Annotated in this window: 41 protein-coding genes (1 of these 41 running past the window's edge); 22 read left to right on the top strand and 19 right to left on the bottom strand. The window is 61.7% G+C overall.

The genetic code is table 11. The annotated features are described in order from the left end of the window. The 6 genes from KUV41_RS10825 to KUV41_RS10850 all read left to right on the top strand — a co-directional run. A partial coding sequence (locus KUV41_RS10825; protein ID WP_315900578.1) for an IS3 family transposase occupies nucleotides 1-869 on the top strand: 869 nt, incomplete at its 5' end. Between the two features lie 631 nt (nucleotides 870-1,500). Then, a complete protein-coding gene (locus KUV41_RS10830; protein ID WP_206944754.1) occupies nucleotides 1,501-2,040 on the top strand; it encodes a hypothetical protein in 540 nt (179 codons plus the stop codon). A gap of 3 nt (nucleotides 2,041-2,043) precedes the next feature. Beyond that, on the top strand, nucleotides 2,044-4,227 hold the full coding sequence (locus KUV41_RS10835) for a hypothetical protein (protein WP_222486076.1): 2,184 nt from the start codon (nucleotides 2,044-2,046) through the stop codon (nucleotides 4,225-4,227). A 217-nt stretch (nucleotides 4,228-4,444) separates the two neighbouring features. Beyond that, on the top strand, nucleotides 4,445-4,786 hold the full coding sequence (locus tag KUV41_RS10840) for a hypothetical protein (protein WP_222486069.1): 342 nt from the start codon (nucleotides 4,445-4,447) through the stop codon (nucleotides 4,784-4,786). 4 nt (nucleotides 4,787-4,790) lie between these two features. Further along, entirely contained in the window at nucleotides 4,791-5,309 is a 519-nt protein-coding gene (locus KUV41_RS10845; protein WP_222486067.1) for a GNAT family N-acetyltransferase, read from the top strand. Further along, the gene (locus KUV41_RS10850) at nucleotides 5,306-5,635 is read left to right on the top strand and encodes an antibiotic biosynthesis monooxygenase family protein (protein ID WP_206944746.1); all 330 of its coding nucleotides are present in this window, start codon (nucleotides 5,306-5,308) and stop codon (nucleotides 5,633-5,635) included. Before KUV41_RS10845 ends, KUV41_RS10850 begins: the two co-directional genes overlap by 4 nt. Nucleotides 5,636-5,748: 113 nt before the next feature. On the opposite strand, the gene glp is transcribed toward KUV41_RS10850, so the two are convergent. The 8 genes from glp to KUV41_RS10890 all read right to left on the bottom strand — a co-directional run bounded on the left by glp (nucleotide 5,749) and on the right by KUV41_RS10890 (nucleotide 18,135). Further along, complete coding sequence (gene glp, locus KUV41_RS10855; RefSeq protein WP_222486079.1) at nucleotides 5,749-7,011, bottom strand: gephyrin-like molybdotransferase Glp; 1,263 nt, start codon at nucleotides 7,009-7,011, stop codon at nucleotides 5,749-5,751. A gap of 1 nt (nucleotide 7,012) precedes the next feature. Then, nucleotides 7,013-7,594, bottom strand: coding sequence for a molybdenum cofactor biosynthesis protein B (moaB, locus tag KUV41_RS10860; RefSeq protein ID WP_222486081.1), 582 nt, complete (start codon nucleotides 7,592-7,594; stop codon nucleotides 7,013-7,015). Between the two features lie 109 nt (nucleotides 7,595-7,703). Further along, nucleotides 7,704-8,519: a peptidylprolyl isomerase gene (locus KUV41_RS10865; protein ID WP_222486083.1), complete on the bottom strand. Its 816-nt coding sequence runs from the start codon at nucleotides 8,517-8,519 to the stop codon at nucleotides 7,704-7,706. An 11-nt stretch (nucleotides 8,520-8,530) separates the two neighbouring features. Beyond that, entirely contained in the window at nucleotides 8,531-9,208 is a 678-nt protein-coding gene (narI, locus tag KUV41_RS10870; RefSeq protein ID WP_222486085.1) for a respiratory nitrate reductase subunit gamma, read from the bottom strand. Beyond that, nucleotides 9,205-9,975 (bottom strand): nitrate reductase molybdenum cofactor assembly chaperone, encoded by a 771-nt coding sequence (narJ, locus tag KUV41_RS10875; protein WP_206944735.1) that lies wholly within the window; start codon nucleotides 9,973-9,975, stop codon nucleotides 9,205-9,207. Before narJ ends, narI begins: the two co-directional genes overlap by 4 nt. Then, on the bottom strand, nucleotides 9,968-11,524 hold the full coding sequence (gene narH / locus KUV41_RS10880) for a nitrate reductase subunit beta (RefSeq protein WP_206944733.1): 1,557 nt from the start codon (nucleotides 11,522-11,524) through the stop codon (nucleotides 9,968-9,970). Before narH ends, narJ begins: the two co-directional genes overlap by 8 nt. After that, the gene (locus KUV41_RS10885) at nucleotides 11,521-15,288 is read right to left on the bottom strand and encodes a nitrate reductase subunit alpha (protein ID WP_222486087.1); all 3,768 of its coding nucleotides are present in this window, start codon (nucleotides 15,286-15,288) and stop codon (nucleotides 11,521-11,523) included. The genes narH and KUV41_RS10885 overlap by 4 nt, the downstream gene beginning before the upstream one ends. 126 nt (nucleotides 15,289-15,414) lie before the next feature. Beyond that, nucleotides 15,415-18,135 carry a nitrate/nitrite transporter gene (locus KUV41_RS10890; RefSeq protein ID WP_206944730.1) on the bottom strand — a complete coding sequence of 907 codons (2,721 nt, stop codon included), beginning with the start codon at nucleotides 18,133-18,135 and terminating at the stop codon, nucleotides 15,415-15,417. 271 nt (nucleotides 18,136-18,406) lie between these two features. Between KUV41_RS10890 and KUV41_RS10895 the strand changes: the two genes are divergently transcribed. Next, nucleotides 18,407-20,248 carry a histidine kinase gene (locus tag KUV41_RS10895; RefSeq protein ID WP_222239177.1) on the top strand — a complete coding sequence of 614 codons (1,842 nt, stop codon included), beginning with the start codon at nucleotides 18,407-18,409 and terminating at the stop codon, nucleotides 20,246-20,248. A gap of 48 nt (nucleotides 20,249-20,296) precedes the next feature. Then, on the top strand, nucleotides 20,297-20,941 hold the full coding sequence (gene narL, locus KUV41_RS10900; protein ID WP_206944726.1) for a two-component system response regulator NarL: 645 nt from the start codon (nucleotides 20,297-20,299) through the stop codon (nucleotides 20,939-20,941). 123 nt (nucleotides 20,942-21,064) lie between these two features. Here narL and KUV41_RS10905 read toward each other — a convergent pair whose 3' ends face one another. Genes KUV41_RS10905 through phhA form a run of 3 tightly spaced genes read right to left on the bottom strand, consistent with a single transcriptional unit; the run spans nucleotide 21,065 to nucleotide 23,529 of the window. Next, nucleotides 21,065-22,255: an aromatic amino acid transaminase gene (locus KUV41_RS10905; RefSeq protein ID WP_222163385.1), complete on the bottom strand. Its 1,191-nt coding sequence runs from the start codon at nucleotides 22,253-22,255 to the stop codon at nucleotides 21,065-21,067. Then, nucleotides 22,256-22,606: a 4a-hydroxytetrahydrobiopterin dehydratase gene (locus KUV41_RS10910; RefSeq protein WP_222486089.1), complete on the bottom strand. Its 351-nt coding sequence runs from the start codon at nucleotides 22,604-22,606 to the stop codon at nucleotides 22,256-22,258. It lies immediately after the preceding gene. 44 nt (nucleotides 22,607-22,650) lie between these two features. Beyond that, nucleotides 22,651-23,529, bottom strand: coding sequence for a phenylalanine 4-monooxygenase (gene phhA, locus KUV41_RS10915; protein WP_222486091.1), 879 nt, complete (start codon nucleotides 23,527-23,529; stop codon nucleotides 22,651-22,653). Between the two features lie 320 nt (nucleotides 23,530-23,849). Between phhA and KUV41_RS10920 the strand changes: the two genes are divergently transcribed. Next, nucleotides 23,850-25,406, top strand: coding sequence for a sigma-54-dependent transcriptional regulator (locus tag KUV41_RS10920; RefSeq protein ID WP_206944704.1), 1,557 nt, complete (start codon nucleotides 23,850-23,852; stop codon nucleotides 25,404-25,406). A gap of 10 nt (nucleotides 25,407-25,416) precedes the next feature. On the opposite strand, the gene KUV41_RS10925 is transcribed toward KUV41_RS10920, so the two are convergent. The 3 genes from KUV41_RS10925 to KUV41_RS10935 form a co-directional block, all read right to left on the bottom strand. Further along, on the bottom strand, nucleotides 25,417-27,399 hold the full coding sequence (locus KUV41_RS10925; protein ID WP_222486093.1) for an ATP-dependent DNA helicase RecQ: 1,983 nt from the start codon (nucleotides 27,397-27,399) through the stop codon (nucleotides 25,417-25,419). A gap of 189 nt (nucleotides 27,400-27,588) precedes the next feature. Continuing rightward, nucleotides 27,589-28,521: a GGDEF domain-containing protein gene (locus KUV41_RS10930; RefSeq protein WP_222486095.1), complete on the bottom strand. Its 933-nt coding sequence runs from the start codon at nucleotides 28,519-28,521 to the stop codon at nucleotides 27,589-27,591. A gap of 309 nt (nucleotides 28,522-28,830) precedes the next feature. Further along, complete coding sequence (locus KUV41_RS10935) at nucleotides 28,831-29,718, bottom strand: LysR family transcriptional regulator ArgP (RefSeq protein ID WP_222486097.1); 888 nt, start codon at nucleotides 29,716-29,718, stop codon at nucleotides 28,831-28,833. A gap of 226 nt (nucleotides 29,719-29,944) precedes the next feature. Between KUV41_RS10935 and KUV41_RS10940 the strand changes: the two genes are divergently transcribed. The 5 genes from KUV41_RS10940 (at nucleotide 29,945) to KUV41_RS10960 (ending at nucleotide 35,391) form a co-directional block, all read left to right on the top strand. Then, entirely contained in the window at nucleotides 29,945-30,550 is a 606-nt protein-coding gene (locus tag KUV41_RS10940) for a LysE/ArgO family amino acid transporter (RefSeq protein ID WP_222486046.1), read from the top strand. A gap of 400 nt (nucleotides 30,551-30,950) precedes the next feature. Next, nucleotides 30,951-32,039, top strand: coding sequence for a 4-hydroxyphenylpyruvate dioxygenase (hppD, locus tag KUV41_RS10945; RefSeq protein ID WP_222486099.1), 1,089 nt, complete (start codon nucleotides 30,951-30,953; stop codon nucleotides 32,037-32,039). Nucleotides 32,040-32,254: 215 nt separating this feature from the next. Beyond that, nucleotides 32,255-33,721, top strand: a complete 1,467-nt coding sequence (locus tag KUV41_RS10950; protein WP_222486101.1) for a sodium-dependent transporter — start codon at nucleotides 32,255-32,257, stop codon at nucleotides 33,719-33,721. A 337-nt stretch (nucleotides 33,722-34,058) separates the two neighbouring features. Next, on the top strand, nucleotides 34,059-34,898 hold the full coding sequence (cobA, locus tag KUV41_RS10955) for a uroporphyrinogen-III C-methyltransferase (RefSeq protein ID WP_206944694.1): 840 nt from the start codon (nucleotides 34,059-34,061) through the stop codon (nucleotides 34,896-34,898). Between the two features lie 178 nt (nucleotides 34,899-35,076). Next, nucleotides 35,077-35,391 carry a septal ring lytic transglycosylase RlpA family protein gene (locus KUV41_RS10960; RefSeq protein WP_224852091.1) on the top strand — a complete coding sequence of 105 codons (315 nt, stop codon included), beginning with the start codon at nucleotides 35,077-35,079 and terminating at the stop codon, nucleotides 35,389-35,391. 160 nt (nucleotides 35,392-35,551) lie between these two features. On the opposite strand, the gene KUV41_RS10965 is transcribed toward KUV41_RS10960, so the two are convergent. The 4 genes from KUV41_RS10965 to KUV41_RS10980 are packed head-to-tail and all read right to left on the bottom strand — an operon-like array spanning nucleotide 35,552 to nucleotide 39,370. Beyond that, nucleotides 35,552-36,703, bottom strand: a complete 1,152-nt coding sequence (locus tag KUV41_RS10965) for an ABC transporter substrate-binding protein (RefSeq protein WP_261396014.1) — start codon at nucleotides 36,701-36,703, stop codon at nucleotides 35,552-35,554. Continuing rightward, a complete protein-coding gene (locus KUV41_RS10970; protein ID WP_206944693.1) occupies nucleotides 36,700-38,112 on the bottom strand; it encodes a sensor histidine kinase in 1,413 nt (470 codons plus the stop codon). Before KUV41_RS10970 ends, KUV41_RS10965 begins: the two co-directional genes overlap by 4 nt. Next, nucleotides 38,109-38,768, bottom strand: a complete 660-nt coding sequence (locus tag KUV41_RS10975; protein WP_222239188.1) for a response regulator transcription factor — start codon at nucleotides 38,766-38,768, stop codon at nucleotides 38,109-38,111. Before KUV41_RS10975 ends, KUV41_RS10970 begins: the two co-directional genes overlap by 4 nt. Next, the gene (locus tag KUV41_RS10980; RefSeq protein WP_222239189.1) at nucleotides 38,768-39,370 is read right to left on the bottom strand and encodes a helix-turn-helix domain-containing protein; all 603 of its coding nucleotides are present in this window, start codon (nucleotides 39,368-39,370) and stop codon (nucleotides 38,768-38,770) included. The genes KUV41_RS10975 and KUV41_RS10980 overlap by 1 nt, the downstream gene beginning before the upstream one ends. A gap of 258 nt (nucleotides 39,371-39,628) precedes the next feature. On the opposite strand from KUV41_RS10980, the gene KUV41_RS10985 reads away from it, so the two are divergent. The 3 genes from KUV41_RS10985 to KUV41_RS10995 are packed head-to-tail and all read left to right on the top strand — an operon-like array spanning nucleotide 39,629 to nucleotide 42,593. Then, nucleotides 39,629-40,618, top strand: a complete 990-nt coding sequence (locus KUV41_RS10985) for a Bug family tripartite tricarboxylate transporter substrate binding protein (RefSeq protein ID WP_222163368.1) — start codon at nucleotides 39,629-39,631, stop codon at nucleotides 40,616-40,618. Then, nucleotides 40,615-41,070: a tripartite tricarboxylate transporter TctB family protein gene (locus KUV41_RS10990; RefSeq protein ID WP_206944686.1), complete on the top strand. Its 456-nt coding sequence runs from the start codon at nucleotides 40,615-40,617 to the stop codon at nucleotides 41,068-41,070. Before KUV41_RS10985 ends, KUV41_RS10990 begins: the two co-directional genes overlap by 4 nt. Further along, entirely contained in the window at nucleotides 41,070-42,593 is a 1,524-nt protein-coding gene (locus tag KUV41_RS10995; RefSeq protein WP_206944684.1) for a tripartite tricarboxylate transporter permease, read from the top strand. The genes KUV41_RS10990 and KUV41_RS10995 overlap by 1 nt, the downstream gene beginning before the upstream one ends. 117 nt (nucleotides 42,594-42,710) lie before the next feature. On the opposite strand, the gene KUV41_RS11000 is transcribed toward KUV41_RS10995, so the two are convergent. Further along, nucleotides 42,711-44,213 (bottom strand): PLP-dependent aminotransferase family protein, encoded by a 1,503-nt coding sequence (locus tag KUV41_RS11000; RefSeq protein ID WP_222486103.1) that lies wholly within the window; start codon nucleotides 44,211-44,213, stop codon nucleotides 42,711-42,713. 88 nt (nucleotides 44,214-44,301) lie between these two features. Here KUV41_RS11000 and KUV41_RS11005 point away from each other — a divergent pair, with 88 nt between their 5' ends. The 5 genes from KUV41_RS11005 to KUV41_RS11025 all read left to right on the top strand — a co-directional run. Then, nucleotides 44,302-44,763, top strand: a complete 462-nt coding sequence (locus KUV41_RS11005; protein WP_222486105.1) for a GNAT family N-acetyltransferase — start codon at nucleotides 44,302-44,304, stop codon at nucleotides 44,761-44,763. 90 nt (nucleotides 44,764-44,853) lie between these two features. Next, nucleotides 44,854-45,615, top strand: a complete 762-nt coding sequence (locus tag KUV41_RS11010; RefSeq protein ID WP_261396016.1) for a GNAT family N-acetyltransferase — start codon at nucleotides 44,854-44,856, stop codon at nucleotides 45,613-45,615. 65 nt (nucleotides 45,616-45,680) lie between these two features. Further along, on the top strand, nucleotides 45,681-46,298 hold the full coding sequence (locus KUV41_RS11015; protein WP_222486107.1) for an FMN-binding negative transcriptional regulator: 618 nt from the start codon (nucleotides 45,681-45,683) through the stop codon (nucleotides 46,296-46,298). A 131-nt stretch (nucleotides 46,299-46,429) separates the two neighbouring features. Next, a complete protein-coding gene (locus KUV41_RS11020) occupies nucleotides 46,430-47,518 on the top strand; it encodes an isocitrate/isopropylmalate dehydrogenase family protein (protein ID WP_222486109.1) in 1,089 nt (362 codons plus the stop codon). Nucleotides 47,519-48,171: 653 nt separating this feature from the next. Next, on the top strand, nucleotides 48,172-57,671 hold the 5' portion of the coding sequence (locus KUV41_RS11025; protein ID WP_222486111.1) for a non-ribosomal peptide synthetase. 3,718 nt of this gene lie beyond the right edge of the window; 9,500 of the gene's 13,218 nt are visible here — the first part of the coding sequence; its start codon is at nucleotides 48,172-48,174; its stop codon lies beyond the right edge, outside the window.

Genomic DNA, 57,671 nt, shown 5'->3' on the forward strand with positions numbered 1-57,671 from the left:
ATCTATGCGCTAAAAAAGTTTCGCCGCCTGCTCGACGAGGACGAGAACTCGTAAGGTCGCTGCAGGCGGAAATGGTCCAGCAGGGCCACGTGGTGTCGCTCGTCAAACTCTGTCAGTGGCTGGGGCTTCCCCGGCGGACATTGTATTACCGTCCGAGGCCGCGGCGACGCACGGTCAATACGGAGCTAACCACCAGAGTGAAGCTTGCGCTGGAGCAGTTCCCCACCTACGGCTATCGCCGTCTAGCCTGTGTCTTGGGGGAGAACCGCAAGCCGATCCAACGCATCTTGCAGCTCAAAGGTTGGCAGGTGCGCAAGCGGCCCCAAGGCTTCCGGCCGCGTGCCCGGAGCCTGCCGTCCGTTGCCTCTCGGCCTGATGAGCGTTGGGCCACCGATCTCACCCATGTGTGGTGCGGTAAGGATCGGCGGGCCAGCCTGGCGGTGATCATCGACTGTTGCACCCGAGAGATCCTTGGTTGGCGATTGTCGGACAACGGCAGCAGCAAGACGGCTGAAGCCGCGCTGGAAGAGGCTCTGGTACATCGATTCGGCGCACTGGGTCGGATTCATCAACCGCTGGCCCTTCGCTCTGACAACGGCCTCGTCTTCAGCAGTCGGCACTATACGGCGACAGTGAAGGCCTACGGGCTCACACAGGAATTCACGACGCCCTACACCCCGGAGCAAAACGGCCTGGTTGAGCGCTTCTTCCGGTCCCTGAAGGAAGAATGCATCTGGCAGCATCGTTTCGAGTCGTTGGGCCAGGCCCGAGCGGTGATCAGCCGCTGGATTCGGTACTACAACGAAGAGCGGCCACATCAGTCTCTAGGCTATGTGGCACCCCGAGCACACCCGTCATTAGCGGCGTAGGGTGTGCAGAAACCGGGGGGGCATTACAGGCTGCCACTGGCTTTCATCACCTGAGTACTCACCTGGACACCCCGACGGCCCCCGTTGGGGTGTCGTCGTTTATGGGGTGAAAAAGCCAGGGATTGTGACTCGTTGTCGTCAGATCGAAGATGTAGGTCTATGCTGAAAAGGCCAAGTTTACTTAGGGAGAAGAGGCCTTTGGGAGGGTGGTCAATCCGGCGATAACAACAGGGAGAACTTGGTAGAAAGTTATTTTGAGGCAACCGGTGGGGTGATGGTCCATGGCGTCTGTGCGTGCTTTAGTGCGTTGACGATGCTGCCGAGGAGCCGAGGCTGCTGGATGCGAGGCTTCGGAGGCGAACCGTGCACCAGCATCGAGACCTGCGCTTGGTGCAGACTATCCACTTCCAGCCATGGGCTGTGCCCGCCTTTTCATGCATTGTTCCATCGTCGGCCCCCACAACGTCGCCCCTGATGAGGAGACGGGTGGGGGAGACTGATCACCTTCCGCTGTCCAGCGCGAGCGATGGGCCAGGGGTAGCGTTCTTTCTCGCCATGCTTCTTGTTGACGACTCATACCGCGCTGCTCCGCGAAGTATCTGATGTCAATCTCTCGTCAAGGAGCCAACCCATGAAGAAGCCAAGTGACGATGATCCCTGCCAATGCAGCCCTAAGGTGGCGTTGGGCCAGGGCAAGGCGCAAGAACTGGTGGTCGCGAAAGTGCCCCAGGGGTTTGATACCAACATCAGTATTCGTCTCGTTCCCGGACAGGACTTCGCTCTCCCCCGACGACCGCTGCGCTGTCGACCGCGCAAGGGAGCGCCACGTCGAGACGCCGAGCCTTTGGCGTTGCCGGATGAGGTGATGGAAATGCTCCAGAAAGCTGACCAGGCGGTGATCGAGTGGCTGTCCCAGAGTGAGGCCAACGCCCTGCTGTACATGGCGCGCCCCGCCGAGGCGTTACTCAAGGCCGGTATCAAGCTGTCACGGCAGCAACTGAAGTCCATCCATCGGGTCCACCGCGAGGTCGAGCAGGCCGCAGTCATCGGTCCCGGAGTCAAGGTGGCGGGTTTCAAGATCGCGACCTTTCCCCGCGGTCGAGTCGGCCAGATATCGCCGGACGAAATGCCGAAGGACGATGACGGCGATGCACAACGCGAGGAGGGCTAGGTCATGGCACTCGATCGAACTGCCGGCTTCGACATGCTCGTTCAGGTGTCCGAGGACGAGCTCAACAATCAGCTGGCCACCGCCTTTCTTGCCGGTGGCATCTTTCCCCCCAGTATCAGCGTGCCGGTCAACGCGGGCGGGGTGAGCGGGAGCGCCGATCTCAACTTCGATACTCCCGTGGCCGACCTGGACCGCCCGCGTCCGGCCGTGGGTCTGACGCTTCCCTTCAGCGATTCTCAGCTGCAGATCACCGCGCCCTTGCCCCTGACGGTGGCCCCGATCGGCGGCGCCATCACAGTGGTGGACAGGGTCGCCGTGATGACCGAGGGCAGTAATCAGCTGGTCACCATGGATTTCAATGCGGGTGCACCGGCGGTCAGTGTGGCGTTCGACCCTGCGTCAGCGACGTTACTGGGGCCGCTTTTGAGTGCTGCAGGATTGAGTCTGGCGCAGGCACAAAACATGATGGCGGGAATCGTCCTCGACCAGCTTCAGACCAGTATCGGTCGGCTTGATCTAACGCCTCCGATTCCGGTGGTCGACGATGACGACGCGACCACCGTGTTCGATATCGATGTCACCACCGTGAACGACACCTCGGCACTGGACCGAGATTGCCTGGCATTCGGTGTGCGCATGTCCAGCGATGGTGGCGGTAATATCAACAACGTCACATCGAGCATGATCCCTGCCGGCAGCGAGTCGCTGGTGATGATGAGCAACTTCTGGCTGCTGGCCAGGGTGATGCGTACGCGTATTGCGGCGTCGTTGGGGCGACCTGTCAGCGATTTCGATACGCCGCTGAGGCTCAATCGCAGTATCCCGGCGCCGGGAGGCGAGGGGACGCTGCGCAATCTCGAGGCGAGGATCATCGGCAATCGTATATCCGTCACCGGGCGTGCCACCGACTCCGGTACCGGCTGGTTGGCGGAGTCGAATTTCTCGTTTTTCATCGACATCGGGCTCGATGGCGGTGCCATCACCGTTACCGCTACCACCCCAGTGGTGGATACCGACGTGGACCTGGCCTGGTGGGTGTGGCTTGCCTCCCTTGGGTTGGGCGGGTTGTTCGGCGGCATTGTCGGGGTCATCGTCGCCGCCGTGGTGCTGGCCATCGTCGAGGCGGTGGCCGAGGGTATCGCCGATGGCCTGATATCGGATGGCCTCAGCGGAGCGATCGGTGGACTGCCAGCCATCCCGCTGGGCCCCATTGGTGGTGGCCTGACGCTGACCGATATCGTGCTCGATGACCTGGAGCTTCGCTCAAACATCGTGCGCTCGGTATCGGTACCGGTGAAGCACCAAGGCGGGCACGTGGCAGCCGGTGGCTTCTCGCTGGACCTGGACACTGGCATCGTTAGTCCCGAGCTTCGACCAGGGGCAGACCTGGCCTGGCACCCCCAAAGCGGCCTGAGTGCCGCCGGTGGAAGCGGGCTTTCGGTGACGGGCATCTCCTTCGGGGCGCTGACGCCGGTACAGATCTCCCGACTGCCGCTGGCCACCCAGCAGATCCCGCTTGGTCTGAGTCCCTTCACCTATCCGCCGGGGTTCCCCGTCCTGCCGCATCATGATGTCGTCTTCGGCATGCGCACCAGCGAGGGTCGCCTGGCCAAGCTACGTGCCTGGCGCTCGATCATCGAGGCTGGGGCCCTGAACCTCAGCTGGGTGACCTTCGATACACCGACACCCTCTTTGGATATCGCGGCAAGATGGACGGTGGGTGAGCGCGGCAAGATGAGCACGTATACCACTCGCGATTGCGCGTCCTGTCGCGCCTGGCCGGTGAGTCGACGGGGTATCTTCGAGGCTTGGCCGAGGCTCGTGGCCTTTCCGGTCGACTATGAGTGGTGCCTGTGTGGACAGGTACTGGAACAAGGGGACGGCAAGGTAGAGCACGCCTCCGGGGCGATCGTCTACCGCCTCAAGGGCAGGCGCCTGGAGATCAAGACACAGAGGGCCCAGTCGATCGACTGTGAGCTGTGTGTCAGCGCCATCGACGCCCATGGCCGGGAGCTCTATACCTGCATCCAGCTCCACCAGCCCGGCATCGAGAGGCGCTGCAGGCCCTGTGATCCCACCCGCAAGGACGTCGCGTTCGATTTCAAGCCGGTGGCCGCCGCCCTTGCCGATTGGCGTCCATTGTTCGCAGTGCTGCCGACGTATTATCAACTAGACACCAGCGCCTAGGGGCCTGGCAACGACCCGAGGTCACCGTGCCAGTGCCGTTTTCGGCACTGGCACGGTGGGGCGTTTACTACTGAGCGCAGGTAAGCTGACTGCGTTGGCCCCTTGGCGATCATCGCAAGTCATGTGTCTCGGGACAGCCGCGGCAGAGGAGCTGAGGCGTTGAAAAGGCGCTGTGGGGTAAACCTCTGCAAGCTAAAGTACCGCGAGGTGACGTCATGTGAAACGGTTTCTCGTTGTTGTTGTGCTGGTTGTCGGGCTTGTCAGTGTGTTTTTTGGCATCGAAAAGAGTATCCACTCGACGACAACGCTGCGTCTTTTCGAGCTCGTCACGCCCTATAAAACACAGACGATCCTCTATCGGCATGTCGATAATCCGGACGTCGTGATCGAATTGCAGATGAAAGACATTGGGGCGAGGGGTTACTTGAGGCGCACCGTAAGAGTGGCGCCAGGTCTGCTCTGGGACAGCGTCGAGGAAGTCGATCTGCAGAGCATCGATAGCAATGAATGGCGTCGCGTCGATGAGTACGTCAATGAGCATGGCTTGAAGGGAGGTTAGCCATATGGACGTTGTCGTCAGGCGGGCAGAGCCCGATGATGCTGAAGGCCTCAAGAGCCTCTATGAACGAGCCCCTGTCTTTGCCGACACCTTGCAACTGCCATTTCCCAGCACCCGTCTGTGGAAGGAACGCCTGGCGTCGTTCGATGATCACTTCCACTTCCTTGCGGCGACCCTCAACGATGAGCTTGTCGGTAGCCTGGGGCTCGAGCAGTGTCGTTCTCCGCGAAGACGTCATGTGGCGACCTTCGGCATGGGGGTGAGAGATGATGTCCAGGGACAGGGGGTGGGCCGCGCGCTGATGGCCAGCATGCTGGATCTATGCGACAACTGGCTGGCAGTGACACGCATCGAGCTCACGGTCTACGTCGACAATGCGCGAGCGGTTGCCCCGTACCAAAGATTCGGCTTTGACATCGAGGGCGAGTCGCGACATTTTGCCTTCAGAAACGGGACCTACGTCAGCGCCTACTCCATGGCCCGAGTGAACGATCAGACAGCCCAAGGAGACCTTCCCCGGTGAGCCCTTTTGCCGCTACCCCCACGCCTCCCTACTACGCGGTCATCTTCACGTCCCTACGCACTGCCGGCGATCACGGCTACGCCGACATGGCGGACAAGATGGTCGAGCTGGCCGCGCAGCAGCCGGGTTTTCTTGGCATCGAATCGGCCCGTGAGGACGGCGAAAATGGCCTCGGCATCACCGTATCCTACTGGGCCGACCTGGCGTCCATCCGCGCCTGGAAGGCCCAGCTCGATCATCGTCAAGCTCAGGCCATGGGGCGCGAGCGCTGGTATGCCAGCTACAAGGTCCGAGTCTCCCGGGTAGAGCGGGAATATGGTTTGTGACACCGATAGGTGCAGGCGCCGACGCAGGCGCTATCACATTGTCGGGTGCTGATAGAGAGAGGCCACGGTCCATGCTCAGCCCCTCTGTTGGCGGTGTTGCTGCGGTGTCAGCATCAACGCGCAAACTGACTTAGGGGCAGGTAGTCCAGGCGTTGACCGGGCACCACCTGAAGGCCTGGTGGTACCACCAGATAGCCGTCGGCGTGGGCGGCACATTTCAGCATATTGGAGCCTTGGGCGCCGGCGATGCGTGCCACCGGGGCCACATCGCTGTGGTCGAGATATACCCTCAGTAATTGGTGGCGTGCTGGATTGGCGCGGAAGGTAAACCCTGCATGGACGGGAAAGCGGGCGAGGGGCGCCAGGTTGCGCCCTTGCAGCCGCTGCAATAGCGGAAGCCCGAGCAGGTGCCATGACACCAGCGCTGCGGTGGGGTTGCCGGGCAGTCCCAGCAATGGGGTGCCGCTAGCCTGGGATTCGCCGATGTAGCCCAGGGTGAAGGGCTTGCCCGGCTTCATCGCAACGCCACTAAGGCTGATGCCGCCAAGTTGCTCCAGGCAGGGCCTGACATGGTCTTCCTCACCCACGGATACGCCACCGGAGCAGACGATCAGATCTGCCTGGCGGGAGGCATAGCGCAGGGCGCTCTCGAGGTCCTGACGGGTGTCTTCGATGTTACCCAGATCCACCAGCTCGACATGCTGGTCCTGGGCGAGGGCATGCAGCATCTCGGCATTGGAGTTATAGATCTGCCCGGGCGACAGCGCCTGCCCCGGGTTGACCAGCTCGGTACCGGTGCTGATGATCGCCACACGCAGACGCCGACGGCAGGGCACATCGGTCAAGCCCTGCGCGGCCAGCAAGGCCAGGCGAATGCCGTCCAGACGCTCACCGGCGTCCAGCAGTAGTGCGCCCTCGCGTAGCTCTTCGCCGCGACGGCGAATGTGCTGGCCTTGGCGCAGGTCCTTGGGAAAGTAGATCTGCCCCTTGTCGTCCAGTCGCACGTGTTCCTGGGGGACCACCACGTCGGCGCCATGGGGAATGGGAGCCCCGGTGAAAATCCGAGCGCAGCCGCCGAAGGGCAATGGTTCAGGCATGCTTCCGGCGGGCACTCGCAGCAGTACCGGTAGCCCCACATGGTCCTTGAGGTCGGCCAGGCGCAGCGCGTAACCGTCCATGGCGCTGTTATCGACGTTGGGTACGTCCATGCGGGCATGCAGGGACGTCGCCAGCACACGGCCTCGCGCGTGATGGCTGCGCACGCATTCTGTTCCCGTCACCGGGGTGGCCAGCGCAATGACCTGATCCCGGGCCTGCCACAGGTCGATGAGTGGGCGCGATTCCCTGGGAGTGTCGCAGCTGCAGGTGTCGCTCATATCAGACCTCCTCCAGACGGTGGTCCATCGCCAGCGAGGACTGGCGGCTGGCGCAGCGCTGGGGGTCGTTGACGACCATGGCCACAAAGTTGCAGGGACGCGTGCGGGCATCGAGCTGGGCCGCCAGTATCTCATCCCAGGCCATGGCGCAGGCCCTGGGGGAACCGGGCATGGCGAAGACCAGGGTACGGTCGATGATGCCGGCGATGGCACGGGACTGTATCGTCGAGGTACCAATACTCTCGAACGAGCGCTGGCGGAACAGCTCGCCGTAGCCTTCGACGACCTTATCGAACAGCACCGTCAGTGCCTCCGGGGTATTGTCCCGTGCGGTAAAGCCGGTGCCGCCGTTGACCAGCACCACCTGGATGTCTTCGCGCAGGACCCAGGCGCTGACCTGGGCGCGGATGCGGTAGATGTCGTCCGGGACCAGCGCCCGTTCGGTGAGGCGATGGCCGTGGTGGGCAAGACGTTCAGCCAGCAAGTCGCCGCTGTCGTCCTCCGCCAGGCCCCGACTATCCGACACGGTCAGCAGGGCAATATCCAGAGGAATGAAGACGGCGCTCGTTGACGTATGTGACATGCAAGGCCTCCGTGAAGCATGCAAAGGGTACGGGTGCGCATCCGTCCGGGAGCACGGTGCTTCGAGTTCAGCGCATCGAGTTCAGCGCTGCGAGTTAGACGCTTTGAATTCAGCGCATCAGCGGTCCGTCGGCGTCCTCGTCGGCGAGGGTGAAGCCTTCCACGCCAATCTCGCTTTCCAGGGCCAGCAGGTAGTGGCGCAGGGCCACTCGAGTGGCCTGCTCGGTCAGTTCATGCTGAACGCTTTCCTTCACCTCGGCGTAGGGCAGTGGCTGACGATCGAGGCGGGCATCGACCCACACCACATGCCAGCCATAGCGTGAGGGCAGCGCGCGGTCATGCAGTCCCTCCGGCCAGGTGTCCAGGGCGCGATCCAACTCGCTGACGGTTTGACCCCGCGCCACCCAGCCGAGGCTGCCGCCTTGGTCCTTGGACGGGCATTGAGAATGCCGCTGGGCCAGTTCGGTGAAGCGCTCAGGGCGCTGGCGAAGGGTCTTGATCAGGGTTTCCGCCTGGGCCAGCTGGGCGTCCCTGGCCGCTACGTCATCCGGGGCGGCCGCCAGCAGGATGTGCCTGACCTTGTAGCGAGCGGGCTCGCAGAAGCGCTCAGGGTGAGCGGCGTGGTAGCGCAGGCAGGCGTCGTCATCGGGTGCCGGAATCTGCAATTCCTGCTCCAGCATGACGGCAATGGCGCGCTCGTCGGGTTCATGCAGGGTGCCCGTCTCGATCCCCAGAATCTCGGCGCGCTGTCGCAGCAGGGCCTGGATGACCAGGGCGCGGGCCGCCGCCTTGGCGGCGGCCTCGCGATCCGATGACGGATGAAACTGCATTTCCCCGGCAATATCTGCCTCATCGATGACGGCGCCGCCAACGCGGATGCTCAGGCGAGGTGTGGCCGGCAAGGTTTCCAAGGGAATGGTTTTCATCATCAGGGTCCTCAGGCGCGTCGCCGCACGATTTGATAGCGGCGGCCCAGATAGCCAAGCGGGGCGCTCCAGGCGTGCACCAGACGGGTGAACGGGAAGATCAGCACGATGGTCAGTCCCACCAGGATGTGCAGGTGGTAGATGAAGCCAATGCCTTCGAGATGGGCGGCGGCACCCCCCTGGAAGAACACGATGGCCTGGGCCCACTCAGCCAGCTTGATCATCACTCCACCGTCCAGGTGGTGCATGGCGGCAGGGATGGTCAACAGGCCCAGGGTGACCTGGATCACCAGCAGCACGATGATTAGGTTGTCCATGACGCTGGACGACGCCTTGACCCGGGGATCGGTGAAGCGGCGGTGAAGCAGCATGGCGCCACCGATCAGGCAGGCGATACCGGCAAGGCCCCCCACCAGGATCGCAAACACCTGCTTGGTGCCAGCGCTGATGAAGGGCGCGTAGACCCAGTGTGGTGTCAGCAGGCCGACCAGGTGGCCGAAGAAGATCACCAGGATGCCAACGTGGAACAGCGGGCTGGCCAGGCGCATGCGCTTGGACGATAGCATCTGGCTGGAACCGGTCTTCCAGGTGTACTGACCGTGGTCGAAGCGCAGCAGGCTGCCGATGAGAAAGACGCTGCCCGCCAGGTAAGGGTAGAGGCCGAACAGCAGGGTATGCAGGTAGTTCATGACAGACCTCCAGTGGGTCGAGAGGGCATGGCATCGGGAAGACGAATGGTGTCGGGCTGGACGCTGCCACGACGTTCGGCAAGACGCCTGCCTTCCGCCGAGGTCAGTGCACAGTCCTGATCCGATTCGGCCGAGAAGCGCACGGCTTCTTCTTCCCACACGGCGTCCAGGGCAGCAGGGGTGTTATCGGGTGACTCCTGTTCGACCGCCTCGCGATGGGCATCCACCTGATCCTCGGCGCCGATCATGGCCAGCAGCGTGCGCGTGATGAGCGCCTGATCGCACTGCTTGCTCTCCAGGCGGGCCGTGAGCAGCGCCAGGATATGGCTGACATCGCCGATCCAGCTGGCGATGTCGTGGGCACTGCGGGTAGACAGGAATTCCAGCAGCAGTGGCAGGTGGTCGGGTAGCTCGCGGCTGTCCAGGGCAAAGCCAGCCGCCTCGTACTCGCTGAGCAGGTCGACCATGGCCTGGCCGCGGTCTCGGGACTCGCCATGGACATGTTCGAACAGCAACAGAGAGGTAGCGCGGCCGCGGTCGAACTGGGCGACATAGGCCGCCTGGACGTCCAGCAGGCGGGCATCACGCAGGCGATCGCACCAGTCAAGCAAGGCCTGCCGGGGGGCTCCCCCCGGCAGTGGCATGGCGGCAATGGCGGCCTTGACCTCATCGATAGCCGCGATCAGCTCTCGGTCGGGATAGTCGAGCAGCCGGGCCAGGGCACGCAGGCCCTGGGCGAGTGGCCCTTGAGTGGCGGCATCAGTCATGCTCGACCTCCGGATGAGCGGGATCGTACTGCTCAACGTCGACCAGGGTGGTGGTCTGCTTGCGTCCGCCGAACAGACTGACATCGTCGCTTCCGCCCTGGCAGCCATTGCCGAAGGTGAAGCCGCAGCCGCCACGCTCCGGGAAGGCCTCGCGGGCCAGTTCGCGATGGCTGGTCGGGATGACAAAGCGGTCCTCGTAGTTGGCGATGGCCAGGTAGCGATACATCTCCTCGACCTGGGCCACGCTCAGCTCGACTTCGTCCAGTACGTCGAGGCGAGCCTCGCCATCCACGTGCTTGCCACGCATGTATTCGCGCATCGCCATCATCCGCTTGAGCGCTCGCAGCACAGGGGCTTCGTCACCGGCGGTCAGCATGTTGGCCAGGTATTTCACCGGGATGCGCAGGGACTCGACCTTGGGCAGCACGCCATCGCTTTCCACGTGACCGGCATCCACCGCCGACTGGATGGGAGAGAGCGGCGGCACATACCAGACCATCGGCAGGGTGCGGTATTCCGGGTGCAGCGGCAGGGCCAGCTGCCAGTCCATGGCCAGCTTGTAGACAGGGGACTCCTGGGCGGCCTTGATCACGTTGTCATCGATGCCGTCACGCTTGGCCTGGGCGATGACCTCGGGATCGTGGGGATCGAGGAAGATCTCGCACTGGCGCTGGTAGAGGTCGCGGTCGTCCTTGGAGGCGGCGACGTCTTCGATACGATCGGCGTCGTAAAGCAGCACGCCGAGGTAACGAATGCGGCCGACACAGGTCTCGGAGCACACCGTCGGCTGGCCGGACTCGATACGCGGGTAGCAGAAGATGCACTTCTCGGACTTGCCGGTCTTCCAGTTGTAGTAGATCTTCTTGTACGGACAGCCGGACACGCACATCCGCCAGCCGCGGCACTTGTCCTGGTCGATCAGGACGATGCCGTCCTCCTCGCGCTTGTAGATGGCACCGCTGGGGCAGCTGGCCACACAGGCAGGGTTCAGGCAGTGCTCGCACAGGCGCGGTAGGTACATCATGAAGGTGTTTTCGAACTGACCGTAGATGTCCGCCTGGATCTGATCGAAGTTGACGTCCTTGCGCCGCTTGGCGAATTCAGTGCCAAGAATTTCTTCCCAGTTCGGGCCCCACTCGATCTTTTCCATGCGCTGGCCGGAGACCAGCGAGCGCGGACGGGCCACCGGCTGGTGGCGCCCCCGCTTGGCCTGGTGCAGGTGCTGGTAGTCGAAGGTGAACGGCTCGTAGTAGTCGTCGATCTCCGGCAGGTCCGGGTTGGCAAAGATGTTCGCCAGCACCCGCCATTTGCCGCCGATACGCGGTTCGATGGTGCCGTCCTCGCGCCGCAGCCAACCGCCTTTCCAGCGGGCCTGGTTTTCCCATTCCTTGGGGTAGCCGATGCCCGGCTTGGTCTCGACGTTGTTGAACCAGGCGTACTCCACGCCTTCACGGCTGGTCCACACGTTCTTGCAGGTCACCGAGCAGGTGTGACAGCCGATGCACTTGTCGAGGTTGAGCACCATGCCCACTTGTGAACGGATCTTCATTTCACTGCCTCCTGAACGCTGTCCTGTCCTTCCCCGTCCAACCAGTTGACGTGCTTCATCTTGCGCACCATGACGAACTCATCGCGGTTGGAGCCGACGGTGCCGTAGTAGTTGAAGCCGTAGGCCAGCTGGGCGTATCCGCCGATCATATGGGTCGGCTTGGGACATACCCGAGTCACCGAGTTGTGGATGCCGCCGCGGGTGCCGGTGACTTCGGAGCCGGGCACGTTCACGATGCGCTCCTGGGCGTGGTACATCATCGCCATGCCGTTCTTGACCCGCTGGCTGACGACGGCACGGGCGGCAATGGCGCCGTTGGCGTTGTACAGCTCGATCCAGTCGTTGTCCTCGACGCCGATGGCGCGGGCGTCATCCTCGGATAGCCAGACGATGGGGCCGCCCCGGGACAGGGTCAGCATCAACAGGTTGTCGGAGTAGGTGGAGTGGATGCCCCACTTCTGGTGCGGGGTGATCCAGTTCAACGCGATTTCCGGGTTGCCGTTGGGACGCGGCATCGCCATGGCCTTGGTGGCCTTGGTGTCGATGGGCGGACGATAGACCAGCAGGCTTTCGCCGAAGTCGCGCATCCAGGCGTGGTCCTGATAGAACTGCTGACGTCCGCTGACCGTGCGCCAAGGGATCAGCTCGTGGACGTTGGTGTAGCCCGCGTTATAGGACACGTGCTCGTCTTCCAGGCCCGACCAGGTCGGACTGGAGATGATCTTGCGCGGCTGCGCCACCACATCGCGGAAGCGGATCTTTTCCTCTTCCTTGGGAATCGCCAGATGGGTATGGTCCCGTCCGGTAATTTTCGACAGCGCGTCCCAGGCCTTGACCGCAACCTGGCCGTTGGTCTCTGGTGCCAGTGACAGGATCACCTCGGCGGCGTCGATGGCGGTCTCGATGCGCGGCTGCCCCTTGGCCGGGCCGTCCAGCTTGACGTGATTGAGGCCGCGCAGCAGTTCGACCTCCTTCTCGGTATTCCAGCTGATGCCCTTGCCACCGTTACCGATGCTTTCGAGCAGCGGCCCCACCGAGGTGAAGCGCTCATAGGTCTCGGGGTAGTTGCGCTTGACTTCGACCAGGCTCGGCATGGTCTTGCCGGGCACCGGCTCGCACTCGCCGCGCTTCCAGTCGAGCACCTCGGGCTGGGCCAGCTCGCCTGGGCTGTCGTGCTGCAGTGGCAGGGTGACCAGGTCGGTTTCCTCGCCCAGGTGGCCGGGGCAGACCTCGGAGAACTTCTTGGCGATGCCCTTGTAGATATCCCAGTCGCTACGCGCCTCCCAGGCCGGATCGGTGGCGGCGGTCAGCGGGTGGATGAAGGGATGCATGTCCGAGGTGTTGAGGTCGTCCTTCTCGTACCAGGTCGCGGTGGGCAGCACCACGTCGGAGTACAGACAGGTGGTGGACATACGGAAGTCGAGGGTGGTGAACAGGTCCACCTTGCCTTCCGGGGCTTCCTTGTGCCACGTGACTTCCTTGGGCATGGCGCCACCGGACTCACCCAGGTCCTTGCCCTGCAAGCCGTGACGGGTGCCCAGCAGGTACTTGAGCATGTACTCGTGGCCCTTGCCGGAGCTGCCCAGCAGGTTGGAGCGCCACACGAACATGTTGCGCGGGAAGTTCTGGGGGTTGTCCGGGTCTTCTGCGGCAAAGGTAAGCCGTCCCGCCTTCAGCTCGTTGACCGTGTAGGCGGCGGTGGACATGCCGGCCTCAAGCGCGGGGCCCGCCAGTCGCAGCGGGTTGATACCGAGCTGAGGGGCGGAGGGCAGCCAGCCCATGCGCTCGGCGCGCACGTTGAAGTCGATCAGGCTGCCATCGTACTTGCTGGGGTCGGCCAGCGGTGACAGCAGCTCCTTGACTTCGAGCTTCTCGTAGCGCCACTGGCTCGAGTGGTTGTAGAAGAACGAGGTGCCGTTCATCTGGCGCGGCGGACGCTGCCAGTCCAGGCCAAAGGCCAGCGGCAGCCAGCCGGTCTGGGGCCGCAGCTTTTCCTGCCCCACGTAGTGGGACCAGCCACCGCCGGACTGACCGATGCAGCCACACAGCACCAGCATGTTGATCAGGCCACGGTAGTTCATGTCCATGTGGTACCAGTGGTTCATCCCGGCACCGACGATGATCATGGAGCGACCCTGGGTCTTGTCGGCATTGCTGGCGAACTCGCGGGCGATGCGAATGCACTGGCTGGCCGGCACGCCGGTGATCTTTTCCTGCCACGCCGGGGTATAGGGACGCAGCTGGTCCAGCGAGGTGGCGCCGTCGTCCTCGCCGTCAGCACCAAGGCCACGGTCGATACCGTAGTTGGCGCACATCAGGTCGAACACGGTGACGGCCAGCACTTCCTTGCCGTCTGCCAGGGCCAGCTTCTTGGCCGGCAGGCAGTGGTGCAGCACCTCGTTGCCTTCGACGTGGTCGAAGTGCTCGTGGGCGATACCGCCGAAGTAGGGGAAGGCCACCTTGGCGACGCTGTCGTGGGCATCGGCCAGGGACAGGCGCAGGTCGACCTCCTGGCCGTCGGCGTCGAGTGACTCAAGGCTCCACTTGCCTTTTTCCTCGCCGCCATTTTCCCCCCAGCGGAAGCCGATGGAGCCACGGGGCACGACGAGCTGATCGCGCTTCTCGTCCCAGGCGACGGTCTTCCACTCGGGATTGTTGTCCTGGCCAAGCGAAGCATCAAAGTCGGCGGCACGCAGCTGCTTGCCGGGCGCGTAGCTGCCGTCTTCCCGGGGCTCCAGCGCCACCAGGAAGGGCATGTCGGTGTAGCGCTTGACGTAGTCGGTGAAGTAAGCGCTGGGGGAGTCGAGGTGGAACTCCTTGAGGATGACGTGGCCCATGGCCATGGCCAGGGCGGCGTCGGTGCCTTGCTTGGCTGACAGCCACTCGTCGGTGAGCTTCGACACCTCGGCGTAGTCCGGGGTGATGGACACGGTCTTGGTGCCCTTGTAGCGCACCTCGGTAAAGAAGTGAGCGTCCGGCGTGCGGGTCTGGGGCACGTTGGAGCCCCAGGCGATGGTATAGCCAGAGTTGTACCAGTCAGCGGACTCCGGCACGTCGGTCTGCTCGCCCCAGGTCTGGGGGGAGGCCGGCGGCAGGTCGCAGTACCAGTCATAGAAGGACAGGCAGGCTCCGCCGATCAGCGACAGGTAGCGGGCCCCGGCGGCGTAGGAGACCATCGACATGGCGGGAATCGGTGAAAAACCGATGATGCGGTCGGGACCGTAGGTCTTGGCGGTATAGACGTTGGCCGCGGCGATCAGGGTCTGGGCCTCGTCCCAGTCGGCGCGAACGAAGCCGCCCATGCCACGGGCACGCTTGTACTGGTTGGCCAGGACCGGATCTTCGACGATGGAGGCCCAGGCCTCCACCGGGTCTTCGTGCTTGTCCAGCGCCCGACGCCACAGGCTGACCAGCTCCTGACGGATTAGCGGGTACTTGAGGCGGTTGGCACTGTACAGATACCAGGAGTAGCTGGCGCCACGCGGGCAGCCACGTGGCTCGTGATTGGGCAGGTCGGCGCGGGTGCGGGGGTAGTCGGTCTGCTGGGTTTCCCAGGTCACCAGGCCGTTCTTGACGTAGATCTTCCAGCTGCATGAGCCGGTGCAATTCACCCCGTGGGTGGAGCGCACGATCTTGTCGTGCTGCCAGCGAGCGCGATAGCCATCTTCCCAGTCGCGGGTCTCTTCCCTCGTTTCGCCATGTCCATTGGCAAACTGGGGAGGACGCTTGGTCAGGTATCTCAGCCGATCGAGAAAGTGACTCATGGGGGGTCTCCTCAAAGGCCCCCTTGCGGGGGCCATGCTAGGCGGTCCTTGTGGACTCGAATGTCACGGTCTGGTGGAGTCTTGAAGCTCAGAGCTAGCTCTCAACGTCAGCCCTGAATGTCAGTGCTATGCGTCCGAAGCCTCTTTGGGATGGTCCTTGCTGCGGCCCTTGCAGGCAGGCCCGGCGTCCAGATTGAGTTCGATTTCTGCGCCCTTGCGGCTGTAGTAGAACCAGGTCAGGGCGGTACACAGCAGGTAGAAGACGATGAAGCCAAGCAGGGCGGCTTCCGGTCCGCCTGTCAGCGAAATCGAGGTGCCGAAGGACTTCGGGATCAGGAAGGCGCCGTAGGCGGCGATCGCCGACGTGAAGCCAATGGTGGCGGCCGATTCGCGCTCTGCATGGACCAGCTGTTCAGCACTGGTCAGGTTGGGCATCAGACGCGGCACTTCCTTGCGGAAGATCGACGGAATCATCTGGAAGGTGCTGGCGTTGCCGACGCCGGTGGCGAAGAACAGCAGCATGAACGAAGCGAAGAAACCGTAGAACGCCATCGGCATGGTCTTGTTCATCAGGAAGAACAGCACGCCGATGACCCCGGCGATCATGGTCAGGAAGGTCCAGAAGGTGACCCGGGCGCCGCCGAAGCGATCGGCAAGACCGCCGGTCCAGGCACGGCTGAGGGCGCCGACAAACGGGCCGAGGAAGGCATACTGCAAGGCGTCGATGGCCGGGAACTGGGTCTTCGTCAGCAGCGGGAAGCCGGCAGAGAAACCAATGAAGCTACCGAAGGTGCCGGTATAGAGGATGCACATCAGCCAGTTGTGCTTGCGCTGGAAGATGACCGACTGTTCCTTGAACGAGGACTTGGCGCTGGCGATGTCGTTCATGCCGAACCAGGCGGCAACGGTGGCGATAGCGATGAACGGCACCCACACGAAGCCGGCATTCTGCAGCCACAGCATGCCGCTGTCGGACAGCGGTTGGCCGTCTCCGGTAAACATCACGAAGCTGCCGGTAGAAATCACCACGGGCACCAGGAACTGCATCACCGATACGCCAAGGTTGCCAAGACCGGCGTTCATGGCCAGTGCCTTGCCTTTCTCGCGCTTGGGATAGAAGAACGCGATGTTGGCCATGCTGGAGGCAAAGTTACCGCCACCGAAGCCACACAGCAGGGCAATGATCGCCATCACCAGGTAGGGGGTGTCAGGGTTCTGTACCGCAAACCCGATCCACAGTGCCGGCAGAATCAGTGAGGCCGTGGAGAAAGCGGTGAAGCGACGCCCGCCGAAGATCGGCACGGTAAAGCTGTAGAAGATGCGCAGCGTAGCGCCGGACAGTCCCGGCAGGGCGGCCAGCCAGAACAGCTGGTTCGGGCTGTAGTCAAAGCCCACCTGGGGCAGTTTGGCCACCACCATGGACCATACCATCCAGATGCTGAAGGCCAGCAGCAGACAGGGGATCGAGATCCATAGATTGCGACTGGCAATCTTGCGGCCGGTGGTCTGCCAGAAAGACTCGTCTTCCGGGCGCCAGTCCTGCAGCACGAACTTGCTGGGGGTAGAAAGCTCCGGCAGATCGGTGGATTCGCAGCGGTCGCGAGCCTCGATGCGTTCGGCTTTACGAATCGCGTGATGCATCCACAGCAGCGCTGCGGCGACCACGACGAACATCAGCATGAAGCAGCTCTGCCAGATGCCGATGACATCGTTGAGCATGCCGAAGGTCAGTGGCAGGAAGAAGCCGCCGAGTCCGCCGACCATGCCTACCGCGCCGCCCACCAGACCCACGCTCTTGGGATAGTAGACCGGGATGTGCTTGTACACGGCGGCCTTGCCCAGGGACATGAAGAAGCCCAGCACCATGGTCAGCAGGATAAAGCCGACCAGGGGCATGGCGAAGGTGAACTCGACCGGGCCATGGACACCGGCAACGGTATAGTGAGTCGGCGGATAGCTCAGCAGAAAGGTGCAGATGACCGAGGCCAGGAAGGTCCAGTACATCACCCGGCGAGCGCCGTAGCGGTCCGACATCCAGCCGCCGAGGATGCGGAACAGCGAGGCTGGAATCGTATACAGCGCCGCGACGATACCCGCCGCTCCCAGGCTGAGTCCGTAGACCTCGATCAGATAGTGGGGCAGCCACAGGGCGAGGGCCACAAAGCCGCCGAAGACGAAGAAGTAATACAGAGAAAAGCGCCACACGCGCAGATCGGCCAGCGGCGCAAATTGCTCGGATAGCGGCTGGCGCACGGCGTTGCGAGATCGACTGCCGGGATCTTCCTTGGCCAGCACAATGAAGGCGACGCCCATGATGGCCATGACGGTGGCATAGACCAGCGCGGTGCTCTTCCAGCCCAGTGCCAGGAGCAGGAAAGGGGCGCCAAAATTGGTCACGGCAGCGCCCACGTTACCGGCACCAAAGATGCCCAGAGCGGTACCCTGACGTTCCTTCTCGAACCAGGCGGAGGTGTAGGCGACGCCGACGATGAAGGAACCGCCCGCAAGGCCGATACCCAGGGCGCCGACCAATAGCATCGAGTAACTGTTGGCAAAGGTCAGCAGATAGACGCAGGTGGCCGTGATCAGCATCAGCAGGCCGAACACCCAACGGCCACCGAAACGGTCAGTCAGTACGCCGAGGAATAGACGGCTAATGGAGCCGGTCAGCACCGGTGTGGCCATCAACAGGCCGAGTTGAGTGTCAGAAAGACCGAAGTCTTCCTTGATTTGAATGCCGAGAATCGAGAAGAGAGTCCAGACGGCGAAGCAGAGAGTGAAGGCCAGGGTGGCCAGACCTAGCGCTTGATTCTGCTGACGCCGCGGTACGGAGTCATGTTGAAGCATATGCTTTCCTCAGTAGGGGTGCCGGTTTGTCCCCTTAAACATTGCTACAATGTATCTGCAAGGCACTTGATTGTGATCAACAGAATGGGAGGGTATATCCAGCGTCGTTGATCTCTTACCTCCATGGGGGTATGCGGGTGTTTTTAAGAGATTCGTCACGTATTATCTGCCTCGAAACATAAATGAGACATTCTGATATTGGTTAGGTGATAACTCCCTTGATCTGGGTCAATAGAAGTGGGTGGTGGAAGACAAGACACGAGGGGCAGCCATGAACGGCGCCTTTTACCTGCGCCGCTCTCTGATGCTGCGCATGCTGGTCGCGATGGCCGCGATTGCCTGTCTGGCGCTGGTCAGCCTGCTGGGCTCGATCGTTATCGCCCAGAGCGCGGGTGGCTACGCCGATGCCATCAATCAGGCGGGGTCGCTGAGGATGCAGGCCTACCGATTGCTGTCGACCAGTGAATTGCTGCCTGCCGACCATCCCCGGCGCCGTTGGCAGCAGGAACAGATGGAAGCCACTCTTGCCAGCCCAGCCATTGTCAGTCTGATTCCTGGCGATGTGGATGACCCCCTGAGAGATGCCTATGACAGAGTGGTCGAATGCTGGCACGAAAACCTGCGACCCAATATCCATGCCTTTGACGGCGGCAATGCCTTTCGCCTCGATGACCAGGTGGCAGAGTTCGTCGATAAAGTGGATATTCTAGTTGGGAGTCTGCAAAAATATGCGGAGTCTAAGGTGGTCTTTCTGGAAGTTTTTCAGGGTGTGTCGCTGACCATTCTTGTTGTTTTTATGGTGATGGTGGTGTACAGAATTGTGTGTGGCGTCATGCCGCCTTTTAGAGATCTTATTCGGGTGGTAAATGGTGTAATGGTGGGTGACTTCTCCGGTAGAACGACCTACCGTGGGAATGACGAGCTTGGCCTCTTGTCGCGTACGATCAACAAGATGAATGCCAGTCTTTCGGAAATGTATGGGCAGCTCGAAAAGCGAGTGGCGGCCAAGACGCATGAGTTGAAGCGCAGTAATGATGCGCTGCGGATGCTTTACCTGACGGCGCGACGTTTGAATGGCGTGACGCCATTGACCCGTGAGGAACTTGAAGACGTCCTGCGTCAATTGGAGGCGGTCACCGACGAGGGACCGTTCGAGCTGAGGCTCACTACCGGTGGGGCCGGCAAGGAAATGATTCGCCTTGTGCCTCGGCCCGCGGCCCATCATCAAGCCGAGACTGCGACAGCGCGATCGGAGTCGTGCAGTCGCATGACATCTTCTCCATCGCCAGGCAGCGGCAATGAGTATGCGGTGCGCGTGCGCGAGGCAGGGCGCGACTTCGGCGAACTGCGGGTCCAGCAGCCCCCTGGGCACATGTTGGCACAGTGGAAGATCGAGCTGGTCGAGACCGTGGCAGGGCTGATCGCAGCGGCCCTGTCATTGTCGGAAAAGTCCGATGAGCAGCGCAGGCTGGCGCTGATGGATGAGCGCGCCGTCATTGCCAGAGAGCTACACGATTCCCTGGCGCAATCATTGTCCTACCTGAAGATTCAGGTGACGCGATTGCAGATGCAGCTGGACCAGCAGCGCCACGAACAGGTCGCGCAAGTGGTGGCCGAGCTGAGGCATGGGCTGAACTCCTCCTATCGTCAGCTGCGAGAACTACTGAATACCTTCCGTCTGCGCATCCACGAGGCGGGCCTGGAGGCGGCGCTGGATGAGACGGTGCAGGAGTATTCCAAGCGGGGCGACTTCGAGCTGACCTTGAAAGGGCAATGGAGCGGGCTTGCGCTGACGCCCAACGAAGAAATTCATGTACTGCAGATCGTGCGCGAGGCGTTGTCCAACGTGGCGCGCCACGCCAGGGCCCGCCACTGTACGGTCAGTCTTGCCGCAGAAGAGACGGGTCATTATCAGCTGTCGATCAAGGACGATGGGGTCGGTATCGGTCCCCAATCAGATCCATCCATTTCCCATGGGATGGCCATCATGGAAGAGCGGGCGAGGAGCCTGAGTGGAAAGCTCTCGGTCAATGGCATCAAGCCATGTGGCACCGTGGTGACCGTCCGCTTTCTGCCGCGCCTGCTGGTACAGCTACCTGTCGCGGTCAGCTGAACGTGTCGTCCGGCATAGGTCGGACGCACTCACTCAGGAGATTTGGCAATGAGCATGCTTCGATTGATGATCGTGGACGATCACCCTCTCTTTCGGCGTGGCGTTCGCCAGCTGGTGGACATGGACCCGAGCCTGGTGGTGGTGGGCGAGGCCTCCGACGGTGCGGAAGCGGTGCGCAAGGCGATTGACCTTCAGCCCAATCTGATCCTGCTGGACCTCAACATGCATCCGATCGATGGGATTGAGGTGCTGAGGCGGATGCGTGACGCTCGGGTCAAGAGTCGTATCGTGATCCTGACCGTATCCGATGCCGACGATGATGTGGTGCGGGCGCTCAAGGAAGGTGCCGACGGCTACCTGCTCAAGGACATGGATCCGGAAGAGGTGCTGCGCTTGATTCGCGAGGCCGCGCAGGGGCAGGTGGTGCTGGGGCCGCAAATGGCGTCCTTGCTGGCCAGCGTGGTCAAGGGCGAGCTGCCGGCGGGGGGTGACGATGGCATGTCCTGCCTCACCGCGCGAGAGCGAGACATTCTGCGCACCCTGGCCCGGGGGCTGTCCAACAAGATGATCGCCCGTGAACTCGACATCGCCGAGGGCACCGTCAAGGTGCACGTCAAGCATCTGTTCAAGAAGCTGGACCTGCGCTCCCGAGTGGAAGCGGCGGTGTGGGCAACCAAGCATGGCCTGGGCTGAACGGCGCTACCGGCATTGCTGCGCTGACCTGCATACGACAACGCCCGGGCTGGACCCGGGCGTTATCGCTTTCTCCAATGACGCCTCACCGCTTAGCGGTAGTGGCGAGGCGTCAGTGGTGTCTCAGCTATTGACCGCGGCAACCGCCTTGGCCAGGTAAGGCAGGTTTTCCTGAGAGAAGCCCGCCACGTTGGCACGGCCGGAGCGCACCATATAAATGCCAAACTCATCGCGCAGGCGATCCACCTGTTCCGGTGACAGACCGGTGTAGGAGAACATGCCACGCTGCTCGGCAATGTGCGCGTATTTCTCGCTCAGCCCGTAAGGCTTCAGTGCTTCGACGAAGTCGCGACGCAGGGTGTTGATGCGGTCACGCATTTCCGTGAGTTCCTCACGCCAGACGCCTGCGAGCTCGGCCGAGTGCAGAATTTCGGCGACGATAGCTCCGCCGTGGGCGGGCGGGTTGGAATAGTTCTCGCGGGCGACAATGGCGATTTGCGAACGAACGTTTTCCATCTCTTCGTTGTTCTTCGCGACCACGATCAGCGCACCGGTACGCTCGTTGTAGATGCCGAAATTCTTCGAGCAGGAGCTGGTGATCAGCACATTGTCGAGGTTCTCGGCCAACAGTCGCACGGCGTAGGCGTCTTCATCCAGGCCTTCAGCGAAACCTTGATAGGCGAAGTCCACCAGCGGCAGCAGGTCACGCTCCTGCAGCACCTCAAGCACCTGTTGCCACTGCTCGTGGTTCAGGTCAAAGCCCGTCGGGTTGTGGCAGCAAGCGTGCAGGACCACCACGTCGCCCTGGGGAATCTGCTTCAGAGCCGCCAGCATGCCGTCGAAGTCGAGACGGTTGTCGGCATCCACGTAGGGGTACTTGTGCAGTGCGATACCGGCGGCGGTGAAGATGCCGTGGTGGTTTGGCCAGGTGGGATCGCTGACCCAGATGCCCTTGCCAGGCAGCTGGCTGGCAACGAAGTCGGCCGCCAGGCGCAGAGCGCCGGTGCCACCGGGAGACTGGGTGGCACTGGCACGCCCAGCTTCCAGCACCGGTGAGTCCTGGCCCAGCACCATGGGCAAGACCACGGCACCGTACTCGGGAGCACCGTGTGAGCCGATGTAGGTCTTGGTGGTCTCGTTGTTGAGCAGCAGGGCCTCGGCCTCCTTGACCGCACGCATCACCGGAGTGTTGCCCTTTGCATCGCGGTAGACGCCGACGCCAAGATCGACCTTCTGGGGATTGGTGTCCTTCTTGAAGGCCTCGATGAGCCCGAGGATGGCATCCCCGGGAACCCGCTCAATCTTCTCGAACATTTAACTTGCTACCTCGTCGGTTCTAGCCGCTAGGATGAAATCGTTCTTGTGCAGGCCCTTCATTTCGTGGGACCACCAGGTCACGGTGACCTTGCCCCACTCGGTCAACAGCGCCGGATGGTGACCAGCCTCTTCAGCGATCTCGCCGACGCTGTTGGTGAACGCCAGGGCCTGCTTGAAGTTGCGGAAGCGATAGCTCCGCTCCAGTTGCATGATGCCATCGCGCTCGACGATCTGCCACTCGGGCAGCTGTTTTTGCCAGCTGGCGATCTCGCTCTCGCTGGCATGAGGGGCGTCCCAGCGGCAGGCTTCGCAGGATTGTTGTGACAGGGACGATGAGTGTTCGCTCATGGGATAGCTCCAAATGCAAGTGGTAGGGCAGCAATTGCCGGTCGTCAGGCGCGGGGTGTCCGCGCCTTGGGCGTGAACAGTGGGGCAAAGAGTCCTAGCGCCTTGGCCTGTTCCACCAGCGCCATCAGGTCCTGCTGGGCCAGTGTCTGGAGGTCGTCAAGACTGTCGAGAACATAGTAAAGCGGTTGCAGGATGTCGATGCGGTAGGGTGTACGCAGTGCATCGAGGGCATCGAAGCGATGCGTGACCGGTGCGTCGGAAAGCGCGTGGAGCGTCTCCCGTGGCGATGAAATGATGCCTCCCCCATAGATGCGTCGGCCCTCTGGCGTGTCCACCAGGCCGAATTCAACCGTCATCCAGTAGAGCCTGGCCAGATACACCCGATCCTTGGGCTCGGCTGCCAGGCCCAGCCGCCCGTAGGTGGCGGTGAACTCAGCGAAGGCCGGATTGGTCAGCATGGGGCAGTGGCCAAAGATCTCGTGAAAGATATCCGGCTCCTTGAGATAGTCCAGCTCTTCCGGGGTGCGGATGAAGGTCGCGACGGGGAAGCGCCGGTTGGCCAACAGCTCAAAGAAGGTATCGAAGGGGATAAGCGCCGGGACTGCGGCGGTTCGCCATCCCGTGGCGTCGTCCAGCACCCGATCTATCGCATCGAGCTGCGGGATATGATCGGTGGGCAGGGCAAGGCGCTCCAGCCCCTCCAGGTACTGGTGGCAAACACGTCCTTCGATCAGCGCCAGTTGACGTTCCATCAAGGTCTGCCAGGTGCGGTGCTCCGTCTCGCTCCAGTGGATCTTGCCATCGTGGTCAGGAGTGTGAGCCTCGTAGGCCGTCGCTTTGCCAGAGACGGACGCATCCGCGGAGTGGTTCGAAGGAGAGTGGGGTGAGCCAACGAGAGGCGAGTGCGTAGACGGTGCGCTCATGGCGCCTCCAGATAATGGTGAGCGGAAAAGGCGGGTGTTGTCCTGCAACAGAGTGTCGGTCGAGTGCAGGCCATGTGCGAGGGGGTTGTGGTAGAGAAACCGGGTCGATCTGGTGACGAAGGGGAGGCGAGTGTAAGAAAAACGTGACAGCAGGGCCGCAAGGGCACTAGCCCATGGCCATAGCTCGACCAAAGAGGCAGGTCTCGTGTGCAATGACTTCGATAAGCTGTAAGGAAAACGTGACAATGGAGGTCGGACGCCGTGACAGCAAATTTCTGCCCGTGGGTCTTCTGCCTATCGATAAGGAGCGCTAAGCCAGCATGCGCCTGAGAGTACATTGCCAGAACCGCATCGGTATTCTGCGTGACATCGTGTCCCTTCTTGCTGACTACGGCGCCAACGTGGCGCGTGGCGAAGTGGGTGGCGAGCGCGGCAATGCCATCTATCTCCACGTGCCATTGCTGCTTAACGCGCAATGGGTGACGTTGAAGCCTCGTCTGGAAGACGTGTCTGGCGTCTTTGGCGTGCGCAAGGTCAGCCTGATGCCGAGTGAGCGTCACCAGCTGGAGCTCGAGGCGCTGCTTTCATCGCTGACAGACCCGGTCATGTCCATCGACATGGAGGGGCATCTGGTCGCGGCCAACCGCGCGGCGAGTCAGCTGCTGGGGGTGCGGGTAGATGAAGTGCCAGGTCTGTCCCTGGATCGATATCTGCCGGACTGTGACTTGCCCGATGTGATTCGGCGCAACAATGCCAGGGTCAACGGACTCAGAGTCCGCCTGAAGAACGCCACCTTTCTTGCCGATATCGCTCCGCTGCACCGTGAGCATCATGACGATGTCGAGTCATTGGCGGGGGCGGTGGTGACACTGCATAGCGCTGATCGCATTGGCGAGCGGATCTACCAGATACAGCGCCAGGAAATGCGCGGTTTCGAGGCGATGTTCACCGCAAGCCCCCGGCTTGCGTCGCTGATTCATGAAGCTCGTCGAATGGCGCCGCTGGATGCCCCGCTGCTGATCTTCGGTGAAACAGGCACTGGCAAGGAGTTACTGGCGCGGGCGTGTCACCTGGCCAGCCCCCGTGGGCAGGCACCCTTCATGGCCTTGAACTGCGCTGGCCTGCCGGAGTCCATGGCCGAGACGGAGCTGTTTGGCTACGCACCGGGGGCCTTTGATGGCGCCAGGCCAGAGGGCAAGCTGGGTCTGCTGGAGTTGACCTCGGGCGGTACCATCTTCCTCGATGAAGTGGGAGAGATGAGTCCGCGCCTTCAGGCCAAGCTGCTGCGGTTCTTGCAGGACGGCGGCTTCCGTCGAGTCGGCGCTGACGAAGAGACCTATCTTGATGTGCGGGTGGTGTGCGCCACTCAGCAGGACCTGCTGTCGCTATGCGATCAGGGGCTGTTTCGCCAGGATCTCTACCATCGCCTGAACGTGCTGTCCTTGAACGTTCCGCCATTGCGAGACTGCCTGGACGGGATTCAGGCACTGGCAGAGCATTTCGTCGACCGCGCTGCCCGGCAGATTGGCTGCCCGTTGCCCGAGCTTTCCAGCGCCGCTGTCGCGCGAATGGCCGGCTATGACTGGCCGGGCAATGTGCGGCAGTTGGAAAACGTGCTGTTCCAGGCGGTATCGCTGTGTGAAAGCGGTCGCATCGAGCCGGAGCACCTGCGCTTGCCTGAGGGGCCGGCCTCTGGCGATCTGGCCGGCATCGAGCTGGACGGCACCCTCGACGATATTCTGGCCGACGTGGAGCGTCGGGTGCTGGCCGCGCTGTATCCGCTGCATCCCTCCAGCCGGCAGTTAGCACGACGGCTTGGCGTCTCCCACACCACCATTGCCAACAAGCTGAAGCGTTACGGGCTGGGGGGCACCTGAGCAGGGCGTGTCAGGATCCTATGACCTGGATCACGGCGGCACGCACCTGGGGATAGTGAACCTGTTCGTGACTCGCAAAGCCGGCGAGTTTACGCGCCTTTGCCTGACTTAGCGCAGGACTGACGATGCCACACAGAAAACGTGTGGCCAGGTCAGCGTCCAGCTTTCTGGGCGGTTTCGCTGCGCTCAGCGCGTCGCTGAGCTCCGTCAACCAGCCATGCAAGGTTTGCTCATCGGCAGGCAGCGTCGGCGAGGCGGCGCTCAGGCTCGCCCGCTCTCCGCGGCAGGCCGAGCAATGTCCGCACGCCCTTGGCGCGTCGCTATCTCCGAACCAGTCCGCAAGACCAGCGCTGATGCAGGTGGTGGATTCGAACAGCGCCAGCATGGCCTCCAGGCGCTGAAGCTCCATGTCGGCACGGGTCACGAACTGCTGATGGAGTTCGCTGGCCAGATGCTGGGAGTCCACGTCGGACAGGACGCTATACACCTCAGTGATCTGCTTGCTCTCGAGACGAATCCACTGTTGCTGGTCGAGATAGTCCAGCGCCTTCAGCACTCTTGCCCGGGAGGTGTCCAGGCCTCGCGCCTGGCCAAGCTGGTACAGGCGTTCAAAGTCCAGGCGATACCAGCTGCGCCCCTTGTCGGACGCCTCGATGATGGCGGACAGGAAAGCGCCTCTTTCTCCAGGGAAGCGAGCGAGAAGCGCTTCCTGCTCAATCTCGAGGCGAAAACGGTACTCGGCAAAATAGCTGTGGCTGGCGCGGATGATGCCCATCAGCTCTAGCTTGACCAATAGCGTCTTCAGCGGCAGTTCGCGAATATCCGTCTGACGCGATAATGCATTGAGCGATAGCTCCCAGGCACCCGGCGCCGCCGCCAGATCATCCAGTACCGCCTGGATGCCTGCCCGGGGTGGTACATCGCCATGGACGAAGTTCTCGAGCACAGGGAGGCTTTCTCGCCCGGCGAGCATCAGGCACTCGGCGCGGGCACCGTCGCGGCCTGCTCGACCAATTTCCTGACTGTAGTTTTCAATGGATTTGGGCAGGTCGAAGTGCACGACGCAGCGAATGTCTGACTTGTCGATGCCCATACCGAAGGCAATCGTGGCAACGATGATCGGTAACTGGCCTGACATGAACGCCGCTTGAAGCTGGGCACGGGTGTCTGCGTCCAGGCCCGCGTGGTAGGCCGTCGCTTCCAGGCCGGCGGCCTTGAGATAGGCAGCGAGCCGCTGTGCACTTTGCTGTAGCGTGACATAGATGACGGTGCTGCCATGTTCCCCATGGGCCTGGTCGCGCTGGGCGATCAGCCAGCGGGCAAGATATCGGGGCCGTTCATCGGCGGGCACGGGAGCGATGGTGAGGTCGAGGTTCGCGCGATAAAGGCCCGTGGTGATCACGTCTTCACGGGCAATGGAAAACGCGGCCCGCATGTCGTCAATCACCTTGGGCGTGGCGGTAGCGGTCAGCAGCAGCACCTGAGGGATGCCGAATTCATGACGGTAGTGCGGCAGCTTCTGGTAGTCGGGTCTGAAGTTGTGTCCCCATTCCGACAGGCAGTGCGCTTCATCAATGACCAGTAACGATACCCGTACGTCCTGCAAGAAGTGGCGAAAGCGCTCATTCTTCAAACGCTCGACCGATACCATCAGCACACGCAGGTGGCCCGATCGAGCCGCCGACATGACTTGCTGCGTTTGCTCTGGCGATTGACTGGAGTCGATGCTGGCAGCAGCGATACCGCGCTGTTGCAAGGACGCGAGCTGGTCTTGCATCAGCGCCAGTAGCGGCGACACGACCAGCGTCAGATGAGGAAGGTGCAGGGCGGGTAACTGATAGCACAGTGACTTGCCGGAGCCGGTAGGGAAAATGGCGGCAGCGCTGCGACCCGCGATAAGGGCGTTGATCGTCTCGCGCTGGCCGGGACGAAACTCACGATATCCAAAGACCGATGCCAAGGTGTCATCGATGCGGGGAGAGGCAGAAGGCAATATGGGTAGTCTCTAATATGTGGCCTTGTCACCCAGCGGACAGGGAGGGGTGACGCGGCGGTATTCGCAGGGTGACAGGCTACCGTGTTGTGGGCCGGGGATGAAGTACAGGTTGGCAGCCGGCCCACAGCGGTGACACCGTGGGAACACGCTGGGTGACACTCGCTAGCGTACAGAAAGGGCCGAGGGTTAATCGCTACGCTGTGGGCTCCAGCGCTGGATGACCCGGTTTCGCCCCTGCTGTTTCGCCTCTACCAGATTGGCGTGCACCTGCTGCATCAGTTGCGCGCCGGTGACTCCTCGCTGATAGTCACTGACCCCTACGCTGACCGTTACCTTGTGCCGGCCGATACCGAAGTCATGGCGTGAGATGTTCTCGCGCAGGCGCTCCGCCAGCTCGCGCCCCCGGCCGGCGGGGGTCATGGGCAGCAGCAGGGCGAATTCATCGCTGCCCATGCGCGCCAGATAGTCCTCCTGACGCAGCTGGCTGGAGGCCAGCGCGGCGATCTGGCAGAGCACTCGGTCGCCCAGCCCCCGCCCCCAGGTGTCGTTGATCAGGGCGAAATGGTCCAGGTCGACGAACAGCAGGGATAACGGCACGCCGTGGCGGTTGGACATGGACGCTGCCTTATCCAGTTGGCTGACCAGCGAGCGCCGATTGGCCAGTCCTGTCAGCTCATCGGTACCAGAGAGGTAGCGCAGGCGCTGCTCTTCCGCGACTTGATCTTCGATGTCGATGAGCAGCCCATGCCACAGGATGCTGTCGTCACTGCGCTCGGGCAGGGCCTCCAGGGAATACCAGTGGGGGTTGAGTTCACCCACGGGCAGGCGCAGCCGAGTGGACACGGGAGACAGCCAATGGGCGGAATGCTCGATGGCGCGGATGAATTCCCCGTAGGCTTCTCCCAGCAGGTCGCCGAGGCGCTGGCGCACGTCATTGGCAGTGGCCAGGGGAGCGAGCCGTCGGGTCATCGGGTCGTCGCCGGTCAAGGCAGGAAGCTGCAGACGACCCCTGGCGTCACGTTGAAGAGTGAAGAGCACGCCGGGTACGCGCTGTAGGCAAGCAAGACGCTGCGCATCGGCATGCGTCTTGGTCGCGGAAGTGTTAGCGCAGTCATCCATGGTCAGGCAGTCCTTGGCCGCAGGAAGAGTGATCAACCCGAGGTATCGGGCTTAACTAACCATCTTAAGGGCTAGCCGAAAGGGGTATATCAGCCTTAAGGGCTAAGAAAAAACGACGTTTTTCTGCTTTTACAGGTATGCAGTATCTGGATGCTGCGGGCGCCTGTGACAAATGTGTATGTAATACATTGTGTTACAGGAACTTCTTGCGCCGATGACGCGCGCTCTAAAAAGGCTCGCCAGCGCCATGTCGGCTGTGCTGTTGCAGTAGTCACTAGGCACGTTCTCGTGCTCCGTCCTTCCTAAGGCTTAGGTAAGAGGAATGAGGTGATGGGCTGCAGCCTGTGCCAATTGATGTCCCAGGCGTTCAAGTGGATCGCCACCGTGGCGCCAGAAATGCCAGAACAGCGGCACATCGAGATACCAGCCGTCGACCACGTCGACCAGCGTTCCCTCGGCCAGCTCTCGCCGGGCTTGAATGTCCGGCACCAGACCAAAGCCCAGACCCGCCTTGGCCAGTCCTATGAATCCCTCGACGCTGGCACAGCGATGGTGAGGGAAGGGCCCGGTGACGCCCTGGGCATCCAGAAAACGGTGCTGAAGCTGGTCGTTGGGGCCAAAGATGATGGCCGGGCAGTGCTGCAACGCCTCTGCGGTAGCGCCTTGAGGACAATGGCGCGCAAGAAAGTCGGGGCTCGCCAGCGCTCGGTAGCGCATGGCACCGAGTGAAATGAGGCGTGCTCCCTGTACAGGGGTTTCGCTGGCACACAGGCAGGCGGCGACTTCCCCCTTGCGCATGCGCTCAAGCCCCACGTCCTGGTCTTCAATGACCAAATCGAGGGTGATGGCCTGATGCTTGAGATAGTCGCCCACCGCCTGGGGCCACCAGGTCGCCAGGCTATCGGCGTTGATGGCGATGCGCAGCTGTCGATAGCCGACGGTCAGTGAGGGGGCCTCCTCGACAAGCTCTGCCTCAAGTAGGCGAACCTGCTGGACGTGGTTGAGCAGGCGCCGGCCCAGCCCGGTGGGGGTAGGGGGCGTGCCGCGGATCAGTACGGGCTGTCCCAGACGTGCTTCCAATAGCTTGACGCGCTGTGAGACGGCGGACTGTGTCAGTCCCAGCGCTCGGGCGGCGCGTTCAAAACCCTGATGCTCAAGCACCGCGGCGAGGGCATTCAATAACTTGTAGTCGAGCATGGGTCGCCCTGGAAGCGTCGCTGCCTAATTAGAATTTCTAATGAGGTAGTTGGATAAGTTGTTTCTCTAATTCTAGCGCGCTCCTTATTCTTGTCCACCTGGGTGGCTTGCACCCGGACCTGTATGGCTTTCGTTGCCCGGCATGCCGGCCTTGTCGCGCCCCGCCTTGCTTGACGTGGCGATGGATGTGATCAGCGGTGTTGCCCTTGATAAAGGAGTTTTTGGCATGTGGTTGTCAGTGTTGCAAGGCGTGGTAACTGGCGCAGGCTTGATCATCGCGATTGGCGCGCAGAACGCCTTTGTCCTGGCCAAGGGGCTTCGCCGCCAGCACATCTGGTGGGTTGCCGGCATCTGCGCCCTGTGCGATGCGCTATTGATCGGTCTGGGGGTTCTCGGGCTCGGCGCACTGATTGCCCAAAGCGAGGGAGCGATGTGGCTGGCGCGTATTGGAGGTGCAGGGTTCCTGGTCTGGCAGGCGTGGCTGGCCTTCAAGCGCGTCATGCACCCGCGAGGGCTGGAAGCCAGCAGGGACGCCAGCACCACGTTAGGCAGTGTGATTGTGGCCACCTTGGCAGTGACGCTGCTGAATCCCCAGGTGTATCTCGACACCCTGGTGATGCTGGGAGCCATCGGCTCACTGCAGGACAGCCCGTTGGGCTTCTACATGGGGGCGACCATGGCATCGTTCACCTGGTTTTTCGGATTGGTAGCACTGGCCCGTGCGCTGGCGCCTCGGTTGACCAGTCCACGCGCCTGGCAATGGGTCGATGGCGCTATCGCGGCGGTGATGCTGTTGGTGGCGTGGCAGATCCTCACCCTGCATCCCGCCTAGGGCTTGTACGAAAAGTGCCTGCGCTTGGTGATACGGCGTTAAAAATCGGCTGGTGCGCCAGCCCGGTCAAAATGCTCATTTACACCTCGTAAACTGCGCTTTCTCACCGATTTTTGCCTTGTCTCACCTTCGCTCGTCGACTTTTCGGACAAAGCCCAGTGCCAGGTCGTCAACTGTCAGCGTTTCATGACGGCCTGTCACGCTAGCGTTACGCAGGGCCTGTGCAAGGTCGAGGGCTGTCAGGCCAGCGCTACACCCCGCGGCTCTTCAGGGGAGCCTGGGCAGCCACACAGCTGGCAGCCCGCCGCTCGGAGGCATGTGGCTCGGAGGAGGGGGCGCCTAGGATAGATGCATGGGTTCGGCTCTTACGGACACCACCATGACACTATCGGAGGCACACATGACCGCAGTAGCTCCCATCGACATACATAACCCTATCGGCACCCATGGTTTCGAGTTCGTTGAGTACAGTGCTCCCGACGCGGAAGGAATAGCGGCCTTACGTGAGCTGTTCGTGGCGATGGGATTCACGGAGACCCGGCGCCACCGCAGCAAAGGCGTCAGTCTGTTCCAGCAAGAGGGCGTCAATTTTGTACTGAACGCGGAACCTGACAGCCATGCGGCGCGCTTCGCCCAGCAGCATGGGCCCGGTGCTTGCGCCATGGCATGGAAGGTCGCTGATGCCCGACAGGCGCTGGATTACGCGGTGGAACAAGGCGCGCGTCCCGTCGATGTTCCGGTGGGGCCTGGGGAAGTGGGTATTCCTGCCGTGGAGGGAATTGGAGGTTCGCTGCTCTACTTTGTCGACGAGCGAACCGATGAGCACAACAGAACCATCTACGACATTGACTTCGACGCCATCGAGGGGCGCTCAGCCAATGACAATAGCGTCGGTCTGCGCTACCTCGACCATCTGACTCACAATGTGGAGCGGGGGCAGATGGATCCGTGGGCAGATTTCTATACCCGGATCGCCAACTTTCGTGAGAATCGCTACTTCGATATCGAGGGCAAGAAGACCGGATTGCATTCCCGGGCCATGACAGCTCCCTGCGGCAAGATGCATATTCCGATCAATGAATCAGCCGACGATAACTCCCAGATCGCCGAGTTCATTCGCGAGTACAAGGGGGAGGGCATTCAACACCTGGCGATGGCGACAGAGGATATCTACGCCACGGTGCGAGCCCTCAGGGCCAACGGCATTCGCTTCCTGTCCACACCGGATACTTACTACGAAAAGGTCGATGTGCGCGTGCCCAATCACGAAGAGCAGGTAGAGGACCTGCGTGAACTGAGCCTGTTGATCGATGGCGGGCCTGATCAGGGCGTGCTGTTGCAGATCTTCACCGAGACAGTGATTGGCCCGGTTTTCTTCGAGATCATTCAGCGCAAGGGCAACGACGGCTTCGGTGAGGGCAACTTCAAAGCGCTGTTTGAATCCATCGAGGAAGACCAGATCCGCCGAGGTGTACTCGACGCCGATTGAGCACAAGGCAGGAGCGTTATCGTCGAGGCTGGTGTGCCGTCAACCGGGATAGACGGCGTTGGCAGCCAGCCGCGACGATGACGGGCCTGCCCAAGCGCGACAAAATCCGTCACAATGGCGGGCTGGCCTCCACCCTGATTCGGCCACAGGCTGATGTGGAGGACGCCACCGCCATGGTGGGCAAACAATAGTGCGCAAGCGATCTCTGGTGATTCATGACAACCAACGAACCCTCTCGTACTCAGTGGCTTGGCCGCTGGGGCTTCGTTCTGGCCGCTACCGGCTCTGCCGTCGGTCTGGGCAATATCTGGAAGTTCCCCTACATGACCGGAGAGTATGGCGGAGGGGCCTTTGTACTGGTCTACCTGGCCTGCATCTTGTGCGTCGGCGTGCCCATCATGATGACCGAGATTGCGCTCGGTCGTCGTGGTCGAGGTAGTCCCATCGATGCCATTCGGCGCGTTGTCACCGAGTCGGGCCGTAGCTCTGGCTGGTCGTTGCTGGGCTGGATGGCGATGCTCTGTGGCTTCATGATCCTGTCGTTTTATGTGGTCGTCGCGGGCTGGTCCTTTGCCTATTTGTGGAAGATGGTCTCCGGTGGCCTGGCCGGGTCCAGCGTCGACGATATGGCGGCGATTTTCGGTGCCAATAACGCCAATCCTTTCACTCTTGGCGCCTGGAGTACGTTGGTGACGGTCGCCACCATGGTGATTGTGGGCAAGGGCGTGCAGCAAGGCATCGAAAGAAGCGTGGGTTGGATGATGCCGGGGATGGTGATCATGCTGCTGGTCATGATCATTTACGGCATGTTCTCCGGAGGTTTCGGTCAGGCCGTCAATTTCCTGTTTGCCTTCAATGCCTCCAGTCTGTCTAGCGAGGGCATGCTGGCGGCCATGGGCCATGCCTTTTTCACCCTGTCCCTGGCCTCCGGTGCCATTCTGACCTATGGCAGCTACCTGCCGCGTCGCGCCTCCATCGGCCGCACCACCCTGACGGTGGCTATTGCCGACACGCTGGTGGCGTTAATGGCTGGCCTGGCGATCTTCCCCGTCATCTTCGCCAATGGCATGGAGCCCAACAGCGGGCCGGGGCTGATCTTCATGAGCCTCCCATTGGCCTTTCAGGCGATGCCGCTCGGCACGCTCTTCGGCATACTGTTCTTTATCATGCTGTCCATGGCCGCCCTGACATCGTCCATCTCCATGGTCGAGGCAACCGTGTCATGGCTTGCCGATAACAAGGGGGTCAGCCGTAAGGCTGCCGCCTGGGGGACCGGCATTGTGCTATGGGTGATCAGTACCTTGGCGATGCTCTCTTTCAACGTTGGCGCCGACTGGACGCTGGCAGGCAAGCACTTCTTTGACTGGCTTGACTACCTGACATCGCGACTGATGATGCCGCTGGGTGGTCTTGGCATGGCGCTGCTGGCTGGCTTCGTACTCAAGAGTCAGGCGGTGAAGGACGAGTTGAATCTGCCGGCCGGCATCTACGCGCTGTGGCTGTTCATGGTGCGTTACGTGAGCCCGCTGGCCATCCTGGTGATCTTTGTGGATGCGCTGGGCCTGGTGGCCGTGGACTTCGGTGCCCACTGGCTGTGGCTGGTACTGATTCTGCTGGTCCTGACCCTGGCCGGTGAACTGGTAAGCCCGAGGCTGCGTCGCAGCTTGCAGACCAGCGACTAGGGCTTGTACGAAAAGTGCCTGCGCTTGGTGATACGGCGTTAAAAATCGTCTGGTGCGCCAGCCCGGTCAAAATGCTCATTTACACCTCGTAAACTGCGCTTTCTCAACGATTTTTGCCTTGTCTAACCTTCGCTCGTCGACTTTTCGGACAAAGCCCAGACAACGCTCACACGTCGCAGCCATTTGCGGCATGAGCACAAGTCGCCGTGACGTGTCAGTCGTCGCGGCGTCTTTCGTTTTAAAGGGAGTAAGGGAATAAGAACTGGATGATTGATTCCATTATGGCATAATGGCGCCTTGTCGCCGTCCGTATGTTCTGACGTTGGAGTCGCATCCCATGAGTCACAATCCCTTGCCGAATCGAAGCCCGTTCCCGGCAGGCAGCGTCAGTCTGGTAGGGGCTGGGCCCGGCGATCCTGAATTGTTGACGCTGCGAGCGTGGCGGCGGATAGGCGAGGCCGAGGTCGTCTTGCATGATCGTCTGGTGAGTCCGGAGATCCTCGAGCTGGTGCCGGAGACGGCTGAGCGCTACTACGTCGGCAAAGCGCGCTCGGATCACAGTCTGCCTCAGGAAGACATCAATCTGGCGCTGGTCAAGTGGGCCCGCGAGGGCAAGCGCGTGGTCAGGCTGAAGGGGGGCGATCCCTTTATCTTCGGGCGAGGCGGTGAGGAGCTTGAAACGCTGGTGGAGGCTGGGGTGACGGTCGAGGTGGTGCCCGGCATCACGGCGGCCTCCGGATGCAGCGCCTACGCAGGCATCCCGCTGACCCATCGTGACCATGCTCAGTCGGTGCGGTTCATCACCGGGCATCTCAAGGAGGGCGGCTGCGAGCTGGATTGGCGGGCTCTCGCCAGTCCCGGGCAGACGCTGGTGTTCTATATGGGACTGGGCAGTCTTGAGCATATCAGCCATGGGCTTGGGGCAGCAGGACTGGCGTCTGACACGCCGGTAGCGCTGGTAGAGCAGGGCACTACCCAACGTCAGCGCGTCCATCTGACCTGTCTGGGTGATTTGCCGACATTGAACGATCGGGATATTATTCGTCCGCCCACCTTGATTATTGTTGGTAGCGTTGTGTCGCTGCACAAACAATTAGCCTGGTTCGATAATGCGCAAGCGGGGAGTAGTGGGTGGATGCATGGCAAGCATCCGTCGCCCCGGGAACGCTCGGATTGAGCGCGCGCCTTTGCTGGAGATGTCGCACCAGGCAACGAACCCCGCGCATCGCGGGCTAGCTGAGGTCAAGATGATGTTCTCCCATTTGCGTAAACGTCGACGCTTTGCGCGATCGACCCAGGCCGCCTGGGCGGCCGCTATCCTGCTGTCGATAACGTCACTGACCAGTGACCCGGCGATGGCCAGAGATGACGGCGATGTCGCCTCCCAGCGTGGCCAAGCGTCGTTCTACAGTGATCGGTTCCAGGGGCGTCGCACGGCCAGTGGCGACACCTTCGACCAGCAAGCTCTTACCGCCGCCCATCGAAGCCTGCCTTTTGGTACCAAGGTGTTGGTGACTCGCCGGGACACGGGGCAGAGTGTGGAAGTGGAGATCAATGATCGCGGCCCCTTCGTCAAGGGACGCGTGATAGATCTCTCCAAGCAGGCAGCACGTCAGCTTGGCATGTTGAAACGCGGTACCGCGCCGGTCCTTTTGACCTACCTTCCCTGAGTGGTAACAGGGCGCTTTGGCCAGCAACGCCACAGCATCTCCCAGGGGTCACAAGCGCCGGCACGTCGTTGAAGTCGCTAAGTCGTCAAATGAGAAGGCCCGCCTGTTGGATATGTGTTCAACGGGCGGGCCTTCTTGCGTTTGTGCGGGTGACGCCAGTCTAGCGACCGTTGACTGGCTTGCCGGCGATCTGGTCGTGGAATTCTCTCTGCCAGCGGCTTAGCAAGGCGCGACGCTTGAGGTCATCCAGCGTGGCCAGCAGGCCGGGGCTGAGCGGCGTAGGACGCAGGCCTTCCGGCTGCGCGCGGCGCAATGCATTGGCGGTGCCTGGGCCGTCGAGCTCCGGGTGCAACGCCCCCAGCTCGTTGGCCTCAGCGATCACGCGTTGTCCGTGGCTGCCCAGCAGGTAATCGATGAAACGGCGCGCTGCTGAGGGGTGGGGGGCCTGGCGAGGGGCAAAGGCCAGTCGCCGGATCACCAACGCGTAATCGTCGGGGATCACCATGCGCAGCGAGGGACTAGCGGCGACGCTTTCTCTGGCGTAGCTGCCGAGCACGTTGTAGCCGATGTCAAAGCGCCCGTCGGCCAGGCCATCCAGCATGCTGCTGGTGGTGTCCACCAGCTGGGTGTCGGCACGCCCAAGTGCCGCTACCAGATCCCAATAGCGGGGTGACAGGCGTGACTCCTCAATGGCATAGGTATAGCCGGCACCCGCGCTGACGGGGCTGTAGGTAACGACTCGCCCTTGCAGGGCGTCGGACTGTTCCACCAGCAGGCTGAGCAGGTCGGCATGGCTGTTGATTGGGCCAACGCGCTCTTCAAGGGCCCGACTGACAACCATGACGATGGGCTCGAACGTGAAGGCGAAGAGTTCGTGGCGCCATTTGGCGTCGCTGGGCCAGCGTCGCGTCGTGGGGGTTTCGATGCTTTGCGCGTGACCCGCGTTGACCAGCAGGTATTGCCACGGCATCGCGGACGAAATCACCACGTCGGCCTCTGCGGGCGCATCGAGAAAACGCTGATGCACGTCCAGGGTGGAGAAGTTGCGGTAGGTAATGTCGTACTGCGGGTGACGCTGGTGGAAGTCCTCGAGCAGCGGCATGGCGTACGGAATGTCGAGTGCCGCGTGAATGATCAGGGGCACGCCTTCATCCGTCTTTGCTGCAAAATGCGCCTGCTCGTGAGGGGGCAGGGGCTGCTGGGGAGTCTCGTCCTGCTGCGCCATCGCCGAACTGACGACCCCCGCGAGGCCAAGCAGCAGCACGGCGCCCAGACGGCGCCAGGAGGATGAGGCGTAGCGGGACAGCGTCATGATAGCGAGTGCCTTGTCGTCACCGGTGGGTCGTCGGGCGTTACCGTGGCCTGGAATTCCATGCTCACGCTAAGGCCGGGAGAAGGTGCAGTGCCGCCATCGGCCAGGGTTAGCCTGGCACCATGGGTCCTGGCAATACCGTCCACAATCGCCAGGCCAAGGCCTGAGCCTTCGCCGGATTGCTGGCCGCGATGGAATGGGCGCAGCGCCAGTAGCCGCCGTTCGCTGGGGATGCCGGGGCCGTCGTCCACTACCGACAGGGTGGGGGGTGTATCGGTAACGACGATCGTGACGTGGCGAGCGCCATAGCGGCAGGCGTTGTCGATAAGGTTGGCCAGCGCCTCGCCTAGCTGCCAGTCCAGGGCGAGCACCGTGACCTCCCCTTCAGGGGCATCAAGGCCCAGGTCCACGCCGCTGCGCTGGCAGCGTTGCCAGTGGGTCATCACGGCCTCGCGGGCTACCTGCACCAGTCCTGTGGGCGTCAGTTGGGGCTGGTACTCAGGGTTGTCCAGGCGGGTCAGCGACAGCAGCTGCATGGCGAGTCGCGATGCGCCTTGGCTGGTGGCATGCATGGCGCTCAAGGCAGTCCGCCAGGCCTGCGGATCAGTCTGACGCAAGGCCAGCTCGGCGCGGGCGGAAAGGCCTGCAAGAGGGGTGCGCAGTTGGTGGGAGGCATCGCCGATGAACCGCTCCTGATTGGCCTTGACGCGGCGCATGCGAGCCAGCAGTTCGTTGACCGTGTCCCTCAACTCGGCCAGCTCCCGTGGCAACGCAAGCTCCAGGGGGGCCAGCGTGCGCGGGTCTCGGCTTCTGATCTGGCGTCGAAGCTTGGTCAGCGGTTCCAGCGCAAGGCGTATGGCAACGATCAGGGCGGCGACGGACAGCACCGCCACCGCCAGCAGGTAGGCCAGACTTTGACGGAAGAGCTCCTGGCTGAGTGCGTCACGACCCTCCAGGGTGTGGGCGACCCGGATTTCATAGGGTTCTCTCAGGCGCCAATCCTCCAGGCGCGAGCGCCGCACGCCCAGACGCATCGGCATACCATTCCAGCTGATGTTGGCGTAGCCCATGTCGCTGGCACGACGACCGCTGAGATCGATGCCGGGCAGGTCAGCGTTGCCGGTGACGTGATCACCGCGGGCGTCCACCAGACGATAGAACACCCGCTCATCATGTTGAGTGGCCAGCATCTCGAGAGCCGCTGGTGGCAGGTCGAGCCAGAGTCGGTCTTCCTGCCACTGGGCTTGCTCGGCGATAGCCAGGGTCGCGGCATCCAGCAGTCTGTCGAAGGCACGATCTGCCGTCTGGCGCGCATCGAGCCAGGCGCGCCAGAGCACCACGGTACCCACCAGCAGCATGGGCAGCAGCAGCCAGGTCAGAAGTCGGCTGTGCAGGGAATCGCCTCTCATGAGGCTTCCAGCAGATAGCCCAGTCCTCGCACGGTACGCAGCGTCACCTGGTGGCCGTGAAGTCGCTTGCGTAGACGATGCACGTACACCTCGACGGCGTTGTCGCCCAGCTCCTCATCGCCAAAGGCTTCATGGACCAGGGTCGCCTTGTCCACCGGCTGGCCTGCATGGCGCATCAGACAGCCCAGCAGTCGCTGCTCGCGCGGGGGCAGGGCGAGCGCCTCGTCGCCCAGGGTGAAACGCTGCGCCAGGCTGTCAAAACCGAGTTCTCCCACGGTCATCAGCCCAGATGGCGCTCTGCGTCGCAGCAGCGCGCGCACTCTGGCCTCCAGCTCTTCCAGCGAGAAAGGCTTGGCAAGGTAGTCGTCCGCGCCAAGATCCAGCCCGCGAACTCGGTCTTCGACGGCCCCGCGAGCCGTGAGTATCAGCACAGGCGTGACGGTATCATGTGCCCTCAGGGCTTCGAGTACGTCGAGTCCTCCGCGCCCGGGCAGGTTGAGGTCAAGCAGGATCAATTCGTAGTCATGCTGTCGTTTCAGCAGGGTGTAGGCCGTATCACCGTTGTCCAGGTGGTGGACGTCTTGGCCGCCGATGCCCAGTGCATCGACCAATGTCTCAGCCAGCAATCTGTCGTCTTCCACCAGCAGCAGCGTCATCAGTGTCTCCCGTCATGATCATGTCCCGCGGTCAGTGCCTTGACCGCCTGATCCAGCCTGAGTGTGGCCTGATCTTCATTCACTCGCCCGTTGGGGCCGGATACGGCCAGCCACATGGCTGGCTGGTCCGCCAGCTCGAGAGGACGGCAGACCATGATTCCCCCTGGCATCTCCGCGCACGGGTCGCCGGGGGATGGCGCAGGCCATTGATGGCCTGGCAATAGATCGTGACGCAGGCTGTGGTCGGGCCGCGCCGCCAATCGGCATTGGACGATGCCATCGATCATCTCGAGCAAGCTGGCGGTTTCGCCAAGCTCGAGGGATAGCTCGTCAAGCCAAGGTTGTACCTGAGCAGCGAGCTCACGGCTGGGGGCATGTCTGCGGGCTAGTCGCACCGGCGCACTGCCGATCCGCCAACGACCATCGCTGCCACGTTGTGTGTAGTCGAAACGCTCAAGAGATGCCAGCAGTCGCAGCAGGGTGCTCTTGTAATAGCCCGTCGCCTCGGCGAGCTCTGCCAGGCTGAAACTCTCCTGGGGTGTATCGAAGACGTTCAGCACCGATAGGGCTCTTTCGACGGCTTCAACGCGATCCTGTGCCATGGCTGGGACATTCCTTTTGTGGCAATAACGCGATGCGTCTTGCATTCAACTTTGGTCGGAATTGTGCCTTTGCGCGTTGACCGCGGAACGGCACGGGCTTAGCTTTCCACCCAAGGGAACGGCATTCTGCCTTACAGAATTGTAAGCTAGGCGTCAGCTCCCAACAAGGACCTTTTTCAGACGTCATCCCGGCGTCAACCGTGACCAGATGTCATCAGCGGTGACATCGCTCACCCGACAACAACAGAGGGCTATCTCATGTCCATGAACACGCCAGTCAAATGGATTGCCATTGCTGCCATCACCGGCGCCGCCGGTTCTGCTGCCGCCTTTGAGCCAGAGGGCAAGGTGGAGTGTCTGGCGCCGGCGGATCCGGGTGGTGGCTGGGACTTCACCTGCCGCAGCGTCGGTACGGTGCTGGAGGAGCTGGATCTGGTGCCCCGTGGCGTCCAGACCGTCAACATGGCGGGCGCTGGCGGCGGTGTGGCTTACGCCCACACCGTGAGCAAGCGCGCAGGGGATGAGCAGCTGCTGGTGGCGGCATCGACCGCGACGACGACGCGTCTGGCCCAGGGCCAGTTCCCGGGCATGACCGCTGACATGGTCAACTGGGTCGGTGCGCTGGGTGCCGACTACGGCGTTATCGCGGTGAGTGCTGATAGCGAGTACCAGGACCTCAACGCCATCATGGAAGCGCTGAAGGAAGATCCCCGCTCGGTCAAGTTTGCAGGCGGTAGCGCCAAGGGTGGCTGGGATCACCTCAAGGTGTTGATCGCGGCACAGGCAGCTGGCGTCGAGAGCCTGCCGCGCATTCCGTACCTGTCCTACAACAACGGTGGCGAAGCCATGACTCAGGTCGTCGGTGGCCACGTCGACGCCTTCACCGGTGACATTACCGAAGCCCAGGGCTTTATGGAGTCCGGTGACCTGCGCGTCGTGGCGGTGCTGTCCGATGAGCGGCTGCCGGGGGAGTTCAGCGATATCCCGACCGCCAAGGAGCAGGGCATCGACGCGGTGGGCCCCAACTGGCGTGGCTTCTACATGCCGGCTGATATCTCCGACGACGCCAAGCAGTATTGGGTCGATGCCATGGACACCATTTACCAGAGCCAGGAGTGGAAGGACGTGATGGAAAGCAACGGCCTGATGCCTTTCCACATGAGCGCGGCGGAATTTGAAACCTTCGTCAAGGATCAGATCGCCGACATCAACCAGCTCTCCAAAGACATCGGGCTGATTCAGCAATGAGCATGTTCAACGACCGCATCTTCGGGGTCTTGATGATCGTCCTGGCCGTCGCGTACGGCTGGGGCGCTTCCCAGTTTCCCGAGCCGTTTGGTGGGGCCGAAGCGGTCGGCCCCGAGACCTTTCCCTACCTGCTGGCGGTAGTGCTGGGTCTTTCCAGCCTTTATATGGTGGTGCGCCCTGACCCGGACAATGCCTGGCCGTGGAGTCGTACGGGTGTCGAGCTGATCATCGCACTGGTTGTGCTGGTACTTTACGCCGGCCTGCTGCAGCCGTTGGGCTTTATCCTGTCGACGTTACTGGCGGTCGGTACCTTGTGCTGGCGCATGGGCGCGCGTCCCGGCAAGGCATACCTGGTGGGTGGTATCTCCGGTGTCGCGGTGTATCTGATCTTTAATTTTGCGCTGGACCTGCCCCTGCCTCTGGGCGTGCTGTCCTTCCTGGAGGTGGGCTGATGGAAACCCTTGGCTACCTGATCGATGGTTTTGGGGTCGCTCTCGCGCCTCATAACCTGATGTTTGCTCTGCTGGGTGCCTTTCTCGGTACCCTGATCGGGGCCCTGCCTGGACTTGGTCCGGCCAATGGCGTGGCGATCCTGATTCCGCTGGCGTTCACCCTTGGCTTGAAGCCGGAAACGGCCCTGATCATGCTGACCGCGGTATACGCCGGGGCTATGTATGGCGGGCGTATTTCATCGATCCTGTTGAATATTCCCGGTGACGAACCGGCCATGATGACCTGCCTCGATGGCTATCCCATGGCGCAGAAGGGCAAGGCGGCCGAGGCTCTGGCGATTTCTGCGGTGGCGTCCTTCATGGGCAGCCTGATCGCCACCGTGGGACTGATCCTGCTGGCACCGGTGCTGGCCGACTTCGCTCTGACCTTCGGACCTGCGGAGTATTTCGCCCTGTTCCTGCTGGCCTTTGCGACCCTGGGCGGCATCACTGGCAAGAACCCGATGAAGACCGTCGTGGCAGCCTGTATCGGTCTGATGATTGCGACGATCGGTATCGATAACACCGGTGTTCAGCGCTACACCTTCGGCACCCTGGAGCTGTTCGAGGGCGTCGACTTCATCATCGCCATCGTTGGCCTGTTTGCCATCTCGGAACTGCTGTTCTTTATCGAGGACCGTGTCGGTAAAGGTCAGAAGCTTATCAAGGTCAATAAGCTCAAGCTGAGCTGGGCAGACATCAAGGGCATCATGCCCTCGAGCATTCGCGGTGGCATCCTGGGCTTCATCGCTGGCGTGCTGCCAGGTGCCGGTGCCTCGTTGGGCAGCTTTATCGGCTACACCCTCGAGAAGAAGGTGGTGGGCAAGAAGGGCTACTTCGGTGAGGGCGACCCGCGCGGTGTGGCAGGCCCTGAAGCCGGTAACAACGGGGCTTCCAGCGGCGCCCTGGTGCCGATGTTGACCCTCGGTGTGCCGGGAAGCGGCACCACTGCGGTACTGCTGGCGCTGCTGATTTCCCTGAACATCACCCCTGGTCCGCTGATGTTCACCCAGAACGCCGATATCGTCTGGGGCGTCATCGCCGCGCTGCTGATCGGTAACTTCCTGCTGCTGGTGCTGAACATCCCGCTGGTGGGCATCTTCGTGAAGCTGCTATCGGTGCCGCCGATGTACCTGCTGCCGATCGTGACCATGGTGGCCTTCGTGGGGATCTACTCGATTTCCAACACCACCTTCGATCTGTACTTCATGGTGGCCTTTGGGGTCGGTGGCTATGTCCTGCGCAAGCTCGAGATACCTTTGGTACCGGTCATCCTGGGCTTGCTGCTGGGTCCGGAAATGGAGAAGAACCTGCGTCATGCCATGGATATCTCTGACGGTGACTGGACGATCCTGTGGGACAGCGGTCTGGCCATCGGTCTGTGGCTGTTCGCCGGTATTGGCCTGATCCTGCCGTATATCGTGGGTCCCATCCTCAGAAAGCGGATGGCGGTCAAGACGGCCCATACCACGCCGGGCGATTGAAGGGCAGAAAGAAGACACCCCGGTAGTGCGTATTGGTCGATTGACGTTGTTGGGCACCCCTAAGGGGTGCCCTTTTTCGTTGTTGGCTAGGGAGCGGCGGAGCCCGTGGTTGCTGGCTTACCCCCCGCGCTGCGCTAGCCAGGCTGTTGCCAGCCAGCTCCCGGCCTGCTCTAGCTGTACCGGTGTAGATCCCGCGTAGCCAAGTACCAGCCCCGCCCTGGGTGATGCACAGAGATAGTGATCGGACAGTGCGGATAACGTAATGCCTGCCTCATGTGCACGACGTATCAGCTGTTGCTCCTGAGCCACCGAATCGAGATGGGCCACCAGGTGCATGCCTGATTGCCCCGATGACAGTGACAGGCCTGACGCCACGGCGGGGGCCAAGGCCTGTCGCAGGCAGGCCTGGCGTTCACGGTAGCAGCGCCGCATGCGGGCAACATGGCGAGAGAAGTGCCCCTCCTTGATAAAGTCGGCCAGCGCCGCCTGGGCCACATATTGTCCTTCCCGGTGCAGTCTCGCGTTGGCCCGTCGAAAGTCATCGAACAGCGGCTCCGGCAGGACCAGATAGCCAAGCCGCAGACCTGGGTAGAGCACCTTGCTGAAGGTTCCTACATAGATGACCGGGTCTCCTCCGGCGAGCCCCTGCAGTGATGCCAGCGGAGGAGTGGTGTAGCGAAACTCGCTGTCATAGTCATCTTCGATGATGTAGGCGCCATGGCGTCGGGCGCACTCGAGCAGCGCCAGTCGCCGGGCCATGCTCATGGTCGCACCGCTGGGGTACTGATGGGACGGTGTTGCATAGATCAGGCGAGGGGGCTTGGCGCTGTCCGCCACGTCAGTCTTTAGGCCCTCATCGTCCACCGGGATGGGCGTCAGCTCGAGTCCCGATGAGGCGAAGCACGCCTTTGCCCCCGCGTAGCCGGGGTCTTCAACCCAGGCCCGGTCGCCTGGGTCTGCCAGTAGTCGTGTCACCAGCTCGAACGCTTGCTGAGCGCCCTGGGTGATCAGGATCTGATGTGGGTGACAGCGCACCGAGCGTGACAACCGCAAGTAGTCGCACAACGCCTCCCGTAGCGGCCCGTGGCCACCTCCTGTGGCGTAGCCAAAGACATCGTCATCGGCACGGTGCTGGTGTCGCTTGAGCAAGCGTTGCCACAGCTCTCGAGGAAACTGGTCGATGGCCGGCATCCCGGGGGTAAAGGCCCGGCGCTGTCCGTCCATGGCACCGCAGCTGGCCAGCAGCTGTTGACCGCGGTTGGAATAGGGGGTGGCCGTCGGTTCTGAGGTGGGGAGGGAGTCGGCAACATCGACGTCTCGTGGCCAGGCGTCGTGCAGGTCGAGACGCGCCACGTAAAGGCCCGCTCCCGGTCGAGACACCACAAAACCCTCGGCGCTGAGCCGCTCCACCGCGGCCAGAACGGTGTTGCGTCCCATCCCCAGAGTTGAAGCCAGTCGGCGCGACGATGGCAAGGCGCAGCCCTGGGGGAGGTCTCCCTGGACGATCCAGTTGCGCAGTGCCATATACAGCCGATGAGAAAGCGTACCCTCCGCATCTGTGGCAAACGTCAGTGCCAGGGCCTCGATAACCCACGAGGCATGGGACGATGAGTGGCTCACTGGTTCCCTCAATTTATTCGTAACTGGTGCTTCAAGTAGAACCACTATGCTCTCACACTCAGGGTCTGTCACCTCTGGAGGAAGTCACATGTCGATGATTCGTCCCGCCACAACGGCGGATCTTGATCGCTTGTCTGTGTTGTTCGACAGCTATCGCGTGTTCTACGACCAGCCAAGTGATCCCGCTGCCGCTCGTGACTTCCTGACCACGCGGCTGGCCTTGGCGGACTCGCGCATTCTGGTGTGTGAGGCCGACGGGGGGCTCACGGGCTTTGTCCAACTGTATCCCACCCTGTCATCGGTTCGGTTAGGTCCACGCTGGACGCTTGCCGATCTCTTCGTGGCCCCGCAAGGGCGTGGCAAGGGGGTGGGAAGGTCGTTGATGAAGGCAGCCGTCAGATTGGCCGAGGAACACGGTGTTGGCCAATTGACCCTGCTGACGCAGACCCACAACCACACTGCCCAGCGGCTTTATGAAGCGCTCGGCTGGCAACGCAACGATGCCTTCTTTGGCTACACCCTGACCTTGGCCCCCTCGTCCGGCGCTTGATGGCATAGATAGCGACCCTCGGGCAGCGAACCTCAGGCAGCGAACCTCAGGCAGCGACCCTCGGGCAGCAAAGAGAGAAAGGAGTGATACATGCCGATGGACGGTAGATGGGAAGGTAAAAGTGCGTTCGGTCAACCAGTGGGTGCCGAGGTGAAGGGCTGGAATGGGCCTTGTCCAATCCCCTCTGGCGAGGCGTTGCAAGGTCAGCAATGCCGGGTCGAGCGACTCGATGGCCAGCGTCACGCGCGCTCGCTGTGGGAGGCCTGGAAAGGCAACGATCCGAACGATCCAGGCGATGGAGTCGGGCGCTGGACATACCTGGGCGGGCGTCCCTTCCATGACGCAGATGGCTGCTACCGCTGGGCAGATGAACGGGCCAAACAGTCGGACCCCGTGTTTGTGGCCATCGTCGACCGTTACACAGGCCGGGCGCTGGGTACCGCGTCCTGGCTCAATCTGGAACCTGAGCATGGCACCATCGAGCTGGGACATATCAGCTTCTCGCGCGCTCTGTCGCGCACGCGCATGGCCAGTGAAGCCCTGATACTGATGGCGGCTCATGCCTTTGCGCTGGGGTATCGCCGCCTTGAATGGAAATGCGATGCGTTGAACGTGCCCTCGCGGCGTGCCGCCGAGCGGCTTGGCTTCACCTTTGAAGGCATCTTTCGCCAGCACCGGATAGTGGCAGGCCGCAATCGCGACACCGCCTGGTTTTCCCTGCTGGATCACGAATGGACCCTGCTGGAGCCGCTCTATCGTGAGTGGCTGGCGGCTGACAACTTTGATCAGCACGGGCGGCAGAAGCGGTCACTGTCCGCCATGACGAAGGTGATTGTCGAGCGTGGTGCGTAGATCTGACGCGCCACCATTCACTCCACACCTGACGCCTCTATACCCCTACCAAGGAAACACGCACTATGTACCAACCCAAGCATTTCGCCATGACGGAGCACGCCGCCATGGTGGCAGTGATGCAGCGCCATCCCTTCGCGACACTGGTGACCCATGGCGACGATGGTATGCATATCAACCACCTGCCACTGCTGTACACGGAGACGTCGGGAGGCGCTGTTCTGCGAGGGCACATCGCCCGTGGCAATCGTCTGTGGCAGCGCCGGTTGGCGCACGCGGTGGCGGTGTTTCAGGGCCCGGATGCCTATATCTCTCCGAGTTGGTATCCCGATAAGCAGGTTCATGGTCGTGTGGTGCCTACCTGGAACTATCAGGTGGTGCACGCGCAAGGCCAGCTGAGCTTTCCCGAAGATGGTGATTGGTTTGCGGCACACCTGCGTGACCTGGTGGATCGTTTTGAACAGCCCAGGGACGACCCGTGGAGCATCGACGATGCGCCGCATGACTACCTGCAAAAAATGCAGCGAGGCATCGTAGGGGTAGAGTTGGTGGTGGAGTCATTGAGCGGCAAGCACAAGGCCAGCCAGAACAAGAGCGACGAGGAGCGGGCGGGGATTCGCGCGGGGCTTGAGGCACAAGGCCGAAGTGGGAGCACGGCCGTGCTGCTGAGTGGATTGTCCTAGCGATCGGCAAGCAAACACGATGTCGGTGCGAACCGGTGTCCTCCCCGTCGTTGGAAAGATGCTCTCCGAGCATGCCCGAATCATGCGTTATGATCGTTCTCTTGAACACAATAACCATAAGAGGACGCCACGTGAGCTATCGCATCGCAACCATTGCCGGTGATGGCATTGGCCCAGAGGTCACTGAGGCGACGGTAAGGGTGCTGGACGCCCTGCTGGGGCCGGATGTACTGACGTTTGAGTGGTTGGATGGTGGTGCAGGTCACTATCAAAAGACCGGAGAGGTGTTACCTGCAGAGACGCTGGCGGCATGCCGAGACAGCCATGCCATTCTGCACGGGGCTGCGGGGCTTCCCGGGGTGACCTATGACGATGGCACCGAAGTGGGCAACGACCTTCACTTGAAGCTGCGCTTTGGCCTTGACCTGTATGCCAACGTGCGGCCCATTCGGCTGCTGCCTGGGGTGGAGTCGCCGCTGAGGCATCACCAGCCCGGCACCATCGACTACGTGATCGTGCGTGAGAACACTGAAGGGCTGTATGCCAGCCGCGGAGCGGGGGTGGTGCTCAGAGACGAGATGGCCAGCGATAGTCTGGTGATCACTCGCAAGGGGACCGAACGGGTAGCGCGCTTCGCCTGTGAGTTGTCGCGCCGACGTCAAGGTGCCCCTCGCGATGGAAAGCACCGCGTGACCGTCTGCGACAAGGCCAATATCTTGAGAAGCTACGCCTTCTTTCGACGGGTCTGTGACCAGGTCAGCGTCGACTTCGATGACATTGAGCGGGACTACGCTTACGTGGACGCCATGACGGTCCACCTGGTCAAACGTCCCGACTTCTATGATGTCATCGTCGCAGAGAACCTTTTCGGCGATATCATTTCCGATCTTGGTGCTGCCACCGTGGGCGGTATGGGCGTATCGCCATCGGCGGAACTTGGTGACCGACATGGCCTGTTCCAGGGAGCCCACGGCAGCGCACCGGATATTGCCGGGCAGGATGCCGCCAACCCGATCGCGACACTGCTGTCCGGGGCCATGATGCTCGAATGGTTGGCCACGGGCCACCATGATGAGCGGCTGTCGCTGGCGGCGGAGCGTTTGCGCCTGGCGATTGATAAGGTGCTGGAAGCTGGCCTGCACCGCCCCCGCGAGTTTGGCGGACAGGCGGGATGTCGATACTTCACCGAAGCGGTGCTGGATCAGTTGGGGCGCACATAGGGCTCGATACAGGGGCTTGATACGGGGGCTTAGTGATGTAGAGGCTCGGTATAGCGTTCGGCTGAACCAACGGCGAAACCGCCAGACCAATGGTCTGGCGGTTTTCTTTGTCAGTAGCTCTCGTCACTCCCGAGACGAGCAGCTGTTCTAATGCACTGGGCTCGGCACTGGGCTCGGCACTGGGCTCGGCGCTGGGTGCGAGTAAGATCCTTTTCAACGAGCGGCTGATGAGGGGAAAGGTCAGGGCAGCTATGTGTTGTTCTTGCTGTTCCCATCAATGTTAGTGATGTGTGTGCATATTGACTTGGTCATACCTAATAAAGATAAACCGATATAACAGATTCTATTGAAGCAGTTATTGTCTTTTTTGGTGTGAGAAAATTCATCATTCAGTAGATGATTTTTCATACATTTCTGCGTTTTGTTGGACTTTTTGCGCTGTTTCTTGTGTGGTTATTGTGGCTCTTGTTTGCGTTTATATTGGCTTTTTTGCGTGGGATCTTCGTGCGATATTTGTGCACTTATAGCCTGGCCTGTGCTTTGTCGTACCTTTTTCTGTCAGTGATTGGATCTGGATGTCGTTCAGGGTGTTTTTGTGGGTGGTGTTGGGTTATCTATGGCGGAATAAGTCCGTTAATTGAGTGCCCAAGATCATGTCCGCTTCATTGCTCTCAGATGCATCAAAAGAATCCGCTATCCATCCTCTACATCCTGTCCAGGAAGGCGTCTATGTCTCCCAGATGATCGAGCCGAAAAGTTCGAAATTTCGACTGGGGTGGTACGATGAAGTTCGCCTGGGTTCTCAGAGCGAAGTGGATCGCCTGGCTGACGCCTGGACGCTGTTGGTCAAGCAGCACGATTGCCTGCGGCTGGTGCTGGAGATCGCTCCTGACGGGAGCGTAGGCCAGCAGGTGCTGCCGTTTGGTGAACTGAAGACATCACTGGAATGCCTGGACTTTTCTCAGGCAGAAGATCCCCGGTCAGCCGCCAGGGAATGGATGAAACAGCAGATTGATGGGACGCCAGACTTTACGGATAGATCCACAGGTCCTGTGTCTTTACGCTTGCTAGGGTTGGGCGATAATTCCTACTTTCTGTGCTTGATGACTCACCACGTTTTTGTCGATGGTGTTGGCCTGGCGGTGCTGCGAGAATCATTGAGAAAGGCGTATCAATGTCTTCTCGATGACGCCAGTGTCGAATGGTTGAAGGCGTCTCCCGCCTATCTGCCACAAGTCTATTCGGCTCGCGAGTATTTGAGCTCTTCCAGGTATCGCAAGGACGAGGCGTATTGGCGTGACTTTCTGTCATCCCACGAGGTGACGCGTCTGAATGCCTGGTACCGAAGCTCTACCAAGCAGCAAGGAAAGTGGCTGAACCGAGATCTACCTGAAGCGGTGAACCGCTCGATCAAAGAATATTGTGAAAGCACGGGTGCCAGCCCCCTGAGCGTCTTGATAGCTGCCTGTGGCTGTCATTTTGCGACACAGACGGCGGGAGATAGCCTGGTCTTTGGTCTGGCTCTGCATGGGCGTCGCGGCAAGAGTGCAGAGCAGACCATCGGGATGCAGGCGAATGCGGCCTTGGTGCACTGTCCAGTCACAGAGATGCGAGAGGCGTCGTTCTCCGACCTGGTGGCGAGAGCGGGGCGAAACACCCTCAAGGCATTCAGACACGGCTGCTATCCGGCCGCCGAAGTGCGGCGAATGCAGCAGGACAGCACTCAGGATCACTGCGACATCGTCATGATGTACAACAATTTTGACGATCAGGTGGCGTCCTATACAGAAGAGCTCAATCCCACGGATGTGATCCTTCCACTGCAGATCAAGCTGCTGGACTACGGTAGTGGCAGGAGCCTGCAGATTCGTTTGATCTATTCCGATCACTACTTCAGTGAGTCGGATGCCGAGCAGATGATGAGTGCCATGATCGATCTCATGGCGCGAGGCGTGCGGGCAGCGGACCGTACGGTCGCCAGTCTGTGTCTTCCCAGTGCAGATGATCTCGCCGCAATGCGTCAGTGGAACTCGGCTACGGCTCCCTTGCCCGTGGGCACGACCCTGACCGATATGTTCGAGGCCCAGGTGCGTCGGACGCCACAGGCGCCAGCGTTGACCGACGGCCAGGTCACCCTGAGCTTTGCCGAACTCGATGTGCTCTCCAACCGTGTGGCGCATGGACTGCGGCTCCAGAGTGAGCAGCAGCGGGGAAGCGCGCTGGCGCCAGACTCGTTGGTCGGGCTCTATCTGGATCGCACCGTGGATCTCGTGGTTGCGATACTCGGCGTGCTGAAGGCAGGCGCCGGTTATCTCCCACTGTCGCCAGAGCACCCTAGCGAGCGCCTGGGTTTTATCGCGGCAGATGCCGCTCCTGCTTTCATCTTGTGTCACGCGCAATACCAGGAGCGTCTGCGCGATGGCCTGAGCGGCGTAACCGATAGGCCCATCGTGTTGACGATGACGCCGGATGCTGCCTGGTTAGGTGAAAAGACTCGTCCCTCTAAGGTGGCCAGCGATCACCATCTTGCCTATGTCATCTACACCTCAGGCACCACCGGACAGCCTAAGGGTGTGATGGTGGAGCATCGTCATGCTGTCCACCTGGTGCTCGCTCAGCAGGCGATCCTGGATGCCCATGAGTGTGCTACCAGCCTCCTGTACGCAGATAGCATTTTCGATGCCAGCGTATCGGAGCTTTTTGTGGGCCTCCTAGCAGGCTCGAAGAGTGTCATTTGTTCCCAGGCCGCACGACACGACCCTGCACTGCTGGATCAATTGGCCGAGCAGCAAGCGATAGAGCTGGCCACTTTGCCCCCGGTATTGCTCGGTCAACTTGATCCTAAGCGTTGGTCGTCGCTGCGGGCACTGGTAGTAGGTGGTGAGGCACCGACCGCCAAGTTGATGGATCGCTTCTTCAACGAGGGACGTCGCCTGTTCAATGGGTATGGTCCGACCGAGGCAGCGGTATGCGCCACGGCTCATCTCTATCGTCCCGGTGACCCGGCGACAATGATTGGCAAGCCATTGGTCAATGTTCAGGCGCATGTATTGGACAAGCACATGGCTGAGGTGCCGATAGGCGCCATTGGAGAGCTCTACATAGGTGGGGCCGGTGTTGCCCGGGGGTATCTTGGTCGTGATGAGCTGACCCGGGAGCGCTTCGTCGACAACCCCTTTGCCACGGATGACCAGCGTGCCCTCGGGCATACGCGACTTTACCGTACCGGTGACCTGGTGCGCTGGTTGCCTAGTGGTCACCTGCTATACCTCGGACGTAACGATACCCAGGTCAAGGTGCGGGGCTACCGCATCGAGCTTGGCGAGATCGAAGCTGCCTTGGTGGCCCAGCCTGACGTTCACCAGGCGGCCGTTATTGCCTGGGGGGAGTCGCCGCATTACGCGTTGGCGGCTTATGTGGTGATGGTAGACGGCCAGAGCCTCGAGCTGGCGAGCCTGAGGCAGCGACTGGCCGAGCGACTTCCTCCCTACATGCTGCCGACAAGCATTCAGGGAATCGACGCGATTCCGCTGACCATCAACGGCAAGGTGGACAAGCGAGCGTTGCCGGCCCCGAGCCAGACGTCGATAGGCCAGGATCAGTACGTGGCCCCTCGCACCGCGTTGGAGCAGTCGCTGTGCGAGCACTGGGCCAGTGCACTTGGCTTGGAGCGGGTGGGTATCGAGGATGACTTTTTCCAGATAGGCGGTGATTCCATCATTGCCATCCAGCTGGTGGGGCGTCTGCGGCAGGCGGGAATTCGCCTGCAGGGACGCGATCTCTTCGAAGCCTCTCGCATCTCGTCACTTGCAGCTCTGCTGCAGCAACGCATCAGCGTCGATGAAGCGGAACAGGGAACGCTGTCCGGAGCCTTCGCCTTGGCGTCGACCCAACGTCACTGGCTTTCGAGCGGTGCCGGCAGGTGTCAGGGAGACAGTGCATCACAGGAGGAGCCGGACGCGCAGCAGCTAACCGTGTTGCCACAGGACCATGACACAGCGGCGGTGGCGGAGGCGTCTACGGGCGTCTACCAGGCTGGCGCTGCCGCCAGTATCCTGACTGACGCTTTCAGACTGACACGTGCCCCTGGGCAACTCGTGCTGGTAGAAACGCCAGAGGGCGTCGGTGAACAGGAGATCAAGGTCGCCCTGGGGCGGCTTGCCGATCAGCACGATATGCTGCGTAGTCGCCCCTTGCTGGTTGACGGTGAATGGCAACAGCACTATATCGCCGACGCCCCTTTGCCTGCGCTAGCGACCCTCGAGGGGGGTGACCATGACGTGACGACCCAGGCGCTGGCCTTGGCCCGTCAATGGATGGCCTGTGACGTGGCGGTGGACCCCTTGTGGCAGTCCGCGCTGACGGCAAGAGCGGGAAAGCCTGGCGCGCTGATGCTGTTCGTTCATCCCTTGCTGGCAGATCGTACATCCCTGCAGATTCTGCGGCGGGATCTGCAAAGGCTGCTGGCGGGCGAGCCCCTACCCGCCAAGACCAGCAGTTTTCGCCAGTGGGTGGAGTCGTCAGGAAGCGCCTCTACGCTTGATGGCCAGACGTTACCTGCTGCGTTGGGCGGTGAAAGGCATGCTGTTGAGGCAGACGCGCTTGTCGCGGGGGCAAGCCAGGAGTGGCAGCGTGTCACTCGGTCACTGTCGACGGAAGACACCCTGGTGCTGCTGAAGGAAGCGCCTGCCGGCTTTCATAGCCGCGTGGACGAACTGTTGATCAGTGCACTGAGCCAGGCCCTCGCTGACACTCTTGAGCAGCCGGAGATCATGCTGCTGCTGGAGGGAGACTATCGCCATGCTGGCCATCATGGTGGGCGTCATGGCGGCAGCGCCTCCCTCGACCTTGACGCGACGGTCGGGCAATTTACCTTCCCCTACATGCTTTCCGTGTCGGCGACGGGGGAGCTGGATACCTTGGTCATGGGGGTCAAGGAGGCGGTGCGAGCACACCTGAACTGCGCGCTCGCCCCGATGGTACAGGGCGGCTCGTCAGCCCCCTTATTGCGACCTTCGCCAGCCCCTTTGCCAGACACTTCGTCACTCTCTGCATTACAGGGCGGAGCACAGTCCCTGGCCAGCTTTTGCTTCCTGGGTGACGTGGCGGAGGACACTCAGCACCTGCTCGACGCCGAGTTGAGCGGCACGGTGGATCCAGGTCCTGCTGGCGAGTCGATGGCGAGGGTACAAGTGCAGGTCGTCAGTCGGGTGGTCGGGGGTGAGCTACAGGTGGACCTGGTGACCTGCCTAGGGGCTGAGACCGCCTGCACGCTGGCCGAGTCCTTTCTGACGAGACTGGCTGAAGTCGTGCAATTGGCGTTGGAAGCCTCCCGTGGTAGCGGCAGGCACACGCCATCTGATTTTGCTATTCAAGGCATCTCGATGGAGAGGTGGCTGCGCCTGACAGATCGCCGCGATGTGGAGGCGGTCTACGTTGCGACGAGCTTGCAGAAGGGCATGATCTCCCATGCGCTGAACTATCCCGAAGATGATGCGTATCGTGTTCAGGTGCTGGTGGACTACACGGCGGGTGTCAACCTCGATCAGTATCGGCGAGCCTGGGAGCTGTTGGTGGCTCAGTACGAGAGCCTCAGGATTGGCTTCGATTGGGACGGCGACGAGATTCTGCAGTTGGCAGAACGTCAGATTGTCTTGTCTGATCGCCATTTCAGGGTTCGAGACCTTTCGTCCGTTCGCCCGGAAGATCATGAACACATCGTCGAGGAGGCCCGCCAGGCTGATCGCGACGAAGGTTTTGACCTGTCGTTGCCTGGACTTTTCCGGGTTACCGTGTTCAGTCGAGGAGAAAGCAACGCCACGGTGCTGATTACCGTTCACCACGCCATCAGCGATGGGTGGTCGACCTCGCTACTGTGGCAGAGCCTACATGGCTTCTACGATGCTCTGGCTCAAGGACGCTGCCCCACGGTGTGTCGCGACCGTGCCTATGGTGCGGCTCAGCGTCATTATCTCAATCATCGCAGACGTTCCGCGGCCTGGTGGCAACAAAAACGGAATACCTGGCAGGGCCCCACAACGCTCGACGGATTGCTCGCGGGCCGCGGATGGCGTGAGGCGCGGGTGGTTCAGCAGCCGCTATCGTCGGCCTTGACCGTGGATGAGGACCTTTATCGTCGCATGCAGGCCCTGTGTCACGCCTCCGGTCTGACCTTCAATACGCTGGTTCAGATGGCCTGGCACAAGCTGCTGCAAGGGTTCAGTGGCGCCACCCAGACCATTACCGGGATGACGCTGTCGGGCCGCGATCTGCCCGTAGAAGGGATCGAGCACAGCATCGGTCTCTACATCAATACCTTGCCTCTCGTTATCGACTGGGAGGCCAAGGCGACGGTGCGCGATGTGCTCAACGCCGTGCAGCGTGCAACCGTCGATATGAACACCTACACCGAAGTGTCTCTGGCGGAGCTGCAGGAGGGAGGGCAGAGGCTGTTCCATAGCCTGGTGGTATTTGAGAACTATCCGGCGCCGGCAGAGGGCGGCGCCTTGGAGCAGACGCGCTCAGTGCGGGCGATCCAGGAAAAACTGGACTACCCGCTCGCCCTTGTCGCCAGAGAGATGGGGGGGAAACTGATCTTCCGCCTGGACTCGGACAGCCGCTGGTTGAGCGACGCTGATGCGGTGGCGTTGCTGCAACGGCTGATAAGGGTCATTGGGCAAGTGGTAGATGCTCCCGATGCGCGCCATGTAGATCTGTCACTACTGCTGAAGGGTGAGCGGGAGTTGATCCAGCACTGGAATGCAACCAGCGCTCCGCGCCGTTCCGGTGCCACCCTGCATGGACTGTTCGAGGCTCAGGTGGCGCGCACCCCGGAGGCCACGGCGCTGGTGGATGAGCACACCTCGCTGACCTATCGAGAGCTGGACGCACGGGCCAATCAGGTCGCTCATGGGCTGCGCCACGAGTACGCCAGCGCCCATGCCGGGCAGCCGATGGCACCCGATACTCGGGTAGGCCTGTACCTGGACCGTCGTGTCGACATGATCGTGGCGATCCTCGGCATTCTCAAGGCAGGAGGCGCCTACGTCCCCCTGTCGCCCGAGCATCCGCGGGACCGGTCCGTGTTCATGGCCGACGACGCCAAGCTGGGAGTGCTGCTTTGCCAGCAGGAGTATCAGGCCCGCTGGAGCGAATGCATGGAGGAAGTGGCATCGAAGCCTGTATTGCTGACGATGGCGGCCGATGCCTACTGGCTGGGGGCGTCTGAGCCCGTGGCACCGATGGCCCAGGAAGATCACCTGGCTTATGTGATCTACACCTCGGGCACGACGGGGACCCCCAAGGGCGTGATGATCGAGCATCGTCACGCCGTCCACCTGGTCGCGGCCCAGCAAGAGCGCTTTGGCGTACTGGATTGCACTACCAGCCTGCTCTATGCGGACATTATCTTCGATGCCAGCGTGTTCGAGCTGTTCGTCAGTCTGGCGTCGGGACTTCGCTGCGTGCTGTGTTCGCAGGAGGCCAGACGAGATGTGGCCTTGTTGAATGACCTGGCCGAGACCCACCAGATCGAGCTGACCATTCTGCCGCCGGTCATGCTCGGGCAGTTGGATCCGGTCTGTTGGCGATCCTTGAAGACGCTGGTGGTGGGAGGGGAGGCACCGGTCAGGGACTTTCTCGACCGCTTCCATCGCGAGGACCTGAGGCTTTTCAACGCCTACGGACCTACCGAGGGCACCGTCTGTGCTACGGCTCACCGCTATCAGCCTGGGGATCCATCGGCCAAGATCGGCAAGCCACTGACCAACGTGCAGGTGCATGTGCTTGATGAGCAGATGGCGCCGGTGCCCGTCGGTGCCGTTGGAGAGCTGTATATCGGCGGTGCTGGGGTGGGCCGCGGATATCTGCATCGCGATGCGTTGACCCGGGAGCGCTTCGTGGCGGATCCCTTCGCAGGGGCAAGCACTCACGGTGAGCAAGGGGCACGTCTGTATCGCACGGGCGATATGGTGAGGTGGCTGCAGGATGGCAGCCTGATCTATCTCGGACGTAACGATGACCAGGTGAAGATACGCGGGTACCGCATCGAGCTGGGTGAGGTCGAGACCGCATTGACGTCGCAGCCGGAGATCAGCCAGGCGGTGGTCGTGGCCCACGGTCAGCCAGGGCAGCAGAGTCTGGCGGCCTATGTGATCCTGGCGCCAGAGCGAACCATCAGCATGGCGGAGCTGCGCCATCGGCTGGCGGAGCGGCTGCCGTCCTACATGATGCCGGCAAGCTGCACCTGCATCGACGCGATACCCCTGACGATCAACGGCAAGTTGGATCGTCAGGCGCTTCCCGAACCCGAGGAAGAGGATCGCCAGCAGTCCTATGTGGCGCCTCGCACTACCTTGGAAGCAACACTCTGCGAGCATTGGGCGCGGGTGCTGGGACGTGAAAGGGTCGGCATCGAGGACGACTTCTTCCAGATTGGTGGCGACTCCATCATCAGCATTCAACTGGTCGCCAGACTGAGGCAGGCGGGGATTGCCTTGCAGGGTCGGGACATCTTTGACGCGCCTCGCATCTCGTCGCTGGCGGCCCGCCTGGCCCAGCGTCAGGATGGGGCCGACATCGATGCCGAGCAGGGCCGGCTTGCTGGCACGTTCTCGCTGTTGCCGATTCAATCGTGGTTTTTCGAGCAGGAGTTTGCCCAGCCGGGGCATTGGAATCAGGCCTTCATGGTGGCCATACCAGAGCGCGTGACCGTGCCCGAGCTGCAAGAGGCCCTGGTGGCGCTGAGCCACCAGCACGACATGCTTTGCTGCCGGTTCGTGCGTGAGAAATCGGGGTATCGGCAGTGCTATGCACCGGACATGATGCCCGCCCCGGTGATCACCCTGTCGGTGACGGAGGGTGACGATGAGTGGCTCCAGCAGGAATTGACGCGGCATCAGAGCCAGTTTGATATCGAGCATGGACCGCTGTGGCAGGTGATCCACCTCAGCGGCTATGACGACGGCCGCTCGCGTCTCTGTTTCGCCCTGCATCATCTGGTGGTGGACGCAGTATCCTGGCGGATTCTGGCACGGGATCTGGTGCAGTTGCTGGAAGGCGGCAGCCTGCCGTCCAAGACCACCAGCTATCGTCAGTGGGTGGCAGCGGTCCATCGCTACGCCCAGGAGCACACCGAGCAGTCCAGTTACTGGCGGCATGTCGTGGCCGCGGATGGCGGGGAGCAGTGGCTCGAGGAAAGGTGCCAGCAGCAGGCATTGCAAGCACCTGCCTCGGCGACGCTGGAATTTTCTCGAGAGGACACCGATGCACTGCTGCATCAGGCCCCTGCCGGCTATCACACCCAGATCAATGACCTGCTGGTGAGTGCCGTGTCCCTGGCTCTGGCAGATGTGCTGAAGCAGTCAGACGTGACCCTGCTGCTGGAAGGCCATGGTCGTCAGCCCCTGGACGATCGAATCGACCTGTCGTCTACCCTGGGCTGGTTCACGGTCCAGTATCCGGTGCGGGTCAATACCGAGGGTGACACTGAAGAGGTGATCATCAGGACCAAGGAAGGGCTTCGTGGCATTCCCGACGGCGGTCTTGGCTTCGGTGCGCTGAAGCAGGCCGGGTGGTTGCCGGAAGCCTCGATGCCGCGGATCAGCTTCAACTATCTTGGCCAGTTCTCAGCGCCGCAGCAGGCGACCTATGGACTGGTGGTGGAGCCCTGCGGGCGGGCCATGTCTCCGGACAACCGCGATCGCTTTATCATCAACATCAACGGCGCCGTGCTCGACGATCAGCTGTTCTTCGACGTCACCACCCAGCTGGGAGAAAGCGTTTCCATCGAGGTAAGAGACCGTCTGCAGGAGCGACTTCGGGAGGTGGCCGCCACGGCCATGGGTGCGGCGCGCACCGGTGGCGTGCGCACACCTTCGGACTTCGATGTCGCAGGGTTGACCCTGTCTCGTCTGAGTTCTCTGGAGCAGCGCTACGATGTCGAGGCGCTGTATGCCGCCAACAGTCTGCAGGTGGGGATGATCTTCCATGCCTTGAATCATCCCGAGGACGATGCCTACCGCGTGCAGCTGCTGGTCGACTATTCAGAGGGCTTGCGCATCGACCGCTATCGCCGCGCATGGGAGCTGTTGGTGGAGCACTATCCGAGCCTGCGTGTCGGCTTTGACTGGGAGGAGGGCGATATCCTGCAGGT

It is taken from the genome of Halomonas sp. DP8Y7-1, from assembly GCF_019801685.1.
GTDB lineage: Bacteria > Pseudomonadota > Gammaproteobacteria > Pseudomonadales > Halomonadaceae > Halomonas > Halomonas litopenaei_A.

Bases quoted from the DNA above. Each gene is read 5' to 3' on its own strand.
- KUV41_RS11015 (WP_222486107.1), top strand. From the start codon at position 45,681: ATGTACCAACCCAAGCATTTCGCCATGACGGAGCACGCCGCCATGGTG.
- hppD (WP_222486099.1), top strand. From the start codon at position 30,951: ATGACCGCAGTAGCTCCCATCGACATACATAACCCTATCGGCACCCAT.
- KUV41_RS11010 (WP_261396016.1), top strand. From the start codon at position 44,854: ATGCCGATGGACGGTAGATGGGAAGGTAAAAGTGCGTTCGGTCAACCA.
- KUV41_RS10920 (WP_206944704.1), top strand. From the start codon at position 23,850: ATGCGCCTGAGAGTACATTGCCAGAACCGCATCGGTATTCTGCGTGAC.
- KUV41_RS10940 (WP_222486046.1), top strand. From the start codon at position 29,945: ATGTGGTTGTCAGTGTTGCAAGGCGTGGTAACTGGCGCAGGCTTGATC.
- KUV41_RS10980 (WP_222239189.1), bottom strand. From the start codon at position 39,370: ATGGCACAGGATCGCGTTGAAGCCGTCGAAAGAGCCCTATCGGTGCTG.
- KUV41_RS10895 (WP_222239177.1), top strand. From the start codon at position 18,407: ATGAACGGCGCCTTTTACCTGCGCCGCTCTCTGATGCTGCGCATGCTG.
- narI (WP_222486085.1), bottom strand. From the start codon at position 9,208: ATGAACTACCTGCATACCCTGCTGTTCGGCCTCTACCCTTACCTGGCG.
- KUV41_RS10965 (WP_261396014.1), bottom strand. From the start codon at position 36,703: ATGACGCTGTCCCGCTACGCCTCATCCTCCTGGCGCCGTCTGGGCGCC.
- KUV41_RS10975 (WP_222239188.1), bottom strand. From the start codon at position 38,768: ATGACGCTGCTGCTGGTGGAAGACGACAGATTGCTGGCTGAGACATTG.
- KUV41_RS10995 (WP_206944684.1), top strand. From the start codon at position 41,070: ATGGAAACCCTTGGCTACCTGATCGATGGTTTTGGGGTCGCTCTCGCG.
- glp (WP_222486079.1), bottom strand. From the start codon at position 7,011: ATGAGCGACACCTGCAGCTGCGACACTCCCAGGGAATCGCGCCCACTC.
- KUV41_RS10885 (WP_222486087.1), bottom strand. From the start codon at position 15,288: ATGAGTCACTTTCTCGATCGGCTGAGATACCTGACCAAGCGTCCTCCC.
- KUV41_RS10990 (WP_206944686.1), top strand. From the start codon at position 40,615: ATGAGCATGTTCAACGACCGCATCTTCGGGGTCTTGATGATCGTCCTG.
- KUV41_RS10985 (WP_222163368.1), top strand. From the start codon at position 39,629: ATGTCCATGAACACGCCAGTCAAATGGATTGCCATTGCTGCCATCACC.
- KUV41_RS10835 (WP_222486076.1), top strand. From the start codon at position 2,044: ATGGCACTCGATCGAACTGCCGGCTTCGACATGCTCGTTCAGGTGTCC.
- KUV41_RS10845 (WP_222486067.1), top strand. From the start codon at position 4,791: ATGGACGTTGTCGTCAGGCGGGCAGAGCCCGATGATGCTGAAGGCCTC.
- KUV41_RS11005 (WP_222486105.1), top strand. From the start codon at position 44,302: ATGTCGATGATTCGTCCCGCCACAACGGCGGATCTTGATCGCTTGTCT.
- moaB (WP_222486081.1), bottom strand. From the start codon at position 7,594: ATGTCACATACGTCAACGAGCGCCGTCTTCATTCCTCTGGATATTGCC.
- KUV41_RS10905 (WP_222163385.1), bottom strand. From the start codon at position 22,255: ATGTTCGAGAAGATTGAGCGGGTTCCCGGGGATGCCATCCTCGGGCTC.
- cobA (WP_206944694.1), top strand. From the start codon at position 34,059: ATGAGTCACAATCCCTTGCCGAATCGAAGCCCGTTCCCGGCAGGCAGC.
- narJ (WP_206944735.1), bottom strand. From the start codon at position 9,975: ATGACTGATGCCGCCACTCAAGGGCCACTCGCCCAGGGCCTGCGTGCC.
- KUV41_RS10890 (WP_206944730.1), bottom strand. From the start codon at position 18,135: ATGCTTCAACATGACTCCGTACCGCGGCGTCAGCAGAATCAAGCGCTA.
- KUV41_RS10935 (WP_222486097.1), bottom strand. From the start codon at position 29,718: ATGCTCGACTACAAGTTATTGAATGCCCTCGCCGCGGTGCTTGAGCAT.
- KUV41_RS10865 (WP_222486083.1), bottom strand. From the start codon at position 8,519: ATGAAAACCATTCCCTTGGAAACCTTGCCGGCCACACCTCGCCTGAGC.
- narH (WP_206944733.1), bottom strand. From the start codon at position 11,524: ATGAAGATCCGTTCACAAGTGGGCATGGTGCTCAACCTCGACAAGTGC.
- KUV41_RS10970 (WP_206944693.1), bottom strand. From the start codon at position 38,112: ATGAGAGGCGATTCCCTGCACAGCCGACTTCTGACCTGGCTGCTGCTG.
- KUV41_RS10960 (WP_224852091.1), top strand. From the start codon at position 35,077: ATGGCCAGAGATGACGGCGATGTCGCCTCCCAGCGTGGCCAAGCGTCG.
- narL (WP_206944726.1), top strand. From the start codon at position 20,297: ATGAGCATGCTTCGATTGATGATCGTGGACGATCACCCTCTCTTTCGG.
- KUV41_RS10930 (WP_222486095.1), bottom strand. From the start codon at position 28,521: ATGGATGACTGCGCTAACACTTCCGCGACCAAGACGCATGCCGATGCG.
- phhA (WP_222486091.1), bottom strand. From the start codon at position 23,529: ATGAGCGCACCGTCTACGCACTCGCCTCTCGTTGGCTCACCCCACTCT.
- KUV41_RS10910 (WP_222486089.1), bottom strand. From the start codon at position 22,606: ATGAGCGAACACTCATCGTCCCTGTCACAACAATCCTGCGAAGCCTGC.
- KUV41_RS10830 (WP_206944754.1), top strand. From the start codon at position 1,501: ATGAAGAAGCCAAGTGACGATGATCCCTGCCAATGCAGCCCTAAGGTG.
- KUV41_RS10950 (WP_222486101.1), top strand. From the start codon at position 32,255: ATGACAACCAACGAACCCTCTCGTACTCAGTGGCTTGGCCGCTGGGGC.